The following is a 57,671-nucleotide window of genomic DNA, read 5'->3' as shown; positions in this document are numbered from 1 at the left end:
AATTAGAATTGAAACCATAAATGGTATTACCGATACGTGTTTCAAGATTAGCTCCATAAAGATACTGAACGGATGCGATGTCATACATTTGAGGGCCAGATGGATAATAGCCATTGTATTGAAACTCTTTATAGTAACTCATCACACTGATTTTATTAGTATAAGATTTACTGATATGTGAATGTCTTAGCCCCAAAGCATGGCCGATTTCATGATTTAAAGTAAAATTTCCCAAATTTTTTGAATTTGGATTTAAGTTATCTTCTAGCTCTGCATTAATCCAAATAGGGCTTGTACCATCCCTACTAGGGAGATAAGCAGCTCCTCTTTTAAATCTACTTTTAGGGGTGATTTTAATATAATTAAAAAAAATAAGATGAATTTTTTTATTAATATCTTCTTCTTTGTGTTCATTAAAATGAACATTGGCGACATCAGAATAAAATTGCAAAATTAATTTCACTTTTTGAATTTGATTTTGAGTAAACAATATCGGTTTTCCAAATACTTTTTTATCTGATCCTTTTGAAGGATTTTTTTTAATATCAAATGAAAAATTTAAAAAGACACTTTGCCCATATTTTTTTTCTCCATTCCAATTGTACGTAGCCGTTAATGTATTTTTGATTTCATTTTCTAAAATTTTATTTAAATTTTTAGATTTGATTTGTTTATGAGTCAATTTTCGAGCGCGTGTAATCATGATTTTTATTCCTTTAATAAATTTAAATGTCATATTTTTAAATAAGGATCTCAAGGTTACTTTTCGCTCTATTTTTTAATATAGGAATAATCTTAAATTTCAAGAAATGCTGACATATCAACTATTAACAAAGTCAATGTTAAAATAAGATTTGTTTTTTTGAGGATGATAAAAGATGAAAAACAGGTACTATCCCATGTAAGTGGTCTCGTTTTTTCTGGAAAACCTGGTTTCTTGATGCGTTATTTGATTCAATTTCATGAAGAACAAAGGGTGTGGTTTACTCACTTAAACTTAATCTTTTTCAGTATTTAATAATAGGAAATGTCAATGCTTAAAAAAACGCTGATTTTACTTAGCCTTGCTACAATATTCCCATCAATGGCCGAACGTTCGGGTACTCTTATAACGCAAGTGGATATGACCCAAGACTCAGCAAAGGAATATCAGTCGGCCAAAAAAACGTTAAATGAAACATATCAAAAAGTTTCAAAAGCCGTAAAAGGTGAACAAAAAACATTACTGAAAAAATCCCAGGATGCCTGAAAAAAGTACCGGGATTCGGCGTGTCGTTTTTCCACTTCTGGAAGTCAAGGCGGGTCAGCATATGCCATGATTTATGAAAGTTGTCTGGCAGAAAAAAACCATCAGCGCGAGGTAGAATTAAAAAACTTTCTGATCTGTCCTGAAGGCGATCTGTCTTGCCCGTTCGTTAATTCCAGTTTAATTCATAACGATGACCAAAAAATTGACTCGAACGCTCCATGATGGAGTCTGCAAAGTTTTTGATGTAAACGGTTTCTCGATTGTTCTGGCTGTAAGTTTATTTTCCTCAACCTTCAGGGGAAAAACCGGCAGCCAGTCAATTAATGATCAGGCTCTGCTAATGTAAAATAGAAATATTTAAAATATGGGCTATTTCAGCCAAAAGTTTTAGCTGGTCTTTGGTTTGAACTGTATTGGCAGCACGTTGTTTACGAAGCCCAATGATGACATCCTGAAGACTGATGTGATTTTTTTGTTGCTTCATCATTGACACTGTAGCTGCCAGAACCCCAGTGCGACCCACACCAGCCGTACAATGAATCACCCTTTTGTTATGTTTTTCCACTTCGTTTGCTAACATTATTGTATCCTCAGAGCTAATCACGCCGTGATCGGGCCAATTTGTCACATGTAAAAGCTTAACCGCATGAGTGTTATTTTCATGCCTGATATTTAGGGAATAATGATCACATGTAGTACCATCCTTAAGTTCATTTTTTCCTGTCAATTCTGATGTAACAGAAACTGCTTCTTCGGTACGGCAATCAGGAGAAAAATATTTTTTCAGCCCTCGACATTCGATATCTTTATTAGAACTAAGTACTGTTACATGGTCAATTTTCTCTTTCAGATACATTCTTAACTGGTCTTCTATCTGATTATCTTTTGGGTATTGTGTCAGAATAGCGACCTCATCTTCACCTATCTTGACCCTGTTAGCACTTAGATTAGGTGCAACATTTGTACTTGACATGCTATTCACATTAACAAAACGGTTAACGCTTTTGTTTACAAAAATATCTGGTTGCTCTTCTCCTAGTTGTTCAATTTTGCTCTTAAAATCACTTAAGAGTTCCCATAATTTATCCACCTCAGACAATGTATTAGGTTGGGCCTGCAATGGAGATATAGAAGTATTCGGCATGTTAAGCGCCGCTGTATTAGTCAATTCCAATAAAACACTAGCCGCCCCACAGGATATTTTTTGGGACTTGGTATCAATAATGAGAACTTTATTATCATCTGTCTTTTGAAATACAAGATTTTTTATATCCTCTTTACTCATGTTACTTTTCAAACAGTTATAATCCACCTGATAGCCCTTAACGAAATTCAAAACGCTTTCATTCGCTTTTTTTTCTGTATCAGTAGGGGTGTCCTTTGTAAGAAGAGCCGCCCTGAATTTCCCCTCTCTTTCTCTAAGAATCCGTTTTTTGTCGTTTTCTTTAGAACAAAAATCAAGCAGATTTTGCAATCTAGATATATAGTGCATCGATTTACTATGATTTATATTTTTGACTGATGATAATTCTCTGGGCAGGGAGGAGCCTGTAGATTGTGTTGATGCTGTATTCTCATATGATGGATGTGTCGAGAGATGATTAACTCTATGCATATCGTTTCCCTTTTTATTTGTAGATAAACCCAGACGATAGAAGACGCTTCTTTTTTATACTTACTCAGTGTTTTTATTAAATAAATTTTATAATAAAATACTGCTTAATTTGTTTTTAAGAGATTGATACATATAAAGATAGTATCTCTTCGAAAGAAACGGTTCTTCTCTAAAAGAACCCTGTTTTTGGGTTACTAACTAAAAACAGATAATTTATTTTTTATTCATTCATTCATTCATCGTTATTAATATGATTAAACCCCAAAAGGAAAACAAATTAAATATGTCAACACAACTTTACTATTATGATGATCCAGAGGAAGGATTACATAGGGATACTTCTCACCCCCGTTTTGTGAGCTTGGCTTCAGAAGATTTTTATTACGATGCCTGTGATGACTCAAGCCCTTTCGGTAATGATTTGGGCGCAGATACACTGTCATATTTGGAAGATTGGTATAAAGATAAAACCTTTAAAGACGAGAGTATTAGTGAATATTTGAGCAATATCCTAGAGAGCTGGGATTTGGGGCCTGATGACTTGGTACGAAAAGATCCTCAATTCTGGAAAAAATGGGGAAAAGAAAAAGATGAAAAATATGGCGGTACATCATATTTAGTAAGTCACTGTAATATTATTATTGCTTGCGGTTTGGGGCAATTAAAAATTACGGGTGCAATGGATCCAGAGATCATTGATAGGGCATTGGCGTCGATTAAGTGTTTATGGTTTTTATACAAGGGGGATTCTACTGAAAATGAGGATGAAGACTTAATACGTCTACAGAAGATGAAAAATTTGCTAGATTCTGTCTCTAAAGGAGAGATCAATGATTTTATGAAATGCCATGAAAAAACAGGATAAAAATGGGATGACGACAGCTCAGAATGACAGCTCTTTGGGATGCTTTTAAAACAGTTTATTCAAAGTAACAATTCAAAAAAATGGCCTTATGAATATCAAAACCCTTCCTGCACCTGATTCAGAGCTTGATCATCACTATTGGATGCGCCACGCACTTTCACTTGCAGAACAAGCACAAGCCTCAGGAGAAGTGCCTATCGGTGCGGTGGTAGTAGTGAACAATCAATCGATAGGCGAAGGATGGAATCAATCGGTGATGTGTCATGATCCGACGGCTCATGCCGAAATCATAGCACTGAGGCAAGCAGGACGACATCAAAAAAATTATCGTTTGGTCAATGCCACTTTATATGTCACTTTAGAGCCCTGTATGATGTGTGTCGGGGCTATTATGCATAGCCGGATTCGAGGATTGGTTTATGGTGCCCCCGATCCTAAAAAAGGGGGTGTCGCATTTTTAACACGCATGATGAATATTCAAGTCAAACGGATTGATATTAAAACGGATGTATTGTCTCAAACCTGTTCCAGAATGCTGGTGGATTTTTTTCAACAGAGGCGAAGGGAGCAAAAAGCTCAGGTCTTAAAAAAATGAATGAAAGGTGCCCTGCGTATTCCTTACTATTCAGGCTATCTCTTATTTTTTAGAGTGAAAATTGTCTCATCAAATAGCAATATCATCATTTTTAAAACGGTGATGACATTGCGCTTTCTCCTCTTTTTTTGTATTTTTTAGCGTGAAAAATGGCGCTTTACAATCACATTTCATCAAGGTATCCAGCTGCCCCAAACTAAAAATCTTCAATCAGCCTACTTAATCTACAATAGGGAAAATTATGGTCTCTGTGAGAAATACCGGTTTAAATATCACAGATGAATTCGCTTTTAATCAATGGATGAAAGATTTAGGGCTTACGCTTGCTTCCTCTTTGGTATGTTTAAAAAAAACCTGGTATTACTGCCTTCAAAAAATCCCCCTTCATTCTGATGCTTCAGGCTTAATGGAATATGGAATCGAAATGGTCGAGATCCTGTCGACTTTGAATATGGATGATGACAGTTTGCAGGCGGCGTTTCTTTTTCCGTTTGTAGAAGCTGAAATAATGAATGAAATCGAACTGAGTACGTATTTTGGTGACGCGATTACCGTTTTGATCCGCGGTGTGCGTGAGATGGATGCCATTCGTTATTTAAAAACGCCTCAAGATAATTCGGTCAAGTCAGCTCAAATCGATAACGTTCGTAAAATGTTATTGGCGATGGTGGAGGATTTTCGTTGTGTTGTGATTAAGCTGGCAGAAAGAGTGGCCCATCTTGGAAAAATGAAAGAAGCCCCTGAAGATGAAAGAGTATTGGCTGCGAAAGCCTGCTCGAATATTTACGCGCCTTTAGCCAATCGGCTTGGTATTGGCCAACTAAAATGGGAGCTGGAAGATTTCTGTTTTCGGTATCTACATCCTCAACAATATCAAAAAATAGCTCAGTTACTTCATGAACGCCGCGTTGATCGTAAGCAGTTTATCGACGACTGTGTGAGATTTCTTAAAAAAGCCATGAAGGATGAAGGGATAAAAGCTGAAATTTATGGGCGACCGAAACATATTTACAGCATTTGGCGTAAAATGCAGAGGAAATTTTTGGAGTTCGATGCGCTTTTTGATGTTCGCGCTGTGCGTGTTGTGGTTGAGCGTATTCAGGATTGCTATGCCTCTTTGGGGGTTGTCCATACGCATTTTCGTCACCTACCGGATGAATTTGATGATTATGTGGCCAATCCAAAACCTAATGGATATCAGTCTATTCACACTGTTGTATTAGGCCCCAAGGGTAAAACCCTGGAAATTCAAATTCGCACACAACAGATGCATGAAGATTCAGAGCTGGGCGTAGCAGCGCATTGGAAGTATAAAGAAGGCGCTACCCATTCGGTACGTTCAGGATATGAAAACCGAATCATTTGGCTGAGAAAGTTGATCGCGTGGCAAGAAGAGATCTCTCATTCAGGAGAGATGCTTGATGAAGTACGTAGCCAGGTTTTCGATGACCGTGTGTATGTTTTTACCCCTAAAGGGGATGTCATGGATCTGCCTACAGGCTCGACTCCCCTTGATTTTGCCTATCATATTCACAGCGATGTCGGGCACCGTTGCATTGGGGCTAAAATCGGAGGGCGGATTGTTCCATTTACATATCAGTTGCAAATGGGTGATCAGGTAGAGGTGATCACCCAAAAACAGCCCAATCCCAGTAGAGACTGGTTAAATCCTCATTTGGGATATATTCACAGTAGCCGCAGCCGTTCGAAAATTCATAACTGGTTTCGTCAACAAGCAAAAGATAAAAATAGGTTGGCAGGACGCCAAATGCTTGAAAATGAATTAGGACATTTGAACATCAGCCTAAAAAAAGCAGAAAAACCACTTTTGCTACGTTACAACCTCAATTCTATTGAAGAAATCTTCACTGGGATTGGCGCGGGTGATATTCGCATCAATCAAATGATCCATTTTTTGCAAGGGCATTTTAATCAGCTCACGGCCGAAGAAGCGGATCAAAAAGCGCTGAAAAATCTTACTAAGCAAAATACGCTTTCGACGCGCCATAAAAAGAATGGACGCATCATGGTGGAAGGGGTTGGACATCTGATGCATCACATTGCGCGTTGCTGCCAGCCGATCTTAGGGGATGAGATTATGGGTTTTATCACGCGGGGGCGAGGGATTTCGATTCATAAACTGGATTGTGCCCAGTTAGTTGATTTACGATTGCATTCTTCTGAACGTATTGTGGAGGCGGTGTGGGACGAAAGTTATTCGAGCGGTTATTCCTTAATGCTAAAGGTCCTTGCGCAAGACCGAAGTGCTTTATTACGCGATATCACGGTTATTTTGGCGAATCAAAAAGTGAATGTGCTGGCCATCAAGAGCCGGAGTGACACAAAAAAACAACAGGCGACCATAGAGATGAATATTGAAATTTATAATTTGCAAACGTTGGCTCGTATTTTAGCCAAACTGAATCAGTTACCGGATGTGATTCACGCTGCGCGTTTGTGAGGAAGATGTGTCGCCTCAGGCATCTGGTCTGGTGAAAAGCACACTGTTTGCTTGATGTTTATCTAGAAAAGCCGCTATGCCGCTGCGCATAATATGCCATAAAAAGTTGATTCTAAGTGCATGCCAAAATTCATCAGGATGACAGATCCCCTTAAATACCGCTGTTCTTAATCCCAATGATGTAAATTTTTTTGCCAATTGAGTTCGTAATTGAGAAGGCGGTAATTTTTTTCTCATTAATCCTAAAAAATGGCGAGTTTCACGATGAGCTTGCTTCAATAAGGCTTGATGAAAGGCTTTATCTTGCTTTACGGCCTCCGCTTTATTTAATAATTTTTCAATGATATTCAGATAGCTTATAGCTCTGTGAGCTAATCGTTCGATAGAAGTTGACTGAGTGATAGACTCTGGGTTAATCCGATAACCATAAAGAGGCTCAGCGCAAAAACCCATCCTTTGAGCTACCTCTGCCAATTCGGTTGTCCATAAAATATCTTCATGGAGCATATTAGGAATAAACCGTAATTGATTTTTGATAAGAAATGCTCGTTTAACTAATTGTAAAAAAACATAATGAGGCCACTCATTTTTATGAACACTTTGAATGATCCATTCTCTGCCTGTTAAAATTTTCCCCCAAGGTTGACGATATAAAAGCGTTTCTGTTGGTTTTTGGGGATTGAGCTTAAAACGAAACCCATTTCCAACCAAACAATCTAGATCACCTTTTTCGGCCTGTTGTACCCAAGTTTCGAAGGCTTGAGGCGCTAACCAATCATCCGAATCCGTAAAAGCAATCCAACGGCCTCTAGCCCTGGCGATTCCTTGGTTACGTGCAACCGAAACACCCCGGTGGGGCTGAGATATCAACACCCATCTTTTATCGATCTGTGCGATTTTTTCTAATATGATTTGGCTTTGATCTGTTGAGCCATCATTAATTGCAATGACTTCATAAAAAAGATTTTTTTGATTTTTTAATGATTCAAACAGTTCCATTAAATCATTTTCAGCATTAAAAACGGGAATAATCACGCTCAAATCAATGGAATTCATATCGATTTTTATTTTGGATTAAAATGTGAATTTATCTTTTCTAAAAGAAAAGAGACCACGTCGCTTATTTTAAGCTGCTGTTTTTTGTGATCATCTATTCCACGATATCGATACTCTAATTCGTTATTTTCTAAATCCCGATCACCGATGATCAGCGTATGTGGTATGCCAATCAGCTCCATATCAGCAAACATGACGCCCGGCCGCTCTTGGCGATCATCAAAAATGACGTCCATTCCCAAAGAGGATAATTCAGCGTAGAGTCTCTCCGCTTCTTGCCGAACAGCGTCAGATTTTTTGAGGTGAATAGGTAAAATAGCAACTTGAAAAGGCGCAATCGCCTCAGGCCAGAGGATCCCATGTTGATCATGGTGTTGTTCAATCGCGGCAGCGACCAAACGAGACACCCCAATACCATAGCAACCCATTATCATCATCTGTTGGCGCCCATTTTCGCCCTGTACTTTTGCCCCCATCGCTTGAGAATATTTTGTCCCCAATTGAAAAATGTGGCCGACTTCAATACCCCGCTTTATCAACAAAGTGCCCTTTCCATCAGGGCTGGGATCCCCTTCAACTACATTACGCAGATCCTCTATGATGGGCAGAGGTAAATCACGTTCCCAATTGATGCCAAAATAGTGTTGATCTTCTTTATTTGAGCCGGCGCTAAAATCACTCATCACCGCCACCGCACGATCGGCAATGATCGGCATCTTTAGGTGAAGCGGGCCTAAAGAGCCCGGGCCTGCGCCTATATGAGCACGAATATCTTCTTCAGAAGCAAAGGTGAGGGGTTTCGCCACCTGAGGTGATTTTTCTGCTTTCACCTTATTGATAAGGTGATCACCCCGAACCAACAGTGCCAGCAACTTATGGCCGCTGTCTTTATGAGCGTAAACGATCAGAGTTTTGAGAGTTTTTTCAATCGGGATTGAGAATTGCTCTACCAGTTGATCGATGGTTTTTGCATTAGGGGTATCAATAATACGAAGCGTTTCACAAGGCGATGCGCGTTTTTCGTGAGGGACTAGCGCTTCTGCCAACTCAATGTTCGCCGCAAAATCGGATACTGTTGAAAAAACAATCTCATCCTCCCCACTGTCTGCCAATACCTGAAATTCATGAGAGCGACTTCCCCCTATTGATCCCGTATCTGCCTGCACAGCGCGAAAATTCAGCTGCATCCGCTCGAATATTTTTGTGTAGGCTTGATACATCGTTTGATAGGTTTCTTGCAGTGATTCCAATGTATTATGAAAGGAATAGGCGTCCTTCATTAAAAATTCACGGGCGCGCATAATGCCAAAACGAGGACGAATTTCATCACGAAATTTGGTTTGAATCTGAAAAAAATTGAGCGGTAACTGCTTGTATGAACTAATTTCATTACGAACCAAATCGGTGATCACTTCTTCGTGAGTCGGGCCGAGCACAAAAGGGCGTTCACTGCGATCGGCAAAACGCAACAATTCGGGACCATAATGCTCCCATCGCTCGCTTTCCTGCCATAGATCGGCAGGTTGCACTATAGGCATCACCACTTCAATGGCGCCCGCCTTATTCATTTCTTCACGTACAATATTTTCGATTTTTTTTAAAACACGGGTCCCCGTAGGGAGCCAGGTATAAAGCCCAGACGCCAGTTTACGGATCATACCGGCTCTCAGCATCAGTTGATGGCTGATGATTTCAGCATCCGCTGGCAGTTCTTTTAAAGTACTCAGAAGATATTGAGTGGTACGCATATAATTTTTGCTTTTTCCGTTTTATTCCTGATATAAAAAAATGCTCGTGGGTATTTTGCCAGGAGCACTTTCATTTTTTATTATTGAAACCGATTTAATACATTTTGTGTTTTACAGCATCCATGCAGACTGAAAAAATTACCAGCCTTTCACAGCGCCTCCCTGAAATATTTTTTCTGCTTCTTTTTCTACCAGCGGAGATTGATATGCCTTCACAAAATTTTTCACTTTCTCGTCATCTTTACTATCTTTACGGGTCACAATCAAATTCACATAAGGTGAACTTTTATCTTCAACAAATAATCCATCTTTTGTGGGACTTAAGCCGATTTGGCTTGCATAAGTTGTATTAATGATAGCTACATTTTCTTTATCATCCAATGACGTCGGTAACTGAGGAGCGTCTAATTGAACAAGTGTTAAATCTTTTGGATTTTCAATCACATCTAAGACAGTAGGCATTAACCCAACATCAGGTTTCAATTTGATGAGCCCCTGTTTTTGTAGTAACAACAAGGCACGGCCTAAATTAGCGGGATCATTGGGCATTGTTATTTGGTAGCCCAGCGTCAATTCATTAAGAGAGGTGATTTCTTTTGAATAACCTGCCATCGGATAAATGAAGGTATTTCCAATTGCCACCAGTTCGTAGCCGCGATCCTGTATTTGTTGGTCGAGATAAGGTTGATGCTGAAATACGTTCACATCGATATCTCCTTTATTTAAAGCCTCATTCGGTAATACATAATCATTAAAGGTTATGAGCTCCACATCTAAACCATATTGGTCTTTTGCTACTTTTTGAGCCACCTGTGCAAGCGTCTGCTCTGGCCCACTGATGACCCCCACTTTAATGTGATTTGAATCTTTTTCATCTTTTTTGTCACAGCCCGCCACAATGAAGCAACTTGCCAACACAGCCAATATGGCCGCTATTTTGATCGACTTTAATTTTAAAAGCATATTTTTTATCCTTAACTGATAATCAGTAAAAACTCGAAAAGTCTCATGGTGATTCATGAAAATAGATGATCACTTATGGGTCACCATTTTCATCACGTAATTCCCCAGAATTTGGATAAAACACACCAAAAAAACCAACAAAACTAACACAAAATTCATCACAGTTGCGTTATAGCCAATATAGCCATATTGATAACCAATTTGTCCTAAACCTCCTGCTCCTACTGCGCCTCCCATCGCAGAATATCCGACTAAAGTAATCAATGTGATGGTCACTGAATTCACTAAAGCAGGGAATGCCTCTGGCAGTAAAACTTTATAAATAATTTGCAAGGGAGTTGCTCCCATAGCACGAGCCGCCTCAATTAAACCAAAAGGAATTTCGAGTAAAGCATTTTCAATCATTCGAGCAATAAAGGGAATAGCACAAACGGTTAAGGGCACTATGGCCGCTTCTAAGCCAATAGAGCTTCCTACGATAAAACGGGTAAAGGGGATAATCCAGACTAATAAAATAATAAAAGGAATTGCCCGAAAAATATTCACCAGGGCAGAAAGTGATTGATATAGAACAGGATAAGAAAACATGTGCCCTGGACGATGCAGATACAATAATATTCCTATCGGTAAGCCAAAAATCAGACCAAAAAAACCAGAGACAAAGGTCATCATGACAGTTTCCCAAACGCCGTTGAGGATTAAAACCATCATTGCTTCAGACATAGCCTAGTACCTCCGTTTTAACATGATGATCTTTTAAAAACTGCATGGCGGCAGTGATATCCTGTTTTTCACCCTCTAATTCAGCGAGCATCGTGCCAAATTTAACTCCTCCGGCATAATCCATTTGAGCGCTGAGAATTCCAATATCGATATTAAAGCGGCGAATCGCCTGAGATATTAAAGGAGCATCGGCAGATTGCCCTGTAAATTGGAGTTTTAACAAAGGGGAAACGGCGAGATCTGTCGGATTTTGGCTTAGCCTATGCGCGTAATCTTCAGGAATATCGATATGTAAAGTAGAGTGAATAAATTGCTGTGCCAAAAGCGTTTTGGGATGTGAAAACATTTCGCTCACACTGTCTTTTTCGATCAATTGACCATGGCTTATCACCCCTACCTGATCACAAATATACTTGACGACATCCATTTCATGCGTAATCAATAAAATCGTCAATCCCAATCGTCGATTAATATCTTTAAGGAGTTTTAAAATAGAGCGGGTGGTTCCAGGATCTAATGCGCTGGTGGCCTCATCACACAGCAAAACTTTAGGGCCATTTGCCAGTGCACGCGCTATGGCGACACGCTGTTTTTGTCCACCGGATAAATGTACCGGATACACTTTTTTTTTATCTGTTAAACCCACTAATTCAAGGAGTTCAAGGACTGTTTTTTTTATTTCAGTTTTGGGCAGGCAAGCCAATTCGAGTGGAAGCGCGACGTTATCAAAAACAGTACGAGAAGAAAGCAAATTAAAATGTTGAAAAATCATACCTATCTGACGGCGAGCAAGACTGAGTTTATTTTCTGGTAATTGAGTGAGTTCTTCTCCATCTATAAAAATATGCCCCTCAGTAGGGCGCTCTAATAAATTCGCACAGCGAATTAGGGTACTTTTACCCGCACCTGAAGCCCCTATGACCCCATAAATCTGGCCGGCCGGCACATCTAAATTGATGTCTAAAAGTGCGCTGACCTTTTGTTTTTTTTGTTCAAATATTTTGCTGACGTGAGAAAATCTAATCATATTATTCTTGTTGTAGAGTAAACCAGGAGAGAGATTTAAAAAATCAGGCGTTCAGGAAATTCAATAATCAAAATATTAAGGCGTCTAGACGTCCAAGTCAACCGTCTTTAAAACGCCGGGATCATAGTGTTCGGAGCAAATATCATCCAGCAAATTACATGAAAGCAAAATGAGATATGAATTCTACAAATCTACAGTAAAAATTGACTCACACTGAGGCTTTTTAGTATCAATCATTTGAAGGTGTTCTAGCGACATTTTTTGTTTAAAATTTGGACTTAAAAATTTTTAATCAAATCATCAATCGCTTTCATCTGTGTTAAAAAAGGCAGCAGCTTATGTAGTGGTAAAGCGCAAGGGCCATCGCATTTTGCATTCTGAGGGTCGGGATGTGCTTCTAAAAATAAGCCCGCTAATCCCACGGCCATGCCTGCTCTTGCCAGTTCTGAAACCTGAGCCCTGCGCCCGCCAGAAACAGATCCAAAAGGGTCTCTGCATTGCAGGGCATGGGTGACATCGAGTATGACAGGATGCCCTCCTGTAGATTTTGCCATGAGTGTGATCCCTAACATATCCACCACTAAGTTATCGTAACCAAAAATATTTCCTCGCTCACAAAGAATAATTTTTTCGTTTCCAGCCTGTTTAAATTTTTCGACAATGTGGCCTACTTGCATGGGGCTCATAAATTGAGGTTTTTTGACATTAATCACCGCTTTTGTTTCAGCCATGGCCACCACGAGATCGGTTTGACGCGCTAAAAACGCGGGTAATTGAATAACATCAACTACTTCAGAAACTATTTTGGCTTGGCTCACTTCGTGTACATCTGTGATGATGGCTACGCCAAAAGAGTGTTTTAATTCTTCAAATATTTTCATGCCTTCTTCTAAACCGGGCCCACGATAAGAATGAACAGCAGAACGATTTGCTTTATCAAAAGACGCTTTAAAAACGTAAGGGATATTTAATTGATTGGTGATTCGAACATAATGTTCACAAATTCTCATTGCCAGATCACGTGATTCAAGCACATTCATACCACCAAATAATACAAATGGAAGATGATTGGCAATGTTAATATGTTGAAAATGAATCACTTTATTGTTCATTTTTTATCTCAATGCAGAATAAATGGCTGTTTTTCGATGGCATTTAATTGTATTTTTATTACTTCAGAGATAGGGTCTTCAGGGCACTGTTCAATAAAATAATTTAAATCAGAAATCGCCACTTGAGTACAACCGAGTTCTGCATAAATCAGACCTCTATCACGTATCTCATAAGGATCTTTAGGATCAAAAAACAGCGACATATCGCTTGTACGTAGAGCCAGCTCCATCTGTTTTTCTTCTATCAACGCAGATTTTAATTCATCGAGCATTTGCCGAATCAATGAAGTATTGTCTGATTCACAAAGATCGCTGTCTTCCAGCGTGATATTCTGATTAAAATGCGCTTTAACCCATAATTCGAGGATATGTTTGTTCAAGGTGTCACCATTGATCGGATTAATCAGCCACATTTCTTCGTCTAACCAATCCGCCCGAAAAATGAGTTGAATTGGGAATAACACCGGCATTAAAGGGATATCCAGCTGATGTGCGATATGCAAAAAAATCACTCCTAATGAAGTCGCCGTTCCTTGACGTATTTTTAAAACATTATCCAGCCATATGACATCAGAGGTGCGGTAAATCCCATCTGCAGCCTCAAATTTCCATTTATGATAAAAAAGATCTATGAGAAGTTCTAACTTTTGATCTTGATTGAGGTGTTCTGGAATGGCGACTCGAGCATCGTCCACCAGATTTGTTAATTTTTTGCGAACTCTTGCGATAGAAAAATCTTGACGAATTTTTCTGGTGATTTTAAACACGCCTTCGCTTAAAGTGGCTGTATTAAATTTAAAATTAGAGATGGTTCTCATGAATATTCCATTGTCCGAAAAAACAAGATAAATAGATTTTTATTTTTTAGTATAAGATGAGAATATGAATGTTTTATTTTTCATAAAAATCAAATAATTAAAACATAGTAGCCATAACAAGTCAAAATTCAGTCACCATTTGATTGGTGAATATTAAATAATTTTTGATTTATTTTACCCTATTTTTTCGATATTTTCTGTCATATGAATCAATCTTTTGGCCCAGTTATTTTTCTGCAAAACCTTTATCTCTCACTCCACTGCGGAGCCTCCTGATAAGCTTCGATTTCATTGAATGAAAGGCGAATTATCTTGATGCTGTCGTTATAAATTCAAATTTAACTCGTTGTTTGTTTTTAAAGGGTTTTTTTAAAAAAATCGTCTATTGCCTTGATAAGATAGCTTCTGTATGATGCCGAACAATTTAAAAAATAAAATCACCAGTACTTTGTAACGAGGTGAGACAGTAATGCTATTTTGAAAAAACAAGAGGTGTTTCATGAAAAAAAATATCCATCCAGACTATAAGTTAGTAATAGCATCCTGTTCTTGTGGAAACGTGATTGAAGTGAATTCAACCTTGGGTTGTAATATAAATCTTGATGTTTGTTCTAACTGTCACCCTGCCTATACAAACAAAAAGCGTGAAGCGGCAACAGGTGGGCGTGTTGATCGATTCAAAAAACGTTTTTCTTTCCTGGAATCGTCAAAGGCAGAGTGATTCAATACTAATTTTTGATCCTGCGCAATCAGTTGATCTAATTTTATCGCCTCTTTCAAACTATTTTTTGCTAGAACCCCGCAGCTGCTTCTCAAATTTTTTTTCTTTTTTACATTGTTAAGTGAGCAGATAAATACCTCTGCAAAAAGCTCATCATTACTTGCAGAGCTGCAATATGTACTAGAAGCCGTAGCCACATATCATCAATTTTTCTTAAATGTGTCAGAGTCATAAAAAACAAATAAAAAATTGAAATAAAAATTTTTTCAGCGCCAGAAAATTTTCTATAACTCTGGGCCTGATTTCAGTAACAACGCCCCTACAGCGGTATCGCTGTATTGTTCAAAATTTTTGATAAACCGCCGTGCCAAGTTTTCTGCTTTGTGTTGCCATTCTTTTACCTCAGAATAACTGGCGCGAGGATCTAAAATTTCTGAGTTTACCCCTTCGATTTCAGTAGGAACACTGAGGTTAAAAATCGGCAAATTAAAGGTGGGCACGTGATCAATCTTTTCATGTAGAATTGCCTCAATAATCGCTCGAGTATTTTTAATAGAAATACGATGACCCATACCATTCCAGCCTGTATTGACCAAATACGCTTTTGCCTGCGCTGCTTGCATCCTTTGTAAAAGCACTTCAGCATATTGAGTAGGATGAAGTGAAAGAAACGCCTCTCCAAAGCAAGCTGAAAAAGTGGGAACTGGGCTGGTGATCCCGAGCTCTGTTCCTGCCAGTTTTGATGTGAAACCCGATAAAAAATGATACTGGGTTTGTTCTAGAGTTAAATGAACAACAGGAGGTAAAACGCCAAAAGCATCCGCTGTTAAAAAAATAATTTTTTTTGCATGGCCTGCTTTTGATACCGGTTGCACAATATTTTGGATGTGATAAATAGGATAAGACACCCTGGTATTTTGGGTTTTTGAACTATCGTTAAAATCGACGGTGGCATCTGGCAAAACCACCACGTTTTCCAGTAAAGCATCTCTTTTGATTGCGTGATAAATATCGGGTTCATCTGACTCGGACAATTCAATTGTTTTTGCATAACAACCTCCTTCAAAATTAAAAACACCTTCGTCATCCCAACCATGTTCGTCATCACCGATAAGTTGTCTTTTAGGATCGGCAGATAAAGTGGTTTTTCCGGTGCCGGATAAACCAAAGAAAACAGCAACATCTCCTTTAACTCCGACATTTGCAGAGCAGTGCATGGCAGCAATTCTTTTTAATGGCAAAAAATAATTCATCATTGAAAACAATCCTTTTTTCATTTCACCTCCGTACCAAGTGCCCCCAATCAGTTGAATCCGTTCAGTCAAATTAAAGGCCACAAAATTTTTGGAGTGTAAACCTTGTTCTTTCCAATTTGGGTTAGTACATTTGGCGCCATTCATGACCACAAAATCAGGATGAAAACGAGTGAGTTCTTCTTCTGAAGGGCGAATAAACATATTTTTAACAAAATGCGCCTGCCAAGCGACTTCAGTAATAAATCGTACTTGCAAACGACTGTTTGAATGAGCGCCACAAAAGGCATCTACCACAAATAAAGGTTTGTTTGAAAGTTGCTGAGTGACACAGGTCTTGAGTTCATTCCAAATGGCTTGAGTGATGGGGTGATTATCGCTTTTATTTTTGCCTTGATCTGCCCACCAAAAAGTATCTCGAGTGATATCGTCACGGACGATATATTTATCTTTAGGAGAACGCCCGGTGAAGATGCCCGTATCCACAGCCACGGCGCCTAATTTAGTCACTGTTCCACGTTCGAAACCCACCAAAGTGTCTCGTGTTTCCTCTTGAAATAATATGGAATAGCTGGGGTTATAAAAAATCTTACCGGTATTATGAATGCCATAATCAGTTAATGTATTCAAAAGATGGTTGATATTGTGCATTTTTGATAACTCCTTACTCTATTCGAATATTTTTATAATTTTTTCATTAATTTTTTGCAAATTATTTATTTTAATGAATTAAACGACTTTGTTAACAGTGTCATATGGAAACACTGAAGAGCTGAGAAATAAATTTGATATTGGGCGCGAACAGCGTAACTTCTAAAAATAATCTGATAAAAAAGGAGGTCAATTCGTTTTTTACGATAGCATCAACCCACCTCCTTTTTTAGTATCAAGGGCCAATTATAGCCATTTTAATACCCGAAAAGGATGTTCAACCTTAGCCCGGATTTTCGCGATAATATTTTGATGGTGCTGGTGTTTTTCATCTACCTGCTGCTGTAGCCGGGGGAGGGCCAGTACCCTGCGGCGAGTGATATGCCAGGTGACCCGACGGTGTTGGTGTTCACTGCGGGGCACTACCCCTTTATCACCGGCATCCCCATGGACAGACTCTTCCTCGCCGTGAAGAATAAATACGATGAGTCTGCGTGACATCCGCCACATAAGCCGAGGTCGAGCCCGAGCAGGGAATGTGCACGAGACCACTCTCGGCATCCCCACCCATAGGCGCTTTCATACCTACATAACACTGATTGCCTTTACGAGTGGCTTTTTTATGTCAGGCTCCCGGCTATTTTTCTGATTTTGAGTTGAACTGGGTGCTGAATTATCGTGGCATCGACAATACTCCCCCGCTTGATAAATAGCCCACGCTCCGATAAATGCGTATTCACTTCTTCAAACAGGGCTTCGTTTAAATGATATTTTTCTAACCAATCAGGAGCAGCAGCATCTCTAAAGGTTTGACCGGCTTACCCCATTTAGTGCTGGTCTTGAGCAATGAATCTGACTTTTCACTTAATAAAAAAATTTTATGAACCAAGGCATTCATGCTGAGTAAAACTGTTCTGTAATATGATTAGGTGACATGATGCTGTAAAAATTCACGTAATCTCTCACTAGGAGGATTAGATATAAGAGTATTAGGATTTCCATCTTGAGCGATGCGGCCTTTATCGATAAAAATAAGGCGAGAGGCTACTTTGTGAGCAAAATTAACTTCATGAGTGACTATGACCATGGTCATGCCCTCTTCGGCTAAATCTTTCATAACCGTTAGTACTTCGTGACGCAATTGAGGATCCAATGCAGAGGTAGGCTCATCAAAAAGCATTAATTTAGGTTTCACAGCTAAAGCCCGAGCAATTGCTACACGTTGCTGTTGACCACCTGAAAGCTCTGATGGGTAGTGATGAGAACGTTCTGATAAACCCACTTTTTTTAACAGTTCATGTGCCAGCTCTTTTGCCTCTTTTTTAGTGGCGCCTCGGATATGGGTTGGCCCAAAAGCGACATTTTCAAGAGCGGTGAGATGAGGGAACAAATAAAATTGCTGAAAAACCATGCCTGCTTCCTGACGAATAAGGCGCTCATCTACTTTAGGATCGTTGACATCTAAATCATCTACAATCAATTGACCTGAAGTGATCACTTCTAATTTGTTGATGCAACGTAGTAAAGTGGATTTCCCTGAACCTGATGGGCCAATAATGACGACCACTTCCCCAATTTTGATATTTAAATTGATATTGTGAAGAACCTCGGTTTGGCCAAAGTGTTTACAAACGTTTTTTAAATTTATCATATTATTTTCAGTTTTCTTTCCAGTCTACGTAGGACAAAACCTAGTGTTAAGGTGATAATCAAATACATCACCGCGACTGCACTCCATATTTCCATAGCACGAAAGTTGCCCGCAATAATTTCTTGTCCTTGACGTGTCAACTCAGCAACACCAATCACGATAAATAAAGAAGTATCCTTAATACTGACAATCCATTGATTCCCTAAAGGAGGTAGCATTCTACGCAGCGCTAAAGGAGCAACAACATATCTTAGTGTATCGCGCCTCGATAAACCTAAAGCCAGACCGGCTTCTCGAAAACCTTTATGAATAGACAGCACGGCGCCACGAGTAATCTCTGCAATGTAAGCCCCAGAATTAATCATGATGGTCACAACAGCCGCGGTAAAAGGATCGATGCGTATTGGCACCATCATAGGAAGGGCAAAATATATAAACATCACTTGAACAACAATAGGGGTTCCACGAATCAGCTCTATAAATATTAAAGCGACGTTACTGCTGATCTTTCCTCCATAAGCGCGAGTAAAGCCAGCAATCACTCCGATAATAAGGCCACCAAGTAAGCCGAGAATAGAAATCCAAAGCGTTAACTTGGCACCTTGAAGCAAGATTGGCATAGCGGGCCAAATAACACTCCATTCAAACTGCATCGGAATTCTCCTGATGAAAAAATTGAGAAATTAATCAATTTGGTTCTGTATTAAACCATTTTTTATAAATTGCGAGGTAAGTTCCATTTTTATGGAGCGTGTTTAAAGCCAGATTGACTTCTTCACGAAGTACACTGCCTTTGGGAAAAGCAATTCCGTACTGTAGTGATTCGAGCATTTCGCCCACTGCTTTAAATTTTTTATCACCTGCAGTTTTAATAAAGAATAAAATATTCGGCGCATCATGTAAAACAGCATCCGCTCTCCCCGTGCCTAGTTCCAGATAGGCGTTATCAATATTAGGAAACTGACGCAAATCTTTCGTTTTAATGTTCGCTTTTGCGTAATCGACAGATCCTGTCCCACTTTTAACTGCAACGATTTTATCTTTTAAATCTTCGGCATTCTTGATTTTATCGTTATTGCTTTTCACCATGACCAACAAGCCGCTCTTGTAATAGCCATCAGAAAAATCTATTGCCTTTTTCCTCTGTTCCGTAATAGTGATTCCTGCAAGAGCCAGATCGACATTTTTGGTTTGTAAAGCAGGAACAATACCACTGAAATCCATCGGCTTGAGAGTATAATTTAACTTAAGCTCTTTGGCGATAGCATCCCAAATGTCAATATCAAAACCGACATATTTATCGCCCTGCTTAAATTCAAACGGAACAAAAGCCGTATCTATCGCTACAATCAGTGATTTTTCAGCACTTGAAACGTTTAATGTAAACAGAAAAGCAAATGTAATTAATATGATTTTTATTAATGATTTCATATGTGATAGTTCCTTTTTATGATAAGAATATTCCACCTATTCTACAATCATAGGATAGTAAGATGATTGACAAAAATTTAATCGAATAATAAATCAATAATGATTTGATGAATATCAACTTATCCAGGTTTCAATTGCAAATGACTTATATATTGTTCACAACAATGTGAATTGTCTCTTGTTTTAAATGTAATAAAAATATTTTGCATGTAATGATAATACCAAGAAGGAGTTTACACGCTTTTATGAAAAAAGAAAAAAATCATGACTTTAATATATTAATTTAAAGTTGTTATTGATTAATATTACTCAATTAATTCATTTGTTAATCAATATAAAATTTTAATAAATTTATATTTAAAAATATTTATATTAAATCAATTTAAGTTAAAATAATTTATCGCATACTTAAAATCCCAAGATGGTTTATCATTAATAATGATAGAATTTATGATAATTTTTAAATATTTTTAACAAAAAACATTTTAAAAATTACCTCTCATTCTAAGATTTTTTTTCAGGTCTATACAAATGATCAGCGCCTTTAGCAATCATTCTTAGCTGTAAAATCAACCGTTTTTTTAATTTATGTTTTTGTTCCGTTTCCAAATCCAGCAGCTCAGCCCCTGCACTAAATACAATGGTCACCATGGCTTCTGCCTTTGCTTCTATAAAACGACGAGACATATTACTTTCAAATTCTAAATAATCGGCCAATTCAGCAATAAAATGCTGAATTTCTCGTGCAACGGCGGCCCGAAAGGCGGCGCATGTACCTGAGCGTTCGCGTAACAACAAACGAAATGCATTGGGATTATTACCGATAAATTCCATAAAAGTTGAAACTGAAGTACGGATCACACTGCCTCCTTTATCGATACGCTGACGTGCTTGGCGCATTAATTGTCTTAGCATCAATCCACTTTCATCGACCATCGTTAAACCCAGTTCGTTCACATCTCGAAAATGATAATAAAAAGAGGTTGGAGCAATACCGGCTTCCCTGGATATTTCCCTTAGGCTGAGGTTCGAAAAACTGTGTTCAGAACTGAGTTGGTTGAAAGCCGTTTCAATAAGAGAACGACGTGTCCTTGCTTTTTGCTCTGCTCTGACGCCCATTATATTCACCAAATATTCAATAAATTTTTTGAAAAACCTTGTTTTTTAAAACCAGTATTTCGTCATCTTCATGCACTTTAGTACACTAAAATAATCATAAAGTCCGTCTTTAATTTGGGTATCGAAAAAATGATCCTAATATTTAAATAATTTGTCCTGGCAAGAACCATAGGTTTTTTAAATGATGAAAACACATTTTAATTTTGATACCGTTGTCATTGGCTCAGGGCCTGGTGGTGAGGGCGCGGCCATGGGCCTTGCAAAAAAAGGGCAGTCTGTCGCTGTCGTTGAACGCTATAAAAATGTCGGAGGAGGCTGCACTCATTCGGGCACAATCCCTTCGAAAGCCTTGCGTCATGTCATCAGTCGTATTATTGAATTTAATCAAAACCCGCTTTACAGTGAGCACCTTCAAAGCATTCATCCCTCTTTTTATCATATTTTACAACATGCTAATCATGTCATTCGTAAGCAGGTCTCCATGCGCTTTGATTTTTATCAGCGCAATCATTGTCATCTGTTTTTTGGTCATGCCCGTTTTATTGATCCATATAAACTTGAGGTCATTCGCCCAGATGGCACTTTGAATACCCTAAGTGCTGATCATATTGTGATTGCGACAGGATCTCGTCCTTATCATCCAGAAAGTATTGATTTTACACATCCCCGAATTTATGACAGCGACAGCATTTTGGAATTGAAAGAAGAACAGCAGCCAAAGCATATTATTATTTACGGAGCAGGGGTGATAGGTTGTGAATATGCTTCTATTTTTCGAGGTTTAGGCGTCAAGGTCGATTTGATCAATACTCGAAACCATTTGCTGGCTTTTCTTGATCAAGAAATTTCAGATGCGCTCTCTTATCATTTTTGGAACAACGGGGTGGTGATCAGGCATAATGAAGAGTTTGATTTAATTGAAGGCTTGGATCAAGGCGTCGTTGTTCATTTAAAATCAGGGAAGAAAGTAAAGGCAGATTGTTTATTTTATGCTAATGGGCGTACGGGCAACACCAAGGAATTATTACTTGAAAATATTGGTTTAAGAACAGATGAACGAAGATTTTTGCAAGTCAGTAATCTATATCAGACCGCCCTTTCTCATATTTATGCTGTTGGAGATGTAATTGGATATCCTAGTTTGGCTTCAGCCGCTTACGATCAAGGGCGCATTGCATCACAGGCGATTACTCAAGGCATTAATAGTGTGCGTTTGATCGAAAATATCCCAACTGGGATTTACACCATTCCTGAAATCAGTTCTGTAGGGAAAACAGAGCAGGAGCTGACTGATTTAAAAGTGCCCTATGAAGTGGGGCGCGCTCAATTTAAACATCTCGCTCGAGCTCAAATAGCAGGCATGGAAGCGGGAAGCTTAAAAATTTTATTTCATCGTGAAAGTAAAGAAATTTTAGGAATTCATTGTTTTGGAGAAAGGGCAGCAGAAATTATTCACATTGGTCAAGCCATTATGGAACAAAAAAACGGCGGTAATACGATCGACTATTTTGTCAATACAACTTTTAATTATCCTACGATGGCAGAAGCCTATCGCGTCGCTGCATTAAATGGTTTAAATCGTTTGTTTTGATAGGGCTCCTCATGATGATTTTTCGCATAAGGGGCATGAAGGTAATTTGAAAGGCATTGCCTGGCCAGTAGGGTCCAGTTGTTATTTTTTACAAAAAAAGGAACAAGTCATTATGAGTTTAGATCTTGTCGATGCGGGCGAAAATTTGCCTAAAGATATTTATGTTGTGATTGAAATCCCCGCTCATGCTGATCCGATTAAATATGAAGTGGATAAAAAAACGGGGGCATTGTTTGTGGATCGTTTTATGTCCACTGCCATGTTTTACCCCTGTAATTATGGTTACATTAACCAGACCTTATCTTTGGATGGTGATCCGGTGGATGTATTAGTGCCTACTCCTCATCCATTGCAGCCAGGATCAGTGATACGTTGCCGGCCAGTGGGCATGCTCAGGATGACAGATGATGCCGGTCAAGATGCTAAGGTCATTGCCGTTCCGCATAGTAAACTGACTAAAGAATATGAAGCGGTTCAAGATATACATGACGTATCTGAATTGCTAAAAGCACAGATTAAACATTTTTTCGAGCATTATAAAGATTTAGAAAAAGGGAAATGGGTCAAAATTAAAGGTTGGGAAAATGCCGAGGCGGCTGAAAAAGAAATTATGGATTCTTTTAGAAGAGCTAAGTCGTCTTCATTTACAGACAAACAACCTAATTTAAAATAGATAGTTGAAAATAAACAACCTGCCCACATATTCGTAAGTAACTTTATAAATGATGCTTTTGACTGGAGAGATGTTAGATGACTAAAATTATCGGAATTGATTTAGGTACCACCAATTCTTGTGTTGCTATTATGGACGGTAGCAAGCCTCGTGTACTCGAAAACAGTGAAGGTGATCGTACAACGCCTTCTATCATTGCTTATACAGACGATGGTGAAACACTTGTCGGTCAGCCCGCCAAGCGTCAGGCGGTGACCAATGCAAAAAATACTTTTTTTGCGATCAAACGTTTGGTGGGTCGAAAATTTTCAGACCAAGAAACACAGCGTGATAAGGATATTATGCCCTTTGACATTCTTGAATCAGATAATGGCGACGCATGGCTCAGCGTGAAAGGGCAAAAAACAGCGCCTCCTCAAATTTCGGCTGAAGTATTGAAAAAAATGAAAAAAACAGCAGAAGATTATTTGGGCGAAACTGTCACTGAAGCTGTGGTCACTGTGCCTGCTTATTTTAATGATGCGCAACGTCAAGCCACGAAAGATGCAGGCCGGATCTCTGGTTTAGAAATCAAGCGGATTATTAATGAACCCACTGCCGCGGCCATTGCCTACGGTTTAGATAAGGGAAAAGGGAATAGCACCATTGCGGTTTATGATCTCGGAGGAGGGACTTTTGATATTTCTATCATTGAAATAGATGATGTAGACGGCGAAAAAACTTTTGAAGTGTTGGCAACCAATGGTGATACCCATTTGGGTGGTGAAGATTTTGATAATCGTTTAATCAATTATTTGGTGGATGAATTCAAAAAAGAACAAGGGTTTGATTTACGAAAAGATCCTTTGGCGATGCAGCGTTTAAAAGAAGCGGCTGAAAAAGCGAAAGTTGAATTGTCTTCTGCTCAGCAAACAGATGTGAATCTTCCTTACATTACAGCAGATGCGACTGGTCCTAAGCATATGAATATGAAAGTGACCCGTGCCAAACTTGAGTCACTGGTAGAAGATTTGGTGTCACGCTCTATTGAACCGTTGAAGGTCGCTTTACAAGACGCCGGTTTATCTGTCTCTGATATTGATGATGTCATACTGGTCGGGGGCCAAACACGTATGCCCATGGTTCAGAAAAAAGTGGCAGATTTTTTTGGTAAAGAACCTCGTAAAGATGTGAATCCTGATGAAGCTGTCGCTATTGGAGCCGCTGTTCAAGGGGGTGTTTTATCCGGTGAAGTGAAAGATTTATTGTTATTAGACGTCACTCCTCTTTCGCTCGGTATTGAGACCATGGGCGGTGTGATGACCTCTTTAATCTCTAAAAATACCACAATTCCAACGAAACACAGCCAAGTGTTTTCAACAGCTGAAGATAATCAATCTGCCGTGACCATCCATGTGCTTCAAGGGGAACGTAAGCGAGCAATCGATAATAAATCCTTGGGTCAATTTAATTTAGATGGCATTCAGCCTGCGCCTCGTGGTACGTCACAAATTGAAGTGACCTTTGATATTGACGCAGATGGCATTTTGCATGTGTCAGCGAAAGATAAAAACACAGGCCGAGAACAAAAGATCACCATCAAGGCGTCTTCTGGTTTAAGTGAAGCTGAGATTGAAAAAATGGTACGGGATGCGGAATCCAATTCAGAAACAGACCGAAAATTTGAGGAATTAATTCAAGTCCGTAATCAGGCAGATCATTTAATACATGCTACAAATAAAAAATTGAAGGAAGCAGGAGATAAAGTGTCTCCTGAAGAGAAAACGTCTATTGAACAAGCATTGAAAGCGTTAGAAACCGCCATAAAAGGTGAAGATAAAACAGACATAGAGAGTAAAGCCAATGCACTGACGATGGTTTCTGCTAAGTTAGAGGAAGCATCGCAGCAAAATTCGTCTTCTAATAATGCAGAAAAAAACGACAGTAGCGATGTAAAAGCAGATGCTGTTGATGCTGAGTTTGAAGAAGTTAAAGATAAAAAATAACTGCCCTTAAGGCCAAGCTCCCTGAGTGTTCGGGCCTACGAATCGTCAAATAATGCTACGTTAAAAGCCATCACGGGCGTTGAGGAAACTCTGCGCCCGTGTATGCTATCTCAAGGCGGAAAAAATGAGTAAGAAAGATTATTATGAAATTTTAGGTATTGCTAAAAATGCAAACGAGCAAGACATTAAAGATGCCTATAAACGCTTAGCGAAAAAATATCATCCCGATCGTAATAAAGATAAAGACGCAGAAACAAAATTTAAAGAAATGAAAGAAGCGTATGAAGTTCTTTCTGATCAACAAAAAAGAGCGGCTTATGACCAACATGGTCATACGGCTTTTGAACAGAGCGGAATGGGAGGTGGATTTCACAATTCTTCAAATTTTTCCAACGTTTTTAATGATGTCTTTAGTGATTTTTTTGGAGGACATCAACAAAGAACACAACGTGGCAGAGATCTGAGGTATACCCTCAATTTAACCTTAGAAGAAGCAGTACGTGGGGCGAGCAAAGAAATTCATATCACTACTTTAGTACACTGTGAGCACTGTAAAGGAAGTGGTGCTAAACAGGGCACTCGCCCAGTGACCTGTACGACCTGCCGAGGTGTAGGAGAAGTGCATATGCAACAAGGGTTTTTTACAATACAACAAACCTGTCCTCGTTGTCATGGCCAGGGTCAAATGATCAAAGATCCTTGTCGTCAATGTCGTGGACAAGGCAAAGTCGAAGAACCAAAAACATTTTCTGTTAAAGTCCCGGCGGGAATAGACTCGAATGATTGCCTCCGTTTAAACGGTAAAGGCGAAGTCGGAGAAATGGGTGCCCCCAGTGGTGACCTTTATGTTCAAATTCATGTAGATCGTCATCATATTTTTGAACGTTCAAAGAATAATCTATACTGTAAAGTGCCTATCAATTTCACGACTGCTGCTCTAGGAGGAGAAATCGAAGTCCCCACTCTGGATGGCGCCATAAAATTAAAAATACCTCCAGAAACTCAAACAGGTCAGTGTTTTCGTATCCCTAATAAAGGCATTAAACCTGAAAAAAAGACGCCAGGTGATTTATTCTGTACGGTCTTTATTGAAACACCTGTTCATCTCAATGAAAAACAAAAGAAGCTACTAAGGGATCTAGATCAAAGCTTTTGTGAAACTTCCTCTAAAAAAAATACCCCTGAAACTAAAAAGTTTTTGGAAAGTATGAAAAAATTTTTCGATAATTTAACTCATTAATCAATCATGATTTTTTTCTGTTTGCGTCAAAAAAGTCAATATGGCCACTTTTTATTTTTTTGATTAATAGGAGTTTTTATGAAAAATGTGATTCGTCAATTTTTACGCCTAGAAGCCTCTGGTGGGATTATTTTAATCATCGCTGCCGTCATTGCAATGGGGATGGCAAACGGTCCCTTGCGAGATCTGTATCAATCATTTCTTGATATCCCCATCACATTCAGAATTTCCACATTAGATATCAGCAAATCTTTACTGCTCTGGGTTAATGATGGCTTGATGGCCATTTTTTTTCTTTTAGTGGGCTTAGAAGTAAAGCGTGAATTAATAGAAGGTTCTCTTGCAGGTCGTGATAAAGCCCTCTTCCCTGCAATTGCCGCTTTGGGGGGAATGTTAGCACCCGCCATCATTTATTTGCTGTTTAACGGTTCAGATGAGCTTACTCGTCAGGGATGGGCTATTCCTGCAGCGACAGATATTGCTTTTGCTTTAGGCGTGATGGCACTTTTAGGAGATCGTGTCCCTAACAGTTTAAAAGTATTTTTATTGGCATTAGCGATTATTGATGATCTTGGAGTCATCATTATCATTGCTCTTTTTTATGCGGCGAATCTTTCTTGGCTGGCGTTTGGTATTGCTGTTGTTGCGACGGTTTTTCTGGCTTGTATGAACTGGCGAGGGGTCGATAAAACTTCATTATATTTATTGATTGGTTTTATATTGTGGGTCAGTATTTTAAAGTCGGGTATTCATGCCACCTTGGCAGGAGTGCTGATTGGTTTTATGATCCCTTTGCGCACCAAAAAAAAACATTCACCTTTAGAGAAATTAGAACACGGTTTACATCCTTGGGTGGCTTATCTGATTTTGCCTTTGTTCGCTTTTGCTAACGCCGGCGTTTCTTTGTCTGGCGTTTCTTTTTCAGGATTGACTTCATTGCTGCCGTTGGGCATTGCCACTGCACTAATAATCGGCAAACCTTTAGGTATTTTCATTTTTAGCTGGATTTCGGTTAAGACGGGGATTGCAAAATTACCTAATTCAATTCATTTCAAACATATTTTTTCGGTTTCTGTGCTCTGTGGTATTGGATTCACCATGTCGATATTTATCGCGTCATTGGCTTTTGACAGCTCCCATTTAGAATTAAATACCTATTCGAAACTGGGTATTTTACTGGGCTCGACGGTATCTGCTGTTTTAGGTTATAGCCTTTTAAAGGTATTTTTACCGAAAAAACACTAAAAAGCCAAGAAGGGAAGACATTAAGCATTTGACTTGAAAAATAAAAAATTACCTCCGTGCCTGTTTGAAACCTTTTGTTTGTTGCTTATCCTTCATCGAAAGCGCACTCAAAGTGCGCATTTACTCTACGTTAACTGCGCTTTTCACTCGTTTGGGCCTAGCGTGCAATTATTTCAAACAGGCTTTTCAGGTGCCTTGAATTCACAGCCCTCGCTTCTTCTCTTTTTCAACAGGCTATCCTCAGACATTGCATTAATTTGCGCTGTTAGGTTTGATTTATGACGCGCGGCCTTATTTTTGTGTATTAATCCTTTGCAAGCATGACGATCAATGATGGGCTGCATTTGAGCAAACGCTGTCTCTGCTGCTTTTTTATCGCCAGAAGAAATGGCGGCATATACTTTTTTGATAAAAGTACGCACCATGGAACGACGACTGGCATTATGTTTGCGACGTTTTTCAGATTGAATAGCACGTTTTTTCGCTGATTTGATATTGGCCAAAGCTAACTCCCAAATAAATTGATTGAATATAAGTTAAAAGCCGTAAAATTTGCCTTTTTACTGTTTGCTTGTCAATAAATTTTATCCTCAATAAAGAAAACTTAATGCTATTTTTTTCAAAACCGATTCTTTATTCTTAAGATGAAAATGCGTACTATGTCGTCCCTTTAAAAAATTTTATATCAATCCAAAAGAGCTGAGCTATGTTCGAATATCGTGAAAATTACGACGTATTCATTTCTAACAGCACCAATATGGAAAATCATTCCATGAAAACACTTCTTCGTGATTCAGTAAGACAGGCATTGAAAAATTATTTTTTTCAATTAAACGCTCAAAATGTGACCAAACTTTACTCTTTGGTATTAGCTGAAGTGGAACAACCTCTCCTTGAGATGGTAATGGAATATACTGAGGGTAACCAGACTCTTGCTGCCAACATGATGGGTATTAACCGTGGCACTCTACGTAAAAAATTAAAAAAATATGCCATGGATCAGTGAATCCATTTGAATCACTTTATTAAAAGCAGGCAGAAATCTCTTCTGCTTGGCTCAAATAAAGAAATAAAGGCATCAATCTTAATGAAAATAAAAACCCGATTTGCTCCCAGCCCTACAGGATATCTTCATATAGGTGGAGTACGCACAGCGCTTTATTCCTGGTTATTTGCGCATCATATGGGTGGTGAATTTGTACTTCGTATTGAAGATACTGATCTCGAACGTTCTACTCAAGAAGCCATTGATGCGATTATGGATGGCATGAATTGGTTAAATATAGGCTGGGATGAAGGACCCTACTTCCAAACGAAACGAATGGATCGCTACAATAGCGTCATCGAATCCATGCTGAATAATGGAACGGCGTACAAATGTTATTGCAGTAAAGAACGTTTAGAAAAATTACGTACAAAACAGATGATGGAGGGTTTAAAACCCCGTTACGATGGGAGATGTAGACATCATCAAAATCCGCCCTCTGATAAAACACTTTCGGTTATTCGTTTTGGTAATCCAGAAGAAGGTTTTGTTATTTTTAAAGATAAGATCCGTGGAGAAATTAAATTTAGCAACAAAGAATTGGACGATCTCATTATTCGTCGCAGCGATGGTTTACCCACATATAACTTTTGTGTCGTGATTGATGACTGGGAAATGGGTATTACTCATGTGATTCGAGGTGAAGATCATATTAATAACACGCCTAGGCAAATCAATATTTTAAAAGCGTTGAATGCACCTATTCCAGAATATGCTCATGTTTCCATGATTCTCGGAGAAAACGGTCAAAAATTATCAAAACGTTTTAATGCTGTTGGTATCATGGAATATCGTGATCAAGGTTATCTCCCTCAAGCACTACTCAATTATCTGGTTCGTTTAGGCTGGTCGTATGGTGACCAGGAAATTTTTTCTGTCGATGAGATGAAAACGCTTTTTACCCTGGAGGCGGTCAGTAAATCTGCGGCCAGTTTTAATACAGAAAAATTACTTTGGTTAAACCATCATTATATTAATCATTTGCCAACAGAAGAGGTGGCGGTACATCTTGCCTGGCATATTGAAAAAGCAGGATTCAATACTGATCAAGGCCCTGAATTGGTTGAAATAGTCAAATTACTAGGCGAGCGCTGTAAAACTTTGAAAGAAATGGCTGAATCCTGCCGTTATTTTTATGAGGAGTTCGAACAATTTGATGAAAATGCAGCAAAAAAACACCTGCGAGCGCAGGCATATGAGCCTTTGTCACAGGTTCGCATCAAATTGGCTGCTCTTTCTGAATGGGCAAAAGAAGAGATCCAAAATGCAATTGAAAGTACTGCAAAGGAACTTGGAATAGGGATGGGAAAAATAGGGATGCCATTACGGGTTGCGGCTACAGGCCAAGCTCAATCTCCTGCTTTACATCTGACTATCCATGCCATCGGTCAAGCCCGAACATTAGCTCGTATTGAAAAAGCACTGACGCTGATTGCTTCTGGATAAATTTACTCCCTGACAATCTCTGACTTCCCTACATAAATTCTTGATGTAATCGAGAGATTTTTTTGAGCTATTGTCTGTTTGTATCTCATCGGTATCATATCTAGCAAAGAGCATTGGCCGTTCAGGGCCACAAATTTGAAAATAATCAACCCACATTAATTATTTGTTTTCCACCCAAGCTGCCCAGGCAATCGATTTCTCTTTATCTAAACAAGATACAGCTTGCTTGACTTCATTTCGCAAACAGACAATAAGTGCTTTTCGGCCAGTGAAATCAAGGGATCCAATGGGGTGACTTTGTGATGTATGTTTTTGTAAGTACTTGCGTAAATGAATAAGAGAACAAGCGCTTTTTATGCATCGTTGTTTTAATAAACGTTGTAATGACGCCAAACTTGCAGATAAGGGGCGGTGGGCAAAAGCAAAACCTGCGAGCTCACGCCAATCTTCTTCATTCAGTTCTTGTGACTCCTCTTTCTTTTCCAAAACAAATGGGAAGTTCGCTTTTAACCACGGGGCATCTCGAATCATTTGTTTTTTTGCGGCTTCATAAAGATGCTCTCCTGCCGGGCTGAGTGGGAATATGGCCATCAACGTGCAACAACCACTACAGGTGTCATTGTGGGATCCTATACGTACCACTTTAAATCCACAGGCCATCCAAAAATCATTTAATTCACGTTCATAACCAAAACTGACAGAAATAAAATCCAAACCTGCCTGTTTTGCACGTGTGATTTCAAATAAGATCATTTGCTTGGCAATGCCTTGCCGGCGATATTTTTCCATGACAGCAATTCGACTGATGCGTCTTGAGCGTAATGTAGGTGACCACCACTGCCCACTGTGTGCCGACAATGATTGGGCAACCAAACTCCCGGGAGGGCGACGATGTCCAGCCCAAATCTCTCTCGCTAATCGCTCATCTAAGCCTCCTTCATCGACTAACCATAAAACCGCTAAAATACAATCTCCGGATAAAGTCGCCGAAAAGTGCATCCCGGGCGCATCCATAAGACGACGTAAATCTCTTGTTGAAGTCCGATAATGGGCATCAGAGAGCAATCTTATAAAATGCTTGCAAAAAACGAGGTTGAGATAACTCGTCTGATTGCGTAAAAGCGATGATTTTTTTGGGTAGATGCTCTTCGAGCTCAGTCGGGATTGTATTCAACATCATTATTTCATTTAACATCTGCTCTAGTGGATCACTTTTTGCCCATCGTATAGGTTGGTTTAAAGTCAACCATTGCGCCTTTGGAAACTGAGAAAATAATTTCAATACAAAGGCATGTCCTGTGCCTTCATAGCCATCTATGGTCGTGGTCAGCAAAATCCGCTGAAAATAGCCTAATAATTTCGATAAGAGCGCAATAGGGAAAGAAGCCGCTTCATCAATCACCAACCAATTGACGTGGTCCACCTGATGTTTCAGACAGTCATTCAACAGTGCATCAGGCGCTACAAAAGTGATCTCTTTACCAGAGTGATTTTTTAAAATTTGAATCGCAGATTGTCTCGGCGCTGTTACCCAACAAACACCGGAACATTGTGAAAGAAACATCCCCGCTAAAGTCGATTTTCCACGTCCTCGAGCCGCAGTCAGTAGCCAAGTGCCCGTTTTTGCGCTCAGCAATGTATTTAAAATGGTTTGTTGTTCTGAAGTTGGCTGCCCTATAGGCGCTCTCCATTTTGGCCGTTTTATGTCTATGGGGAGCTGAGGTGACGATCCTTGCCGCCAATAGGCAACTTCTTGGTGAGATAAAAGTATCCTTTGAAAATGAGAGATAAAATAAGGGGTAGGAATAGGATGTTTTTGCTCGCTCCAACGAAGGCTATCTCGATCTGGCATCCTGTGCCAGGAATCCCAGTGTGGCAACAACATTAACAACCAACTCCCTGCTTTCAGAACGCCTGCTAACACGGCCAAGGCATCGATATCTAACCCTTTTGTGGCATCAAAAACGCCATGCAATCGTTCTTGGCCCAGTAACTTTTTCACTGACTTAGTGCCAATCAGGGGATCTGTGCTTAAACGAGCGTCACCCACCCATATCCAATCGCCCTGTAACCACTGGCAAAAAGCTTCGGCGGTTTCTAAGCACCAGCGCGTATCGCCGCTGATGATTAATAAACGACGGATACCTTGTGCTCGCATTTTTATTTGATGCGTGACCCATTGCGTTTTCACTAAATTAAAACTTGCCAAGTGCGAGTGAAAGCAGCCCCGCTGCAATCAAAGGTCCCACAGGCACGCCTTTAAAAAACGCCACACCTAAAATGGTGCCCACCAGCAAACCTGTCACCACTGAAGGTTGATGACTCATCAATGAAACCCCTCGCCCTCCTAACCAAGAAACGAAGACACCAATGAGAATGCCCAGGATGGATTGCCAGTGAGTGAAAGAATTAAAAATGTCCCGCGCATTGATTTTTCCACTGGCAATCGGCGCTAACACAGCGATAGTTAAAATGAGGATCCCGGCTTTTAATGCATATTTTTCAACCCAGGGAAAAATCAGGTTTGGATAAATAAAAGACAGAAAAAACAAGCACACTACAGAGATGCTCAACGTCATGTTTTTGCTGATTAGACCCAGTATTGCAAATAGTAATAAAACAAAGAAAGTGGAACTAAAAAACATCATTTAAGATCCTTGATGGCTATAATTTGAAATGACAATGTAAGGTAATCAAAAAAGTGAACAAACAATATTGACGATGAAATAATCAACAGAATAATGAATCGTTGTTATTTTTTAAGCCAAAGCCGTGGATTGACCGCTTGACCTTGTCGACGTATTTCAAAATAAAGCGCAGGTTTCCCTTCCAAAGGGCTGCTGCCCGCTAACGTGATGGTTTGCCCTGCTTTCACCTGTGTATTTAATTTAACCAATATTTTTTTATTATAACCATATAAACTCATGTCCCCTTTACCATGCTCTATGACTACCACCAGACCGTATCCCTGTAGCCAATCAGCCAATAAAACATAGCCATCAGCGATGGCTTTTACGGGTTCACCTTCATTTGTGGCAATGACCATCCCTTTCCAACGCAGTTCACCCTGTAGTGATTCACCAAAATGATGAAGCAGAGTGCCTTTTACGGGCCAGCTTATTTTCCCTTTGGGTGCTCCTATTCCTGAGGTGAGAGATACGAGAAAACGCTCACGATTATTAGGCTGATATTTCTTGCCTTTTTTTTCTTCATATTCATGACGAATGTGAGCTTCTCGTTGTGCCTTGAGGATGGCATTTATCAATTGTGTTTCATATGATTTCAAATGATCAAGAGAGATCTTCTCCTTTTCAATAGAGGATTCTAATAATGATAAATTTTTTTCATGTGCCCGCGAAATTTTTTTAAATTTTATCTGTTGCGTTTTTTGCTGATCTAATAATGTGTTCTGTTGATTTTTTTTCTTTATTAATATGCTTTTTTTTTCGCTTAAATTGATTTGAGTATTTTTTAACTCATTAACAGAGTTGACTCGGGCCTGATTCAAATAATCTATATAGGCAAGCACACGCCGAGAAAGGTGGCTTTCTTCACCTTTTAATAAAAATTGTACACCGTGCGTTTTCCCTTGCTTAAAAGCAAAATCGAGTTGTTGAGCAAGCATCAACTGTTGTGCTTTCAGGCTGTTTTTTAAGGCATCAATAGACTCTGAAAATTCAGTGATTTCTTCATTGATTTTATTTATGGCGTTTTTTGAAAGAGCTAATGTTCGCTTCAGTTTTTCAATCTCTTTTTCTTGTTTTTTTAATTGACTCAATAATTGATGCCGTTTTTTCTGTTTCTCCTGAACCGTTTTTTCTTTTTTTTCGATTTCCTGTTGAAGTGTTTCAAGTTGTACTTTTTTGTCACTGTTTTTTTTATAGAGCAATAGATCAGAGGCTCCCAAAAAAGAGGAGGCTAACAGGGAAATGCCCAATAAAAAAAAGGGGCATAAAACCTTAATCATCGGCTTCGATTTAAAATATGCCCTATAAAACATGCATCTCCTTAGAGACTTTTTGAAATTGAGCTCAATATATTGCAGGGTGTTTTTATATTTTTGAAACCATGATCGATTTTTTTCATTCATTTGCTTTTTTTAATGGCGAAAAACATGTTATTTCGAATCATCTTAAAAAATTTTTTTATTATTAATCATATTTTATTTATTAAAAATAATAATTATTTTACGATATATTTTTTGGGATAAAAAATGCATCAATATAATGAGCAAATCGTTTTTGCTTCCACGTTTTATGTCATTGCCACCCCCATCGGGAATTTAGGGGATATCACACATCGAGCTTTAAGTGTACTAAATCATGTTGATCTGATTGCAGCAGAAGACACCCGTCATACAGGTCTTTTACTAAAGCATTTTAATATTAAGGCCACTCGGCTATTTGCATTGCATGACAATAACGAACATCAAAAAACAGGTGTCTTGCTTGAAAAATTAAAAAATGGTCAGAGTATTGCGCTGGTTTCGGATGCGGGCACACCATTAATCAGTGATCCGGGTTATCACCTGGTTCGCAGTTGCAGAGAGGAAGGCATTCGTGTTGTGCCATTACCTGGGGCTTGCGCTGCGATTGCGGCGTTATCTGCTTCAGGAATTGCTTCAGATCGTTTTTGTTATGAAGGATTTTTACCGTCAAAAGCTCCATCGCGTCAAAACGCGCTCAAGGCATTAATTGAAGAAAAGAGGACCCTGATTTTTTATGAATCACCCCATCGTATACTCGACAGTTTACAAGATATGGCCTCAATATTTGGGGAAGAACGTTATGTGGTGCTTGCTCGGGAGCTCACTAAAACTTGGGAATCGATTTATGGGGCGCCTGTTCAACAATTACTCAATTGGATAAAAGAGGATAAAAATCGTCATCGTGGGGAAATGGTGCTTATCATGGAAGGCCATCGAATCAAATCCGACAATTCTTTGCCTCATGCGGCATTAGAAACTTTTCGTTTATTACATTCTGAGCTTTCCATCAAAAAATCAGCGGCTTTGACCTCTAAAATTCATCATGTCAAAAAAAATGCGCTTTATCGTTATGCCTTGGATAATAACTGGCAAGATTAAGATGAAAATAAAACCGATCTGTCATCATTAAACTATTGAGCCTCAATTTATATTTAAATTTCTTGCCATAATTTAGCGTTGACAGTACAAAAGCGACTGGATATCATGCGCCTCGTTCAATCTATTCCTCTGTAGTTCAGTTGGTAGAACGGCGGACTGTTAATCCGTATGTCACTGGTTCGAATCCAGTCAGAGGAGCCAAATTTTTTACTCCCCCTTTTTCAGGCTTTCTTTAGTTATTTTTTCAAATACCAAATCCCAAACACCATGACCTAGTTTTTTACCTCTGGTTTCAAATTTGGTTAAAGGTCTTGATTCAGGTCGTTCTACATAGTCCTCACTAACAGAAAGGTTTTTGTAACCGTCGATCGTTGAAATAACTTTGAGCATATGTTCGGCATAAGGCTGCCAATCGGTCGCCATGTGACACCATCCTCCCACTTTTAATTTGCGTTTCACCAACTCTAGAAAAGGGCGTTGTACAATACGCCTTTTATGATGTCGTGCTTTATGCCATGGATCAGGGAAGAATAATTGCACTTTTTCTAGAGAATGATCTGCAATCATATGTTTGAGTACCTCAACGGCGTCATGACAAATAATTCGCACATTCGTCACATGGGCGGCATGAGCTGATCTCAAACAGGCGCCTATGCCAGGTATATGAACTTCCACCCCTAAAAAATCCTGTTCTGGGTTCAGTGTCGCTGTAGTGACCAGAGAATCCCCCATACCAAAACCGATTTCTAATACAAGTGGCGCTTTGCGCCTAAATAATTGAGTCGTGTCAATCAAGCTGTTTTGGTAGTCCACACCCATTTGGGGCCAGTATTGATCTAAAGCCCATTTTTGCGCTTTTGTTAAACGCCCCTGACGACGTACAAAACTACGGATGGGTCGTAACGCCTCTGTTTCTTTTAAAATTGATAACATATTGTGTTTTATCTTTGAGAAATAAAAAAAGCGCCAGTTTACAGTTTCAAGACTCTATGCTGCAATATCAGAAAAAAACGGTATGATTTGAACTCATTGAGTTTATTGGTTGGATACCAATTGGGATGCAGGCAAAAAAATTTTCAGAAATGTTAGTTAACTGGTATCACCAACATGGCCGGAAAACTTTGCCATGGCAATTAAATAAAACCCCTTATCGTGTATGGCTTTCGGAAGTCATGTTGCAACAAACACAGGTTGTAACCGTGATCCCTTATTTTCAGCGTTTTGTGACGCGCTTCCCAAATATCAAAGCCCTCGCTCAAGCCTCTTTAGATGAAGTATTACATCTATGGACAGGTCTGGGGTATTATGCTCGTGCGCGAAATTTGCATAAGGCCGCCCAAACGATCTTTGCTCAACATCAAGGGCAATTTCCTTTGGCTTTTTCAGATATCATTGCATTACCAGGTATTGGCCGATCGACCGCCGGTGCTATTTTGTCGTTGGCGATGGGGCAATCTTTTCCTATTCTGGATGGAAATGTGAAAAGAGTATTGGCCCGCTGTTATGCAATAGAGGGTTGGCCAAACAAAAAAGAAGTGGAGCAAACATTATGGAACCTCAGTGAAGAAAGGATGTTGCTTTCTGATGCTGCGGCATTTAATCAAGCGATGATGGATCTTGGCGCGATGATATGTACTCGCTCTACGCCTAAATGCACGATTTGCCCGCTACAGATCGGTTGCTTGGCCTTTGCGAATCACAGCTGGGCTGATTATCCTGCTAAAAAACCTAAAAAAATACGCCCTGAAAAAACCGCGTATTTTCTTTTGATACAAAATGGAGAACAGATTTGGCTTGAACAACGCCCACCTATCGGCTTATGGGGTGGTTTATTTTGTTTTCCAGAGTTTAACAAAGCTTCAGAGCTCGCTCTTTGGTTGAACATTCGTGGGCTGAAAGAAGAAGATTTATCTCCTCTGGCGCGCTTTCGTCACACTTTCACACATTTTCATTTAGATATTCTGCCTTTTTTACTCAAAACAAAAGGCTTAAACAACAGATGTATGGAGAAGGAAAGAGGTCTTTGGTATCACTTATCTGAGCCTCCATCAATAGGATTGGCGGCTCCGGTGAAACGTTTGCTACTACAGCTGAATATGAACAATAAAAAATGCTCGCATAAAAATAAAAAAAGGGAAAACAGATATGAGTAGAACTATTTTTTGTACTTTTTTAAAAAAAGAGGCAATTGGACAGGATTTTCAAATTTATCCAGGGGATATAGGGCGACGTATTTATGATGACATATCTCAAGAAGCCTGGTCACTTTGGTTAAACAAACAGACTATGCTGATCAATGAAAAAAAGCTGAGCATGATTCATCACGAAGATAGGGCATTACTAGAGCGTGAAATGATTCAGTTTTTGTTTGAAGGTAAGGATGTACATGTCTCGGGATACATTCCACCTAAAGACTAGACCTCTTTTTTTGTTTAAATCTGGTTCATAAAATGAAGAAAATAGCGATTTTATTTCTGATGATCCTCCTATTGATTTCTTGTTCAAAGAAAAAAAATCAAGAAAATCATTTAGATTACATCAAAGACACAAATAGCTTTGATATTTTAATGGGGCAATTTGCACACAATATTGAAAACATTTGGGGATTTAATGAAATATTAATGGCAGGTCCTCAAGATTACGTCAAATATACAGATCAATATCAAACTCGCAGTCATATTAATTTTAAAGCAGGCAGTATTACAGTTGAGACCATAGCCACCATAGATCCTAAAAGCCATTTAGGTAACGCTATGATTGCAACCTTACTGATGGGAGATGATCCCACTTCTGTTGATCTGTATTCAGACCTCAACGACATCACCATCAGTCAACATCCATTTTTATATGGCCAAGTATTGGATAACCATCACCAACCCATTCGTTCCCAATGGGCTGCACGGCATTTTGCCGATTATCTGTTAAAGACAAAAATACAGAAAAGGCGCTCTGGGATACACTTGATCTGGTCAATCACGTTAAAGCTGGTACCCAATCATATCGATCAACGAGCCAGAAAATATTGGCCTTTCATCAAGCATGCATCAGTGAAATATGGGATTGAAACCTCCTTGATTTTGGCGATTATTCAGACTGAATCCAGTTTTAACCCTTACGCTGTCAGCTCTTCTGACGCATTAGGTTTAATGCAGGTGATGAGACACACCGCAGGGAAAGATGTTTTTCAGATGAAAGGCAAAAATGGGCAACCGAGTCGAAGCTATCTGTTCAATCCTAAAAATAACATTGATGTTGGTACCGCTTATTTGTTTATTTTAAAAAACAGCTATTTGAAAGCCATCAGAAACCCCATTTCTCGCCGTTACGCGATTATTACGGGTTATAATGGGGGAGCGGGCAGTGTATTGCGCGTATTTGCCAAAGATAAAAACAAAGCCATTCAGGTCATTAACCGAATGAAACCAGATGATGTGTTTCATATACTCAGCACTCGGCATTCAGCCAGCGAGTCACGTCGTTATTTGCTGAAAGTGAACCGTCTTCAAAAAAAATATCTATATAAGGGATAAAAGATGAAATTTGTTGATGAAGCCAGTATTCAGGTTGAATCAGGGGATGGAGGCAATGGTTGTGTCAGCTTTAGAAGAGAAAAGTATATCCCTTATGGTGGCCCTAATGGAGGTGATGGAGGTGATGGTGGGCATGTTTATCTTATCACGGATGAGAATATTAATACTCTGATTGATTATCGTTTTGTCCGAATATTTCGTGCTGAAAGCGGTCATAACGGGCAAAGTTGTGATTGCACAGGCAAAAGAGGCCAAGACATTACCCTTAAAGTGCCCGTGGGGACGAGGGTACTGGATTGCGCCACTGGTGAAATTCTGGCTGATATGGTCCGTCGAGAACAAAAGGTCATGGTTGCAAAGGGAGGTTTTCACGGATTGGGAAATACCCGCTTTAAGTCTTCTATCAATAGAGCGCCGCGTCAAAGAACATTAGGCAGCCTCGGTGAAAAAAGAGATCTCACTTTAGAATTACTTTTGCTGGCAGATGTCGGTTTGTTAGGTTTGCCAAATGCAGGGAAATCCACTTTCGTTCGATCCATCTCGTCTGCAAAACCTAAGGTCGCAGATTATCCTTTTACCACCTTAATTCCGAGTTTGGGGGTTGTTCGGGTGGATCAAGCAGAAAGCTTTGTGGTTGCTGATATCCCAGGGCTCATCAAAGGTGCCGCACAAGGAGCCGGTTTAGGGATCCATTTTCTAAAACACCTGGAACGCTGCCAAGTATTATTACACTTAGTGGATATCGTGCCTATTGATGGCTCAGATCCTGCTGAGAATGTAAAAATGATCGTCAACGAATTAGAGCAATATAATACCAATCTTGCTGAGAAACCCCGTTGGCTTGTGTTTAACAAAGCCGACGTTTTGTGTTCAAAAGCAACAGAAGAAACGGCCAAAAATATCGTCAAATCCTTAGGATGGAACGAAAAATACTACATCATTTCTGCCACAAAGAGTACGGGTCTTGATCCTTTATGCCGTGATATCATGAATTTCTTAAAATCTCATCCTCGAATATTATCTGACTCAAAAAATGCACCCGATAAATCTGAATTTATCTGGGATAATCAGCATGAGACTCATGAAAAGTGATGGAAAGATTCAGGGTGTCAAAAATGCGGGACTAAACGCTAAAAGAAGAGCCGCAACCACAGGTGGTTTTAGCATTGAGATTTTTTACAATAAAACGTGAATATTCTATGCTTTCAACATAATCTACGATACCCCCTATTAAGTACCCCAAACTCAAGGGATCCACGACAAGAGAAACACCCTGCTTATTAATCGCCAGATCTCCTTCGTTAACTTTATCGTCTAAAGTAAACATATATTTAAAACCATTACAGCCACCCCCCTCAACGTAAACCCGAAGCTTTTTATTGGAATTATGTTCATTGGCAATCAACTCTTTAAATTTACGAGCCGCAGCTTCTGTAAAATCTAAAGGCAATCGGGTTGGATGATTCATTTTGTGTACTCAAATTTGATCAGTTGTTTTACAGTTAATTTATCCATACGGCGGGTTTTACTTTTTGATAGACCAATTTATTTGCTCACCCGCTAAAAAAGGAATGAGAGACTCTTTTCCAATCAAAATTTCTTTCGGCTGAATAAAAGGAACCTTGATTAATTCAATGAAATCTTGATTTTCTGGTAATCCATAAAAATGAGCACCATTAAGAGAACAAAAAGCTTCTAAATGTTCTAATGCGTTCATCTCTTCAAAAATAGAGGCATAAATAGGCACAGCGGAAACCGCATTAAAAACACCAGCGCAACCACAGGCGGACTCTTTATTTTTTTGAGTGTGCGGTGCCGAATCCGTGCCAAGAAAAAAACGAGGGTGTCCGCTAGAAACTGCGTCACGTAATGCTTTTTGGTGCTCACTCCTTTTCAGGATGGGCAAACAAAATAAATGCGGGCGGATCCCGCCTGCCAGCATATCATTACGATGAAATAATAAATGCTGAGGCGTGATGGTCGCTCCCAAAAAGCGCCCTCCTTCCTTAACATAATTCACCGCTTCTTTTGTTGTTACATGCTCAAAAACGATTTTAAGCGCTGGAAAATGTTTTCGAAGGGGCTCTAATACCTGTTCGATAAAAATAGCTTCTCGATCAAAAATGTCTACCTGTTGAGAAGCCACTTCGCCATGTACCAACAATGGCATCCCCAGCTTTTGCATCTGTTCAAATAAGGGATAGAGGGCCGGAATATCAGAAACCCCTTTTGAGGAATTTGTCGTAGCGTGAGCAGGATACAATTTAGCGGCAGTGAATATTCCTTGTTCAAAACCAGATGTCAATTCTTTAACAGGAAAGTCATCTGTCAGATAACAAGTCATCAAAGGGAGAAAAGAGTGCCCAGAAGGCAACGCATTTAGAATGCGGTTTTTATACTCAACCGCTTCTCGCACCGTTTTGATGGGGGATATTAAATTTGGCATGATGATTGCACGACGAAAGACCGCACTGGTATAAGGCAGTACTGCTTGAAGCATGTCACCATCCCTCAAGTGAACATGCCAATCATCTGGGCGACGAATTTTAAGTATTTGCGACACTATAGTTATCTCAGTTTTCAAATGTGAAGCAGGTCTAGTATCGTTGCTACTTGACTTCTTCTGGCCTACCGGCAGGAACACTGGCATGATGGATGGCATTCTGTGTTCCTGCCGGTGTACTGTCTTCAGAAATAAATGAAGAAGGCTGCCACCTCCAATTCGTCGGAAAAGACACCGCTTGATCGATCACAAAGACTTTTGTTACAGGGGCGAAAACCTGTTTTTTTTCAGATTCTGTGGCGGCAATTTGCTCATTTTTCGAATTTTCTACATATTCAACAGATGCTGATTTTTCCTGTTTGTCTTCCTGTCTCTCTTGTTTCTTTTCCTTTAGATGAACATCATCATTGAACAGAATATCGGGGTTTATCATCTGCTCAGAAAAGGCACTCAGACAAATTTTACCAAAAGCGAATTCTGGTGAGTCCACCGCACTTTTTAAAGGCATTGTACATTGAACAGTATCAGGATCATCACGATAACGCCGGCGCTTTTGAGCACTGACACGAAGATGACGAGGTGAACGACGTGAGCGGCGGGGGAATGTACTATTTTCATTGACCGAGGTAGGGGCCATGTGTTTTTCCACTTCTTCTGCCATGGTCTCATTTGCCTTCTCTGTCAAACCAGTGGCTTCTTCTGGTATCGGCGGTGCATTTTGCTGTTCTTCAATCATCACAGGTGTTTCATGGGGCGTTTGATCTCGAATGGTGATATCGACCGCGTTTGTCAGATGAGATGTCTGATTTAAACGTATTTTTTGAGTCAATGCGCGTTGCGAACGACGTGGCGGGATTTTTTTCGGTGTTTCTTTATGTGGCACTTCTTCCTCTTGAGTTAAAAGAGGCTCAATCAGACTTTTCGCTTCTTGCTCTATTATTTGAGGATGAGGTGTATTCGTACGTCTATCCTGTTGACGACGACGTGGGCGTTCAGCAGCTTGGGGTTTATTCGCCTGCACATTCTCGTCTTCTTCTAATTGAATTCTATTATTTTTGTTTTTAGTTTTGTCTCTAGTCGCGGTTTGCGAACGAGAAAGCTTATTGCGCCCCAGATCTTCACGAGGTTCTCTTGGAGATCGTTCCTTACGTGTATCAGTTTTCCGATTTACATAGGCGTTCTCTTGAGGTTGAGCTGCTGTATTTTTAGATTCAAGGCCGTGGGTTTCTTTTTTCTTGATCCATCCCAGCAAACGTTGAATCACAGTTATCAACGTTTGAAAGAAACTTCTTTCTGGCCGTGCATTGTTGAGCCCGTGAGCGCCATTTTTATTGGATATATCAGTACTTTTGATTGGGAATGATAAGCTGGAAAGAGCGGGCTCTTCGCAGTGCTTACGTCCATTTGATGGGTCATCTTGCGTTTGAGGCATTTCTGTTTCATAACGTTGAGGCAGCATATAACTTAAGGTCAGGGATTCCTCACCTTTACGAACTCGTAACACTGTGTAATGAGGAGTTTGCATTTGAGCATTAGGCACAATCACAGCACGGACACCCTCTTGGCGTTTTTCAATTGCATTCACAGCATCTCGTTTTTCGTTCAGCAGATATGAAGCCACTTCTACTGGAACAATCGCATGTACTTCATGCGTATTTTCTTTGAGCGCTTCCTCTTCAATGAGCCTTAAAATTGACAGTGCTAAAGATTCATTATCTCGGACAGTACCTGTACCACTGCAACGTGGGCAGACATGATGACTCGATTCGCCTAAAGAGGGACTCAGCCGCTGTCGAGACATTTCAAGTAAACCAAATCGAGATATACGGCCAATCTGAATACGGGCTCTATCTTGACGCAAGGCTTCACGTAAGCGATTTTCTACCTCACGTTGATGCCGAATAGGGCCCATATCGATAAAGTCGATGACAATCAGCCCACCTAAATCCCTTAAACGAAGTTGGCGCGCTATTTCATCAGCGGCCTCTAAATTTGTGTTCAACGCGGTTTCTTCGATGTCCCCACCGCTGGTCGCCCGGGCCGAATTGATATCAATTGCAATCAGAGCTTCACTGGTATCGATCACGATAGAGCCGCCAGACAGCAAACGTACTTCGCGTTTAAAAGCAGATTCAATTTGTGATTCAATTTGATAATGGCTGAATAACGAGACTTCACCTGTATAAAGTTTGATTTTATTGCTGAAATCAGGCCGTCCAAGCGCTGTGATGTGATCTTTTGCGAGCTCAAGCACTTTGGGATTATCAATCAAAATTTCACTGATATCAGGGCGTAAATAATCACGGAAAGCACGAACGACCACGTTACTTTCCTGATGAATTAAAAAAGGTGCCTTGCGATTTTCTGCTATTTTTTTTATTGCATCCCAATGTTTAAGTCGTAATGACAAATCCCATTGCAATGCTTCAGAGGATTTACCTAAACCCGCAGTACGGACAATTAAACCCATACCTTCTGGTAGCTCTAAAGAGGCCATCGCCTTTTTTAACTCCGCTCGATCATCGCCTTCAATACGTCGGGAAATCCCTCCGGCTCCAGGATTATTCGGCATCAAGACCAGATAACTTCCCGCCAAGCTAATAAAAGTCGTTAATGCCGCCCCTTTTGTGCCGCGCTCTTCTTTATCTATTTGAACAATCAGTTCTTGGGATTCAGATAACACATCCTTGATATTAGGGCGAGCGCCATGATTGGAATAATTCGGTGAAAAATATTCAGGTGAAATTTCTTTTAATGGAAGGAAACCTTGTCTTGCAGAACCATAATCAACAAAAGCGGCTTCTAAGCTAGGCTCAATTCGAGTAATTTTGCCTTTGTAAATATTGGCCTTTTTTTGTTCATAACCCAGGCTTTCAATATCTAAATCATACAATTTTTGTCCATCTACGAGTGCAACTCTCAATTCTTCATGCTGAGTGGCATTAATTAACATTCTTTTCATTTGACATTTACTCATTATTTTTTGATTAGTAGTGTAGGTCTGTTTTTTATAGCAACAAACGTCTTATGCCATTGCAGCGTTTGTTACTCCATTTATGGTAGATATTACAAAACAGTTTCCAGGATACTGTTTTTCAAATCGTTATCTAAAAACACCTTATCTGTTTATTTTGATCTCTTCAAAGATTTTGACAACGCTCAAGATGGGTCATTTCAACATTAAGACGTATTGTATCCTTTCTCCTCTTTTTTGAATACGTGCGACGTGAAAGTTGCACCACAGAAGTCCCTTGAAAAAGGGTAAGGTTGATCCGAAACCTTATTGCCACTTACTCGGTGCAAGAGGAGTAATTCTCTTGTGCTAAGCGAGAATGAAAGCCTAACTAAAGTATTAAGCTGAATAAGAAATAGGGGCAAGGCAAAACTGAAATGGGTTGAATAAAGTGAATCTCCGTTATTAAAATGTCGTAAGCAAGTAAAACACGAAATCAGATGTGACGTGTTATGGGGAAGTTTAACGACAGTTAGAAACGGGTAAAGAAGAGTGTTCGTTCTTTACGACGGATCCCGTTCCCCGGCATAGAGGAGGCAGCCCACTCAATGTATCTTCATGGTGTGAAACACGGTAACCCCATTAATCTTTTAGTGTTGATGTAAATACTAAGAGACAGTGGGCATAAGACGTTCCAAAAAGCGAAGGCAATCAGCCGAAAGGCAACTGGAAATCATAACAGGATTGATAGAGGTAATTACTTTACTCTGAAAAGAGGCTGACGTGGAACGGGTGACTTACCCATATAATCCTTTACCAAGGTTATGAATTGATTTAGAAGAGTTAGATGCCTATGGCAAACGTAATAAATCAAAACTATGAACAACAACTGGAATGGCATGCTATTAACTGGCGTGTTGTGACAGCCATGATTAATAATCTAAGGCAAAGAATATATAGGGCTTCAGCAACAGGTGACTTAAAGAAAGTCAGAAATCTGCAAAAACTCATGATGAAATCAAGAGCTAACCATCTTCTGGCTATCAGGAAAGTCACTCAGGTCAATCGGGGAAAACACACGGCTGGAGTAGATAATCAGGTAATTAATGACCATAAAGGACGAGAACATCTTTATAAGTTATTAAGCCAAACAACTTCAGAAAAGGTTTATCCAGTAAAACGAGTTTACATAGCAAAAAAGAATGGAAAAAAACGCCCTCTTGGGATCCCAACCATTCTCGACCGCTGTAGACAAGCGATAGTTAAATCGGCGCTGGAACCTTATTGGGAAGCAAAATTTGAACCAGTCAGCTACGGATTTAGACCGGGGCGAAGTGCCCATGACGCAATACAAAAAATTTTCTGTATTGCCAGAGCACGAGGGACACGGCACTGGGTACTAGATGCAGATATTAAAGGCGCATTTGACAACATTGACCATAATTTTCTCATAAAAAAAATCGGGGGATTCCCCGAAAGAAACATGATTAAACAATGGTTACAAGCCGGTGTGCTGGAACATGGCAACTATATACCCAATGTTGCAGGTACTCCGCAAGGCGGGATTATCAGTCCACTACTGGCCAATATTGCACTCCACGGAATGGAGACCTTACTGGGTATTCAATACTGGAAAAACGGCACGCCAAAACAAGGGCAACCTTATGCAGTAGTTCGTTATGCGGATGATTTTGTCGTATTCGGTAAATCCCGTGAAGAGTGCGAAACTGCCAAAATAAAGTTGCAAATTTGGTTAGCTCAGAGAGGGTTAGCTCTTTCTGAAGAAAAAACCAGTATCAAACACTTGAAGGAAGGATTCGACTTCCTGGGATTTAATATACGACATTATGACAATCGCCACAGAAAACGGGGATATATATTGTTAACGAAGCCCTCAAAGGAGTCGATGAAAAGGTACAAACAGCAAATGAGAATGACCTGGAAAGGTATTATCGGTATGCCGACACAAGAAGGAATAAGACAACTGAATGCCAAGATAATAGGATGGTGTAATTACTATCGTATTGGTGCTTCAAAAAGAACATTCAGTGCATTAGACCAATGGATGTGGATCCGCCAACGTAGATATTTGTATCGACGTCATCCCAATAAACACTGGTGGTGGCGAAGAAAACACTACTTAGGCAAGATACCAGGTAGAGAAGACTATTCAGTATTTATGGATAAATCAACCGGTGGATTTCTTTGGAAGCATGCATGGACAAAAATACAGCGTCATTGGCTAGTTCCAAAAAATGCTTCCCCCGACAATCCGGAATTGCGTGACTATTGGCGTAATAGGCAGGCACGTAAACAGCCTTTTATTTACGGTGTCAAAGTTAACCTCTATAAGCGACAGAAAGGTTATTGTCCTCTCTGTGATCAAGAGTTGGACAATGGTGAACAATTGCATGTTCATCATATTCAGCCTAAAGCTGAAGGGGGTGACAACAAGCTGGCTAATCTAAGATTGTTACATGCTAATTGCCACAGACAATTACATAGCAAAAAAGGAAAAATGTTGAAGTGAGTAAGTTGCGTGAGCCGTATGCGGGGTAACTCGCACGTACGGTTCTTGAGGGAGTGGGCACTTGCGGCCTGCTTACCTAATTAAGCATTTTATCGGGCAGTCAAATCCCTTTAGTCGAAGGGATGAGCATTGTGGCTAAAGTGTCTTCAAATAAATATGTAGAGCAGCAGGTATTAGCAGCAGCGGAGCAGATACGACAAGGGCGTTCTTTGCTGTTTTCTCTTTCAAAAAGCCGTTTATTTTCACCCATGATGCTACATATGATTGCATCTGGTGAACGCAGTGGCGAGCTCAATATCATGCTGGAAAGAGCTTCGGATAATTAGGATCGCGAATTTTCATTTTTGATGACATTAGTCATCAGTATTTTTGAGCCTGTTCTGATCATCATCATGTCTGGCATCGTGCTCTTTATCGTTATTGCAATTTTGCAACCTATATTGGCGCTCAATAATATGGTTAATCTATGAATCATTTTAAAAAAACAATGTCATTAAATCACACAACAGCTCGTGGATTTACCCTGTTAGAAATCATGGTGGTCATTGTCATTCTTGGTGTTTTAGCCAGTCTGGTGATTCCTAATTTAATGGGCAATAAAGAAAAAGCGGATCAACAAAAGGTGATCAGCGATATTGTGGCGTTAGAAACCAGCCTGGATATGTATAAGCTCGATAACGATCTGTATCCCACCACCGAGCAGGGATTGCAATCCCTAATCAGTAAGCCGATGCGCTCTCCAGAACCGCTTCACTACCGAAAACAGGGTTACATTAAACGTTTACCCAAGGATCCCTGGGGTCATCCGTATCAATACATCCACCCTGGGGAAAAAGGCGTTATGGATATTTATTCACTCGGCATGGACGGAGAAGAAGGCGGTGAAGGCAATGCGGCGGACATCGGGAACTGGAATTTACACGAGTATCAAAAATAAATGGGCTCAAACGGTTTTACATTGATAGAAAGTATGCTGGTGATTTTTTTGATTGGGCTGATGGGCGCCATGATTTTGATGACAGCCCCCAGAAAAGAAAAAACAGGCTTAAAAGAGGAAGCAAAACGCTTTTATAGACTGTTACAGCTTACACAGGAAGAGGCTTTCATCAAAGGGCAAATGCATGGCATTCGATTTTATCGTGATGGATATGAAATCATGCGTCGAAAAAAGGGTCAGTGGCAAAGAATAAAAAAAATCACACTGCCTCCAGATATCTTTTTAAGACTCACATTCAATCACACATTCGAAGAACCAGCAGAAGATGCCCCTGAGATTTTTTCGTATGAATCAGATTGGCACGATGAAACGATATCTGAAAAAACCTTACCCCAAATCTGGCTATTAGGGCAGAGCGTGATCCCTGCGTTTGAGCTTGAATTTCATCATGCTCAGAAAGGGCCGATTTGGGCGGCAGAACTGAAAGAAAACAGGGAAATGAACTTAAATCACATAGGCGTGATTCAATGAAATGCCATAACGAAAAAAAAAAGGATTCAGCTTATTAGAAATAATGATTGCTCTCTCCATCCTTTCTTTAACTGCGGTCATGATACTGGAATTCAAAGAAAATCAGATCCGAAATCTGTCCATATTAGAAGAAAAAATGCAAGCAGGTTGGGTTGCCGACAATCAACTCGCTTTGTTGAAACTGGCTCATTCTGAGCAAAAGCCTGGGCCACACAATGGAAAAGTGATGATGGGAAAGCGTATTTGGTATTGGCGTGTGCAGCTTTTGCCTGAAGAGAGATTACTACAGGCAATTGATCTGGATGTGAGTTTGCACCCTGATTTTTCAGTTTTATCCGCCTCAATTCGTACTTATTTGAGTGTTTCAGATAAACCCAATAGGGGGAATCTCTATTGAGAAGAAAACCAATATCCAATGGCTTTACATTATTGGAATTATTGACAGCGATTTCTATTTTTTCTCTGATGAGTTTGCTGGCTTATGCGCTGATGGATGGTGTAACCCGCTTTCAAAAAGCAGGCATGGAGATCACTCAAAATATAGAGGCATATCAAAAAACCATGCAATGGTTGCATAGGGATATCACACATATGGTCTTTCATATTTCTGAATCCAATTTTCATGCAGGTGTTGGTGTTTTAGACTCAGATAGTGGAGGCATGATTATGGTATCTGGAGGTTTGCCAAATCCCAGCATGGCACTGAAAAGAAGCCACCTCTTCAAAGTCGGTTATCGAGTCAAAAAAAACAGTCTAGAGCGCTTAACCTGGTCTTTAGACGCGCTGAACAGGCAAAGTGCCGAAACTCAGAAGCCACAGATTGATGTTTTATTAACGGATGTCGAACAATTACATCTGCGCTTTTATCAGGATCGCCAGTGGATCCATGAATGGAATTCGAAAAATGTTTCAGCCGTGCATTTACAGATAAAACACAAACAAAAAGGCACTGTTGAGCGCATTTTTTTACTGACTGGGTATGGACTCTTAAAATCGTAGCAAGTGCTGTGGGTTTCATCCGCCCCAAATGCGAACATTGGGTATGGTCGCTTGTCGTCGATTTTAGACAGAGCCTCATCAAAAAATGAAAAAATCTCTTCAACAGCCTGGCATGGCGCTACTGATGGTATTGATCTTATTGTCCGTGTTTAGTGTATTGGCCCTCGAGATGACTGAACGTTTACAACAGAATATGAGGCGAGTTGAAACTCAAAAATTATCACAACAAGCTTATTGGTACGCCATCGCGGCTGAGTCGCTTGCGATCAGTCAATTGACGCGTAGTTTAGCGCATAAAAAGGAAGTCACTTTGGCACAGGGCTGGGCAAAATCATCCGGAGTTTATCCTCTTAAAGAGGCTTCCATCCGCTTGGAACTCAGTGACTTTCAGACCTGTTTTAATATGAATGCGCTCATAGATCCCTTTTCTCAAAGCAAAAAAAAGAAATCGCCCAGGATACAATTGATAGCTCTGCTTAACATGCTCCATATTCCGCCTTATGAAGCATCGAATATGGCGAATCACATAGTGGAATTCATGAACAGGCCTAAACCTGAAATTGAGCCTGGTGATCCCAAAGTGAACAACAGTTTTATGCTTTCAAAGCCTGCTGTCTCAACGTCAGGGCGTTTTTTAATGGATGAAAGTGAATTACGCGTTGTCAAAAGCATCACAGCCCAAAAATATCGTCTTTTAAAAACATACATCTGCGTATTACCGACCTCATCTCAACAGCTCAACCTTAACACCCTTAAACCCGATAAGGCGCAGGTCTTAGCGGCTTTGTTGACGCCCCATCTTTCATTGCGCCAAGCCAAACAGATTCTTCTGGCTCGCCCTGAAAAGGGTTGGCGTGACTTGAACGAGGTATTTCGTCTCCCGGAATTAGATGGATTAAACGTCAAAATACAACAAAAGCTTCGTGCTTATCTGACGCTGAGCAGCGATTACTTTATGTTACGCGCTCAAATTAACATGAGTCGGGGAGAGGACTTCGTTTTAAACTCTCTTTTAGCACGCGAAGGTTCAGGCCCATTTTATGTACTCAGACACCAATCAGGAGAATTGGAATGACGGATATCCTGGTGATTCGCTTACCGGAAAAAGCAGATCAATCGGTTCACTGGATTCATTATTCCGTCAATGAAGATCTCATTAAAGACTATGGAAAGCTGAATCAAGTCAGTGAACTCACTGAGCTTTCAGCGCTTTCTTTAAGATCTGATATTCAGGTTTTATTACCGGGGCAACAGGTATCGATACAATCGTGCCTTTTACCTAAAAGAGCCGAAAAAAAGATCGATCAAGCCTTACCCGCACTTTTGGAAGACAGCGTAGCAGACAATATTGAACGATTGCATTTTGTGGCATTAGAGGTGGTCAAAGAACGTGTGACTGTTGCTGTGATAGCGCATTCTTACATACAAACCTGCCTGGATTGGTTAGCGCATGCAGGTCTGCAAGCAACGCGAATGATACCTGATTGGCTTGCTCTGCCTTACCAAGAAGGAGAAATCACGGCGGTCAAATTAGGAAACGACTGGTTATTCAGAGAAGGAACCTATCAAGGTTTTACACTTGAACAGGAATGCTTACCCATCTTGTATCTCGTAAAAGCAGGGCAAGATCAGACCCGTGATAGCACACTCAACCAAAATATCCGTAGTTTTAGTTCTCCTCCTGAAGATTCTTCTTTTTTTTGGCAAGCAGGGGCTGTAATCCCTGCTCTTACAGTATTGGCAAGAGGATGTCTTTCTCCCAACATCACATTACTCTCAGGGCCTTACAGACAAAACAGGACAATCCGTATGCCTTTATTAAAAGGGGCCGCCGCGGTCTGCATGGCGATCCTTTGTTTTGTCATTTTATCTGTCATAGAGAAGGGATTGATATTCCATCGCTTAACACAGGAAATCAAAAAAACGCAAATCAAAGCAGAACAGGCTTATCAAGCCTTATTCCTCAAGCCACAAAAAGTGGTCAATCTGAAAGCACAATTTAACGCTTTAACAAATCAGATGAAATCACAGCCCAAAGTGCCTCATCTGATGGATTTTTTGGCTCAAATTGCGATCGGAATCGCAAATATGCGTATTCAACCAAGAGATATGCATTGGTTTGCGTTAAGATACGCCCGGGAGCATCACTCATTATATTTGCAGATCGGAGTCAATCATTTTTCTGAATTTGAACAGTTACGCAATGGTCTTTCAGAAAAATTTACAGTGGAACAAGGCGTTTTGGTACAAGAAAAAAAACGAGTTAATAGCACCTTCACCTTAAAAAACAAAACCGTGGAAGCGAATCATTTAAAAGTAACAAAATGAAGATCATAAGATGAAACAAAGATGGCATCATTTATCATTAAGAGAACGTTATTTTTTGATAGGAGGAGTATTTTGTCTTCTCACATTTTTGTCTTACTCGCTTGTTTGGCAACCCTTACAAAAAAAAATCTTACTGGCACAAAAAAAGCTTGAGCAACATCGTCAGTTATTACATCAAATTCATTTGGCTAAACCGGCACTGAAAGAATGGCTAAACCGAAGACATCAAAATGCCATTTTACCTGATGAAAGTCTGTCGAACATAGTGCATCAGAGTGCGGCTCAGGCGGGTATGGAAATCATTAAAATGCAAGAGGAAGAAAAAGCATTACGGGTTTGGATCGCTGAGGTGTCTTTTAAAAAATTAGTTTCTTGGTTATTCGATCTGCAATATCGGCACGGTATACAAACCGCTTATCTTGACCTGGTTGAGACTGGCATTCCAGGGATAGTAGAGGTGCAGCGTTTAGAATTCATCAGAGATATCAAATAAGGTTTCAGTGCCCCTAAAATTTACCGCCCTATTTTATGGATTTTCAACAGGTTGAATGGGTTTTTAAGCTAATGGAGTGCTGATGTTTTATCAATTGATATTTTTTTTATTGATTTTTATTTTAAATGGATGTGTTAAACCTGTCGCCATCGATCCTGCGAGCACACTTGCCAAAAAACAGGTCGATAAAATCAGACCATATCTTCCTGTCAAAAGTGAGCACTATGTGCTGATGATGGCCCACCATCAGGCTAACAAAATCAACATGATATTTATGCAGGAACAGGGCGCTGAATTTACAAAGTCACCGGATCAATTTTTAGAAGAATATAAAAAACAGTTATGTGCTTCAAACGAGATTTTAAATGTACTCCAGCAAAATGTTCAGTATGACATGAGTATCAGTGGAAGTTGGAATAAGCCGCTTGCAAGGATGAGTTTATCTTATAAAGACTGCCTCTATAAGACAGAAAAGCCATGATGATTCAGTTAAAAATGTTGGAAAATATGCCTTTTATCTTTGTGGTCATTTTTATTTTTGGTCTTGTGATCGGCAGTTTTTTAAATGTCGTTATTTACCGATACCCTAAAATGCTCGAACACGCCTGGCGCCTTGAAGCCGAAAATGAGTTGGGGATCCCCTCTAAAAAAACAGAACGTTTTGATTTCATTTTACCTCCTTCGCACTGTATTGAATGTCAAACCCCTTTGCGTTTTTACGATAAGATCCCTTTGCTCTCCTGGTTATATTTAAAAGGCCAATGTCGATTTTGTCGAAAAAAGATTGGTCTTCGTTATCCGGCAGTAGAGTTATTTACTGGGATTGCATTTACCCTTCCAGTGATATTTTGGGGGCTTTCTTTTTGGAGTATGGCGATAATGGGATGCAGCGTCTTATTGATTATTCTCAGTTTGATTGACGTCGATCATCTTTGGCTTCCGAATTCTTTAAATTACGCTTTACTTTGGCTTGGCCTCTTGGTGGCTTTACTGGGTTACAGCCCCCTGAATTTATCCCAGGCTGTCAGCGGTGTCATGATAGGGTATTTCGCATTATGGAGCCTATATTGGGGGTTTAAATTTCTTTCTGGCCGAGAAGGGCTAGGATCGGGGGATTTTTTACTATTTGGTGCTTTAGGTGCGTGGGTTGGAGTGCAAAATCTGATTTATGTCGCTTTAATCTCGTCATTCTCGGGCATACTATTTACTTTATTGTCTGGGCGCACAAAAGATAAGATCCCATTTGGGATTTGGCTGGCTCTGGGTGGTTGGTCGGTATTACTGTTTCCAGGTTTTATGGGGCTGCTTTCAAAATCGACTTAGGATCTCAACAGAGATTTTTTTATTTTTAACAACCTATTTGATGTTTATCACATGATTTTTAAAAAATTAAATTATCAACCCGATGCTCTTTTACAGTATTTTTCTTCTTTTTCAGGGCAGCCTTGGGCTGTTTTACTCCATTCTGGATTTGCTCAACACGCTCATAATCGCTTTGATATCATGGCCGCAGATCCGCTGGTGACTTTAACGACTTCAGAAAAAAATACAGAAATTGTTCGTCACCTTCATATGGCATCTGATGTGATTGAAAAAAGCGAGCTCGATCCTTTTATGCTTTTAAAGCAAGAGTTAAATAAGTTGAATTTGACAGCAGAACCACAGTCTGATTTGCCTTTTCTTGGAGGTGCACTGGGGCTTTTTGGATATGATCTTGGGCGCAGAATTGAACGATTACCAGAAAAAAATCAGAAGGATATCGATTTGCCTGATATGGCGATAGGTATATATGACTGGGCGTTGATTGCTGATCATCACAAAAAAAAGTTGACTTTAGTTTGCCATAACCATATTGAGCTACGCTTACAATGGTTGGAAGAACAAAAAAATAAAGCCTCTCACTTTACTCAACCTTTTAAACTCAATTCAGGCTGGCAAAGCAGTATGTCTCGCGAAGCATATGGTCAAAAATTTCGCCAGATAAAAAAATATTTACATCAGGGTGATTGTTACCAAATTAATCTTGCTCAGCGTTTCAGTGCAGATTATCAAGGTGATGAATGGCAAGCGTTTTTGCATTTAAGCCAAAACAATCGAGCTCCTTTTTCTGCTTTTATGCGTTTACCTAACAATACGGTCCTCAGCTTATCGCCAGAACGTTTCTTATATTTAAAAAATAATCACATTCAAACAAGGCCTGTCAAAGGTACTTTGCCTCGCTTGCCAGACAAAGCGCAGGACGAGCAACAAGCTTCTCGATTAGCCTCATCTAAAAAAGATCGGGCTGAGAATTTAATGATTGTTGATTTGCTGCGTAATGATATCGGGCGAGTGGCGCAACCAGGTACGGTAAAAGTGCCTGAGCTCTTTGTGGTTGAGACCTTTCCAGCGGTACATCATTTGGTGAGCACCATAGCAGACAGGCTGCGTCAGGAATATACCTGTACTGATTTATTGCGGGCGTGTTTTCCTGGAGGTTCAGTGACTGGGGTTCCTAAAGTGCGGGCCATGGAAATTATCGAAGAACTTGAGCCTCATCGTCGTAATCTGTATTGCGGTAATATGGGGTATATCAGTCTCTGTGGCACCATGGACACCAATATCACCATCCGTACTTTATTAACAGAACGAGGAAAAATTCATTGTTGGGCCGGAGGAGCCATTGTTGCTGATAGTGAAGAGCAGGCAGAATATCAAGAAACATTAGATAAAATTGCACGAATACTGCCACAGTTGAAAACTGGGTTGAATAAATAAAAAAGAGGATACTCAAATATCCTCTTACAGTAAGAGGTTTGAATTTCATCTAAACATTAAATAAAAAATTCATGATATCCCCGTCTTGCACGATATAATTTTTGCCTTCTGAACGTATTTTGCCGAATTCTTTTGCCCCCTGTTCGCCCTGAAAAGCGATAAAATCACTAAAAGAAATGGTTTGAGCCCGGATAAATCCCTTTTCGAAATCGGTATGGATTTTACCCGCGGCCTGGGGTGCGGTTGCCCCGATAGGAATTGTCCAGGCGCGCACTTCTTTAACACCGGCAGTAAAATAAGTCTGTAAATTCAACAATTGATATCCTGCTCGAATCACTCGATTTAAACCGGGCTCTGTAAGCCCCATGTAAGCCATAAATGCTACGCGTTCTTTTTCTTCCAGTTCAATCAGATCGGCTTCTATTGCAGCACAGACAGACACCACAACGGCTTTTTCTTTTTCTGCAATCTGATAAACCTTATCTAAATGAGGATTATTTTCAAACCCGTTTTCATCGACGTTAGCAATATACATAGTTGGTTTTAAGGTTAAAAAATTAAGATAAGCCACCGTATTTTTTTCTTCTTTTGTTAAATCGAGAGTGCGTAGCATCTTTCCTGGTTTCAAAAAACTTAAACATTTTTCTAACGTTGTCGATTCTATCTTAGCGGATTGATCTCCCCCTTTTGCTTTCTTTTGAATCCGATCAAGTGCACGTTCACAGGTTTCCAAATCAGACAAAGCCAATTCTGTATTGATAATATCGATGTCTTCGCCAGGATTGACTCTGCCTGCAACATGAATAATATTATCGTCATCAAAGCATCGAACTACCTGTGCAATAGCCTCAGTTTCACGAATGTGGCTTAAAAACTGGTTTCCTAAACCATCGCCCTTGGAGGCGCCTTTCACTAGCCCCGCGATATCCACAAACTCCATATGGGTATGCACAACACTTTTAGGCTGAATAATCGCTTCGAGCTGCTCAAGTCGAAGATCTGGGACGGGCACAATCCCCTTATTGGGTTCTATGGTACAAAAAGGAAAGTTGGCAGCTTCAATACCCGCCTGTGTTAATGCATTAAAAAGAGTGGATTTTCCTACATTAGGCAAACCCACAATCGCACATTTAAATCCCATGCTTTAAATACCTTTTAGATGAATAAAGAAAAATAATTTTTTATTTAAAAATACATTGATTATATATGTTTACATCATCCTTGGTAAGAGAACAGGTTGGAGTGACAGGGTACAATAATACGAATCATAGGCTCTATGTTGAGATATGATTGTTAAATTTAAAAGAATGAAAGTGGATCTCACTTCGTGAGATTAAATAAATGGGTATTGCTTGTGTTCAACACTTTCGTTAGTATGCACCGCCCGTTAAATCAGATCTTTGGCCTCGGTTACATAGATCCGATAAAAAATGTTTTTAGGCGATCTAAAAAACAAGTACAAGGATAAAACATAAAAAATATGTATCATGCACTCTTGATATTTTTTCTTTTAATTTCAATACTTTTAGTCGGCTGCATTATGTTACAACAGGGTAAAGGGGCCGATGTTGGCGCATCTTTTGGTGCAGGCGTCTCAACCAGTTTATTTGGTTCCAACGGTTCCGGAAATTTTATGACCCGTATGACCTCAGTATTGGCCACTTTATTTTTTATAATCAGCCTTATTTTAGGCAATATTGCGACCAATAAAAAAAGTGAGTGGGAAAATTTGAATCAGCCCGAGAAATCAGGGCAGGCGAAAAAAACAGAAAATCCTGTTAATAAGCCTCAGACAGATATCCCACAATAATTTATTAGAAAAAATACGACAATGAATGGATGCCTTTTTCGAATTTTTCAATTTGAAGTTGTTATAAAGACCCTGCCGTGGTGGTGGAATTGGTAGACACGCTACCTTGAGGTGGTAGTGCTCAATTGAGCTTACGGGTTCAAGTCCCGTCCTCGGTACCATCTAAAATAAGCATTTCAAATGACTTGCTTTTTAGTTGTTAGCCACGTAGTATCTTCACGCTCTTGAACGCGGGATGGAGCAGTCTGGTAGCTCGTCGGGCTCATAACCCGAAGGTCGTTGGTTCAAATCCAGCTCCCGCAACCAATTTATTTTTTTAGCCTGTTAAGGGGCAAAAAAATCCAGTTATAAAGCCCCGAGTTTCGGGGTTTTTTGTTATTTAAAAGCAAGTTTATCGAGATTTTTAGCTGTTTCTCGGTGTTTCATAAACACCTCGGGCTTTCAGGGCAGCGATATCAGGCACAGGTTTTGACCTAACCGGCTGGTTTTCTATTGAGCAGCCCCCGTTTTGCCTGTGTAGAAATCGTGCAGCCAAGCCCTTCTTTGGAACAGAAACCTACTGAGGAGCGTTGGCTTGTCTATATTAGTAAAAAAATTAAAAAAAATTATTACAGCCCCGGTTGAAGGATTAGGCTATGAATTAGTTGGGATTGAGTTTATTCAAAGTCGCCAGTCGGTATTGCGTATTTATATAGATCATGAAGAAGGGGTCACTGTTGATTCCTGTGCTGATGTGAGCAAAGAAGTCAGTTTGGTATTGGATGTTGAAGACCCCATAACTGTTCCATATAACCTGGAAATTTCTTCTCCAGGTCTTGATCGTCCGCTTTTTACTGCCAGGCATTACGCTCAATTTATCGGTGAAAAAGTGAATCTGATGTTACGAATGGCCATTCAAAATCAGCGTAAATGGCAAGGCATTATTAAATCC

Annotated in this window: 51 protein-coding genes, 3 tRNA genes and 5 pseudogenes (2 of these 59 running past the window's edge); 35 read left to right on the top strand and 24 right to left on the bottom strand. The window is 39.8% G+C overall.

The genetic code is table 11. The features are described from left to right. Positions 1 to 736, bottom strand: the 5' end (the start) of a protein-coding gene (locus HDEF_RS02005) for a M10 family metallopeptidase C-terminal domain-containing protein (protein ID WP_425475045.1). The gene continues 920 nt to the left of window position 1, outside the view; the window shows 736 of its 1,656 coding nt (coding positions 1-736); its start codon is at positions 734 to 736; the stop codon falls past the left edge of the window. 291 nt (positions 737 to 1,027) lie between these two features. On the opposite strand from HDEF_RS02005, the pseudogene HDEF_RS13700 reads away from it, so the two are divergent. Beyond that, positions 1,028 to 1,471 (top strand): annotated as a pseudogene (locus HDEF_RS13700) (lysozyme inhibitor LprI family protein). A gap of 115 nt (positions 1,472 to 1,586) precedes the next feature. Here HDEF_RS13700 and HDEF_RS12930 read toward each other — a convergent pair. Then, positions 1,587 to 2,864 carry a protein-tyrosine phosphatase family protein gene (locus HDEF_RS12930; protein WP_012738114.1) on the bottom strand — a complete coding sequence of 426 codons (1,278 nt, stop codon included), beginning with the start codon at positions 2,862 to 2,864 and terminating at the stop codon, positions 1,587 to 1,589. 283 nt (positions 2,865 to 3,147) lie between these two features. On the opposite strand from HDEF_RS12930, the gene HDEF_RS01990 reads away from it, so the two are divergent. The 3 genes from HDEF_RS01990 to relA all read left to right on the top strand — a co-directional run bounded on the left by HDEF_RS01990 (position 3,148) and on the right by relA (position 6,785). After that, positions 3,148 to 3,729 (top strand): hypothetical protein, encoded by a 582-nt coding sequence (locus tag HDEF_RS01990; RefSeq protein ID WP_012738113.1) that lies wholly within the window; start codon positions 3,148 to 3,150, stop codon positions 3,727 to 3,729. Between the two features lie 88 nt (positions 3,730 to 3,817). Continuing rightward, entirely contained in the window at positions 3,818 to 4,324 is a 507-nt protein-coding gene (gene tadA, locus HDEF_RS01985; protein ID WP_012738112.1) for a tRNA adenosine(34) deaminase TadA, read from the top strand. A 241-nt stretch (positions 4,325 to 4,565) separates the two neighbouring features. Further along, entirely contained in the window at positions 4,566 to 6,785 is a 2,220-nt protein-coding gene (gene relA, locus HDEF_RS01980) for a GTP diphosphokinase (protein WP_012738109.1), read from the top strand. A gap of 15 nt (positions 6,786 to 6,800) precedes the next feature. Here relA and HDEF_RS01975 read toward each other — a convergent pair whose 3' ends face one another. The 7 genes from HDEF_RS01975 to sirB1 form a co-directional block, all read right to left on the bottom strand. After that, a complete protein-coding gene (locus tag HDEF_RS01975; RefSeq protein WP_012738108.1) occupies positions 6,801 to 7,841 on the bottom strand; it encodes a glycosyltransferase in 1,041 nt (346 codons plus the stop codon). 8 nt (positions 7,842 to 7,849) lie between these two features. Continuing rightward, a complete protein-coding gene (locus HDEF_RS01970; protein WP_012738107.1) occupies positions 7,850 to 9,589 on the bottom strand; it encodes a proline--tRNA ligase in 1,740 nt (579 codons plus the stop codon). Between the two features lie 138 nt (positions 9,590 to 9,727). Next, positions 9,728 to 10,552 (bottom strand): MetQ/NlpA family lipoprotein, encoded by an 825-nt coding sequence (locus tag HDEF_RS01965; RefSeq protein ID WP_012738105.1) that lies wholly within the window; start codon positions 10,550 to 10,552, stop codon positions 9,728 to 9,730. A 69-nt stretch (positions 10,553 to 10,621) separates the two neighbouring features. Next, positions 10,622 to 11,275, bottom strand: coding sequence for a methionine ABC transporter permease MetI (locus tag HDEF_RS01960; RefSeq protein WP_012738104.1), 654 nt, complete (start codon positions 11,273 to 11,275; stop codon positions 10,622 to 10,624). Beyond that, positions 11,268 to 12,302: a methionine ABC transporter ATP-binding protein MetN gene (gene metN, locus HDEF_RS01955; RefSeq protein WP_012738103.1), complete on the bottom strand. Its 1,035-nt coding sequence runs from the start codon at positions 12,300 to 12,302 to the stop codon at positions 11,268 to 11,270. The genes HDEF_RS01960 and metN overlap by 8 nt, the downstream gene beginning before the upstream one ends. A gap of 278 nt (positions 12,303 to 12,580) precedes the next feature. Beyond that, a complete protein-coding gene (gene kdsA / locus HDEF_RS01950; RefSeq protein ID WP_012738102.1) occupies positions 12,581 to 13,414 on the bottom strand; it encodes a 3-deoxy-8-phosphooctulonate synthase in 834 nt (277 codons plus the stop codon). 8 nt (positions 13,415 to 13,422) lie between these two features. After that, entirely contained in the window at positions 13,423 to 14,232 is an 810-nt protein-coding gene (gene sirB1, locus HDEF_RS01945) for an invasion regulator SirB1 (protein ID WP_012738101.1), read from the bottom strand. Positions 14,233 to 14,731: 499 nt separating this feature from the next. Here sirB1 and rpmE point away from each other — a divergent pair, with 499 nt between their 5' ends. Continuing rightward, complete coding sequence (rpmE, locus tag HDEF_RS11265; protein WP_012738100.1) at positions 14,732 to 14,953, top strand: 50S ribosomal protein L31; 222 nt, start codon at positions 14,732 to 14,734, stop codon at positions 14,951 to 14,953. A 284-nt stretch (positions 14,954 to 15,237) separates the two neighbouring features. Here the strand turns inward: rpmE and pckA are convergent, their stop codons facing one another. The 6 genes from pckA to fabR all read right to left on the bottom strand — a co-directional run bounded on the left by pckA (position 15,238) and on the right by fabR (position 21,058). Beyond that, positions 15,238 to 16,857 (bottom strand): phosphoenolpyruvate carboxykinase (ATP), encoded by a 1,620-nt coding sequence (pckA, locus tag HDEF_RS01935; RefSeq protein ID WP_012738098.1) that lies wholly within the window; start codon positions 16,855 to 16,857, stop codon positions 15,238 to 15,240. A gap of 246 nt (positions 16,858 to 17,103) precedes the next feature. Then, entirely contained in the window at positions 17,104 to 17,358 is a 255-nt protein-coding gene (locus HDEF_RS10845) for a hypothetical protein (RefSeq protein WP_100102935.1), read from the bottom strand. A 424-nt stretch (positions 17,359 to 17,782) separates the two neighbouring features. Further along, a complete protein-coding gene (gene glnQ / locus HDEF_RS01925) occupies positions 17,783 to 18,508 on the bottom strand; it encodes a glutamine ABC transporter ATP-binding protein GlnQ (RefSeq protein ID WP_012738095.1) in 726 nt (241 codons plus the stop codon). Beyond that, positions 18,505 to 19,161: a glutamine ABC transporter permease GlnP gene (gene glnP, locus HDEF_RS01920; RefSeq protein WP_012738094.1), complete on the bottom strand. Its 657-nt coding sequence runs from the start codon at positions 19,159 to 19,161 to the stop codon at positions 18,505 to 18,507. The genes glnQ and glnP overlap by 4 nt, the downstream gene beginning before the upstream one ends. 34 nt (positions 19,162 to 19,195) lie before the next feature. Then, positions 19,196 to 19,939: a glutamine ABC transporter substrate-binding protein GlnH gene (glnH, locus tag HDEF_RS01915; protein WP_012738093.1), complete on the bottom strand. Its 744-nt coding sequence runs from the start codon at positions 19,937 to 19,939 to the stop codon at positions 19,196 to 19,198. Between the two features lie 504 nt (positions 19,940 to 20,443). After that, positions 20,444 to 21,058 carry an HTH-type transcriptional repressor FabR gene (gene fabR, locus HDEF_RS01910; RefSeq protein ID WP_012738092.1) on the bottom strand — a complete coding sequence of 205 codons (615 nt, stop codon included), beginning with the start codon at positions 21,056 to 21,058 and terminating at the stop codon, positions 20,444 to 20,446. A 184-nt stretch (positions 21,059 to 21,242) separates the two neighbouring features. Here fabR and sthA point away from each other — a divergent pair, with 184 nt between their 5' ends. The 5 genes from sthA (at position 21,243) to nhaA (ending at position 27,792) form a co-directional block, all read left to right on the top strand. Further along, a complete protein-coding gene (sthA, locus tag HDEF_RS01905; RefSeq protein ID WP_012738091.1) occupies positions 21,243 to 22,649 on the top strand; it encodes a Si-specific NAD(P)(+) transhydrogenase in 1,407 nt (468 codons plus the stop codon). A 112-nt stretch (positions 22,650 to 22,761) separates the two neighbouring features. Next, complete coding sequence (ppa, locus tag HDEF_RS01900; protein ID WP_012738090.1) at positions 22,762 to 23,322, top strand: inorganic diphosphatase; 561 nt, start codon at positions 22,762 to 22,764, stop codon at positions 23,320 to 23,322. Between the two features lie 77 nt (positions 23,323 to 23,399). Beyond that, positions 23,400 to 25,307 (top strand): molecular chaperone DnaK, encoded by a 1,908-nt coding sequence (gene dnaK, locus HDEF_RS01895; protein WP_012738089.1) that lies wholly within the window; start codon positions 23,400 to 23,402, stop codon positions 25,305 to 25,307. Positions 25,308 to 25,431: 124 nt separating this feature from the next. Further along, positions 25,432 to 26,547 carry a molecular chaperone DnaJ gene (dnaJ, locus tag HDEF_RS01890; protein WP_012738088.1) on the top strand — a complete coding sequence of 372 codons (1,116 nt, stop codon included), beginning with the start codon at positions 25,432 to 25,434 and terminating at the stop codon, positions 26,545 to 26,547. A gap of 78 nt (positions 26,548 to 26,625) precedes the next feature. Next, complete coding sequence (gene nhaA, locus HDEF_RS01885; protein ID WP_012738087.1) at positions 26,626 to 27,792, top strand: Na+/H+ antiporter NhaA; 1,167 nt, start codon at positions 26,626 to 26,628, stop codon at positions 27,790 to 27,792. Positions 27,793 to 28,034: 242 nt separating this feature from the next. On the opposite strand, the pseudogene rpsT reads toward nhaA, so the two are convergent. Beyond that, a pseudogene (rpsT, locus tag HDEF_RS01880) lies at positions 28,035 to 28,295 on the bottom strand (30S ribosomal protein S20); the annotation flags it as partial. Between the two features lie 203 nt (positions 28,296 to 28,498). Here rpsT and fis point away from each other — a divergent pair. Both fis and gltX read left to right on the top strand, forming a co-directional pair. Continuing rightward, entirely contained in the window at positions 28,499 to 28,798 is a 300-nt protein-coding gene (gene fis / locus HDEF_RS01875) for a DNA-binding transcriptional regulator Fis (protein ID WP_012738084.1), read from the top strand. A gap of 81 nt (positions 28,799 to 28,879) precedes the next feature. Further along, a complete protein-coding gene (gltX, locus tag HDEF_RS01870) occupies positions 28,880 to 30,283 on the top strand; it encodes a glutamate--tRNA ligase (RefSeq protein WP_012738083.1) in 1,404 nt (467 codons plus the stop codon). A 159-nt stretch (positions 30,284 to 30,442) separates the two neighbouring features. On the opposite strand, the pseudogene HDEF_RS13695 reads toward gltX, so the two are convergent. From HDEF_RS13695 to envC, 3 genes and pseudogenes are all read right to left on the bottom strand, one after another. Next, positions 30,443 to 32,441 (bottom strand): annotated as a pseudogene (locus HDEF_RS13695) (tRNA(Met) cytidine acetyltransferase TmcA). Between the two features lie 37 nt (positions 32,442 to 32,478). Next, complete coding sequence (locus tag HDEF_RS01860; RefSeq protein WP_012738082.1) at positions 32,479 to 32,931, bottom strand: DUF441 domain-containing protein; 453 nt, start codon at positions 32,929 to 32,931, stop codon at positions 32,479 to 32,481. Positions 32,932 to 33,035: 104 nt separating this feature from the next. Next, positions 33,036 to 34,283, bottom strand: a complete 1,248-nt coding sequence (gene envC, locus HDEF_RS01855) for a murein hydrolase activator EnvC (RefSeq protein ID WP_044612244.1) — start codon at positions 34,281 to 34,283, stop codon at positions 33,036 to 33,038. A gap of 213 nt (positions 34,284 to 34,496) precedes the next feature. On the opposite strand from envC, the gene rsmI reads away from it, so the two are divergent. Continuing rightward, entirely contained in the window at positions 34,497 to 35,369 is an 873-nt protein-coding gene (gene rsmI / locus HDEF_RS01850; protein ID WP_012738079.1) for a 16S rRNA (cytidine(1402)-2'-O)-methyltransferase, read from the top strand. Positions 35,370 to 35,494: 125 nt separating this feature from the next. Beyond that, a tRNA-Asn gene (locus HDEF_RS01845) sits at positions 35,495 to 35,570 on the top strand. A gap of 6 nt (positions 35,571 to 35,576) precedes the next feature. On the opposite strand, the gene trmB is transcribed toward HDEF_RS01845, so the two are convergent. Continuing rightward, entirely contained in the window at positions 35,577 to 36,302 is a 726-nt protein-coding gene (gene trmB, locus HDEF_RS01840) for a tRNA (guanosine(46)-N7)-methyltransferase TrmB (protein ID WP_012738078.1), read from the bottom strand. Positions 36,303 to 36,427: 125 nt separating this feature from the next. Between trmB and mutY the strand changes: the two genes are divergently transcribed. From mutY to cgtA, 4 genes are read left to right on the top strand one after another with little or no spacing between them, the layout of a single operon-like run. After that, a complete protein-coding gene (gene mutY, locus HDEF_RS01835; RefSeq protein ID WP_012738077.1) occupies positions 36,428 to 37,522 on the top strand; it encodes an A/G-specific adenine glycosylase in 1,095 nt (364 codons plus the stop codon). After that, on the top strand, positions 37,515 to 37,787 hold the full coding sequence (locus HDEF_RS01830) for an oxidative damage protection protein (protein ID WP_012738076.1): 273 nt from the start codon (positions 37,515 to 37,517) through the stop codon (positions 37,785 to 37,787). The genes mutY and HDEF_RS01830 overlap by 8 nt, the downstream gene beginning before the upstream one ends. Positions 37,788 to 37,819: 32 nt before the next feature. After that, positions 37,820 to 38,899: a membrane-bound lytic murein transglycosylase MltC gene (mltC, locus tag HDEF_RS01825; RefSeq protein ID WP_012738075.1), complete on the top strand. Its 1,080-nt coding sequence runs from the start codon at positions 37,820 to 37,822 to the stop codon at positions 38,897 to 38,899. A gap of 3 nt (positions 38,900 to 38,902) precedes the next feature. After that, complete coding sequence (gene cgtA / locus HDEF_RS01820) at positions 38,903 to 39,991, top strand: Obg family GTPase CgtA (RefSeq protein ID WP_012738074.1); 1,089 nt, start codon at positions 38,903 to 38,905, stop codon at positions 39,989 to 39,991. Between the two features lie 31 nt (positions 39,992 to 40,022). Here the strand turns inward: cgtA and erpA are convergent, their stop codons facing one another. The 3 genes and pseudogenes from erpA to rne form a co-directional block, all read right to left on the bottom strand. Continuing rightward, complete coding sequence (erpA, locus tag HDEF_RS01815; RefSeq protein WP_012738073.1) at positions 40,023 to 40,367, bottom strand: iron-sulfur cluster insertion protein ErpA; 345 nt, start codon at positions 40,365 to 40,367, stop codon at positions 40,023 to 40,025. A gap of 57 nt (positions 40,368 to 40,424) precedes the next feature. Beyond that, positions 40,425 to 41,471: a dihydroorotase gene (gene pyrC / locus HDEF_RS01810; protein ID WP_044612442.1), complete on the bottom strand. Its 1,047-nt coding sequence runs from the start codon at positions 41,469 to 41,471 to the stop codon at positions 40,425 to 40,427. A 390-nt stretch (positions 41,472 to 41,861) separates the two neighbouring features. After that, a pseudogene (gene rne / locus HDEF_RS01805) lies at positions 41,862 to 44,364 on the bottom strand (ribonuclease E); the annotation flags it as partial. A gap of 838 nt (positions 44,365 to 45,202) precedes the next feature. Between rne and ltrA the strand changes: the two are divergent. The 13 genes and pseudogenes from ltrA to pabB all read left to right on the top strand — a co-directional run bounded on the left by ltrA (position 45,203) and on the right by pabB (position 54,930). Next, positions 45,203 to 46,885 (top strand): group II intron reverse transcriptase/maturase, encoded by a 1,683-nt coding sequence (gene ltrA / locus HDEF_RS01800; RefSeq protein WP_012738021.1) that lies wholly within the window; start codon positions 45,203 to 45,205, stop codon positions 46,883 to 46,885. Between the two features lie 122 nt (positions 46,886 to 47,007). Beyond that, positions 47,008 to 47,211, top strand: a complete 204-nt coding sequence (locus HDEF_RS12805) for a type II secretion system F family protein (protein ID WP_052543446.1) — start codon at positions 47,008 to 47,010, stop codon at positions 47,209 to 47,211. 18 nt (positions 47,212 to 47,229) lie between these two features. Next, positions 47,230 to 47,355 carry a hypothetical protein gene (locus HDEF_RS13465; protein ID WP_268802463.1) on the top strand — a complete coding sequence of 42 codons (126 nt, stop codon included), beginning with the start codon at positions 47,230 to 47,232 and terminating at the stop codon, positions 47,353 to 47,355. Beyond that, a complete protein-coding gene (gene gspG, locus HDEF_RS01790; protein WP_100096778.1) occupies positions 47,352 to 47,822 on the top strand; it encodes a type II secretion system major pseudopilin GspG in 471 nt (156 codons plus the stop codon). Before HDEF_RS13465 ends, gspG begins: the two co-directional genes overlap by 4 nt. Further along, on the top strand, positions 47,823 to 48,353 hold the full coding sequence (gene gspH / locus HDEF_RS01785; protein WP_012738069.1) for a type II secretion system minor pseudopilin GspH: 531 nt from the start codon (positions 47,823 to 47,825) through the stop codon (positions 48,351 to 48,353). It abuts the gene before it with no gap. 22 nt (positions 48,354 to 48,375) lie between these two features. Further along, positions 48,376 to 48,750 (top strand): annotated as a pseudogene (gene gspI, locus HDEF_RS01780) (type II secretion system minor pseudopilin GspI); the annotation flags it as partial. Beyond that, the gene (gene gspJ / locus HDEF_RS01775; protein WP_012738067.1) at positions 48,747 to 49,352 is read left to right on the top strand and encodes a type II secretion system minor pseudopilin GspJ; all 606 of its coding nucleotides are present in this window, start codon (positions 48,747 to 48,749) and stop codon (positions 49,350 to 49,352) included. The pseudogene gspI and the gene gspJ, both read left to right, overlap by 4 nt. Before the next feature lie 85 nt (positions 49,353 to 49,437). After that, on the top strand, positions 49,438 to 50,427 hold the full coding sequence (gene gspK / locus HDEF_RS01770) for a type II secretion system minor pseudopilin GspK (RefSeq protein ID WP_044612243.1): 990 nt from the start codon (positions 49,438 to 49,440) through the stop codon (positions 50,425 to 50,427). Then, positions 50,424 to 51,680 carry a type II secretion system protein GspL gene (gene gspL / locus HDEF_RS01765; protein ID WP_012738064.1) on the top strand — a complete coding sequence of 419 codons (1,257 nt, stop codon included), beginning with the start codon at positions 50,424 to 50,426 and terminating at the stop codon, positions 51,678 to 51,680. Before gspK ends, gspL begins: the two co-directional genes overlap by 4 nt. A 10-nt stretch (positions 51,681 to 51,690) precedes the next feature. Continuing rightward, positions 51,691 to 52,173 (top strand): type II secretion system protein M, encoded by a 483-nt coding sequence (locus HDEF_RS01760; protein ID WP_012738063.1) that lies wholly within the window; start codon positions 51,691 to 51,693, stop codon positions 52,171 to 52,173. 82 nt (positions 52,174 to 52,255) lie between these two features. Further along, a complete protein-coding gene (gspS2, locus tag HDEF_RS01755; protein ID WP_044612242.1) occupies positions 52,256 to 52,654 on the top strand; it encodes a type II secretion system pilot lipoprotein GspS-beta in 399 nt (132 codons plus the stop codon). Continuing rightward, positions 52,651 to 53,496: a prepilin peptidase gene (locus HDEF_RS01750; RefSeq protein ID WP_048901544.1), complete on the top strand. Its 846-nt coding sequence runs from the start codon at positions 52,651 to 52,653 to the stop codon at positions 53,494 to 53,496. Before gspS2 ends, HDEF_RS01750 begins: the two co-directional genes overlap by 4 nt. A gap of 51 nt (positions 53,497 to 53,547) precedes the next feature. Next, positions 53,548 to 54,930 carry an aminodeoxychorismate synthase component 1 gene (gene pabB / locus HDEF_RS01745; RefSeq protein WP_012738060.1) on the top strand — a complete coding sequence of 461 codons (1,383 nt, stop codon included), beginning with the start codon at positions 53,548 to 53,550 and terminating at the stop codon, positions 54,928 to 54,930. 49 nt (positions 54,931 to 54,979) lie between these two features. Here pabB and ychF read toward each other — a convergent pair whose 3' ends face one another. Further along, positions 54,980 to 56,071, bottom strand: coding sequence for a redox-regulated ATPase YchF (ychF, locus tag HDEF_RS01740; protein ID WP_012738059.1), 1,092 nt, complete (start codon positions 56,069 to 56,071; stop codon positions 54,980 to 54,982). 339 nt (positions 56,072 to 56,410) lie between these two features. On the opposite strand from ychF, the gene secG reads away from it, so the two are divergent. The 4 genes from secG to rimP form a co-directional block, all read left to right on the top strand. Beyond that, the gene (secG, locus tag HDEF_RS01735) at positions 56,411 to 56,740 is read left to right on the top strand and encodes a preprotein translocase subunit SecG (RefSeq protein WP_012738058.1); all 330 of its coding nucleotides are present in this window, start codon (positions 56,411 to 56,413) and stop codon (positions 56,738 to 56,740) included. A gap of 74 nt (positions 56,741 to 56,814) precedes the next feature. Continuing rightward, a tRNA-Leu gene (locus HDEF_RS01730) sits at positions 56,815 to 56,901 on the top strand. Between the two features lie 68 nt (positions 56,902 to 56,969). After that, positions 56,970 to 57,046: transfer RNA gene (locus HDEF_RS01725), tRNA-Met, on the top strand. 268 nt (positions 57,047 to 57,314) lie between these two features. After that, positions 57,315 to 57,671 carry the 5' portion of a ribosome maturation factor RimP gene (gene rimP / locus HDEF_RS01720; RefSeq protein ID WP_016856908.1) on the top strand. 96 nt of this gene lie beyond the right edge of the window, so the window shows 357 of its 453 coding nt (coding positions 1-357); it begins with the start codon at positions 57,315 to 57,317; its stop codon lies off the right edge, out of view.

It is taken from the genome of Candidatus Hamiltonella defensa 5AT (Acyrthosiphon pisum), from assembly GCF_000021705.1.
Taxonomy (GTDB): Bacteria; Pseudomonadota; Gammaproteobacteria; order Enterobacterales; family Enterobacteriaceae; genus Hamiltonella; species Hamiltonella defendens.
This window is presented reverse-complemented; position numbering and strand designations above follow the sequence as displayed.

Excerpts from the sequence above, each read along its gene's own strand:
- gspH (WP_012738069.1), top strand. The coding sequence starts at position 47,823 with ATGGGCTCAAACGGTTTTACATTGATAGAAAGTATGCTGGTGATTTTT.
- HDEF_RS01760 (WP_012738063.1), top strand. The coding sequence starts at position 51,691 with ATGAAACAAAGATGGCATCATTTATCATTAAGAGAACGTTATTTTTTG.
- rsmI (WP_012738079.1), top strand. The coding sequence starts at position 34,497 with ATGCATCAATATAATGAGCAAATCGTTTTTGCTTCCACGTTTTATGTC.
- sthA (WP_012738091.1), top strand. The coding sequence starts at position 21,243 with ATGAAAACACATTTTAATTTTGATACCGTTGTCATTGGCTCAGGGCCT.
- HDEF_RS12930 (WP_012738114.1), bottom strand. The coding sequence starts at position 2,864 with ATGCATAGAGTTAATCATCTCTCGACACATCCATCATATGAGAATACA.
- relA (WP_012738109.1), top strand. The coding sequence starts at position 4,566 with ATGGTCTCTGTGAGAAATACCGGTTTAAATATCACAGATGAATTCGCT.
- trmB (WP_012738078.1), bottom strand. The coding sequence starts at position 36,302 with ATGTTATCAATTTTAAAAGAAACAGAGGCGTTACGACCCATCCGTAGT.
- rpmE (WP_012738100.1), top strand. The coding sequence starts at position 14,732 with ATGAAAAAAAATATCCATCCAGACTATAAGTTAGTAATAGCATCCTGT.
- gspS2 (WP_044612242.1), top strand. The coding sequence starts at position 52,256 with ATGTTTTATCAATTGATATTTTTTTTATTGATTTTTATTTTAAATGGA.
- erpA (WP_012738073.1), bottom strand. The coding sequence starts at position 40,367 with ATGAATCATCCAACCCGATTGCCTTTAGATTTTACAGAAGCTGCGGCT.
- sirB1 (WP_012738101.1), bottom strand. The coding sequence starts at position 14,232 with ATGAGAACCATCTCTAATTTTAAATTTAATACAGCCACTTTAAGCGAA.
- metN (WP_012738103.1), bottom strand. The coding sequence starts at position 12,302 with ATGATTAGATTTTCTCACGTCAGCAAAATATTTGAACAAAAAAAACAA.
- mutY (WP_012738077.1), top strand. The coding sequence starts at position 36,428 with ATGCAGGCAAAAAAATTTTCAGAAATGTTAGTTAACTGGTATCACCAA.
- gltX (WP_012738083.1), top strand. The coding sequence starts at position 28,880 with ATGAAAATAAAAACCCGATTTGCTCCCAGCCCTACAGGATATCTTCAT.
- HDEF_RS10845 (WP_100102935.1), bottom strand. The coding sequence starts at position 17,358 with ATGTCACGCAGACTCATCGTATTTATTCTTCACGGCGAGGAAGAGTCT.
- fabR (WP_012738092.1), bottom strand. The coding sequence starts at position 21,058 with ATGGGCGTCAGAGCAGAGCAAAAAGCAAGGACACGTCGTTCTCTTATT.
- HDEF_RS01970 (WP_012738107.1), bottom strand. The coding sequence starts at position 9,589 with ATGCGTACCACTCAATATCTTCTGAGTACTTTAAAAGAACTGCCAGCG.
- dnaK (WP_012738089.1), top strand. The coding sequence starts at position 23,400 with ATGACTAAAATTATCGGAATTGATTTAGGTACCACCAATTCTTGTGTT.
- nhaA (WP_012738087.1), top strand. The coding sequence starts at position 26,626 with ATGAAAAATGTGATTCGTCAATTTTTACGCCTAGAAGCCTCTGGTGGG.
- kdsA (WP_012738102.1), bottom strand. The coding sequence starts at position 13,414 with ATGAACAATAAAGTGATTCATTTTCAACATATTAACATTGCCAATCAT.
- gspG (WP_100096778.1), top strand. The coding sequence starts at position 47,352 with ATGAATCATTTTAAAAAAACAATGTCATTAAATCACACAACAGCTCGT.
- tadA (WP_012738112.1), top strand. The coding sequence starts at position 3,818 with ATGAATATCAAAACCCTTCCTGCACCTGATTCAGAGCTTGATCATCAC.
- HDEF_RS01990 (WP_012738113.1), top strand. The coding sequence starts at position 3,148 with ATGTCAACACAACTTTACTATTATGATGATCCAGAGGAAGGATTACAT.
- ychF (WP_012738059.1), bottom strand. The coding sequence starts at position 56,071 with ATGGGATTTAAATGTGCGATTGTGGGTTTGCCTAATGTAGGAAAATCC.
- dnaJ (WP_012738088.1), top strand. The coding sequence starts at position 25,432 with ATGAGTAAGAAAGATTATTATGAAATTTTAGGTATTGCTAAAAATGCA.
- HDEF_RS01830 (WP_012738076.1), top strand. The coding sequence starts at position 37,515 with ATGAGTAGAACTATTTTTTGTACTTTTTTAAAAAAAGAGGCAATTGGA.
- gspK (WP_044612243.1), top strand. The coding sequence starts at position 49,438 with ATGAAAAAATCTCTTCAACAGCCTGGCATGGCGCTACTGATGGTATTG.
- envC (WP_044612244.1), bottom strand. The coding sequence starts at position 34,283 with ATGTTTTATAGGGCATATTTTAAATCGAAGCCGATGATTAAGGTTTTA.
- glnH (WP_012738093.1), bottom strand. The coding sequence starts at position 19,939 with ATGAAATCATTAATAAAAATCATATTAATTACATTTGCTTTTCTGTTT.
- pabB (WP_012738060.1), top strand. The coding sequence starts at position 53,548 with ATGATTTTTAAAAAATTAAATTATCAACCCGATGCTCTTTTACAGTAT.
- HDEF_RS12805 (WP_052543446.1), top strand. The coding sequence starts at position 47,008 with ATGAGCATTGTGGCTAAAGTGTCTTCAAATAAATATGTAGAGCAGCAG.
- fis (WP_012738084.1), top strand. The coding sequence starts at position 28,499 with ATGTTCGAATATCGTGAAAATTACGACGTATTCATTTCTAACAGCACC.
- ppa (WP_012738090.1), top strand. The coding sequence starts at position 22,762 with ATGAGTTTAGATCTTGTCGATGCGGGCGAAAATTTGCCTAAAGATATT.
- HDEF_RS01975 (WP_012738108.1), bottom strand. The coding sequence starts at position 7,841 with ATGAATTCCATTGATTTGAGCGTGATTATTCCCGTTTTTAATGCTGAA.
- cgtA (WP_012738074.1), top strand. The coding sequence starts at position 38,903 with ATGAAATTTGTTGATGAAGCCAGTATTCAGGTTGAATCAGGGGATGGA.
- HDEF_RS01960 (WP_012738104.1), bottom strand. The coding sequence starts at position 11,275 with ATGTCTGAAGCAATGATGGTTTTAATCCTCAACGGCGTTTGGGAAACT.
- gspL (WP_012738064.1), top strand. The coding sequence starts at position 50,424 with ATGACGGATATCCTGGTGATTCGCTTACCGGAAAAAGCAGATCAATCG.
- HDEF_RS01965 (WP_012738105.1), bottom strand. The coding sequence starts at position 10,552 with ATGCTTTTAAAATTAAAGTCGATCAAAATAGCGGCCATATTGGCTGTG.
- mltC (WP_012738075.1), top strand. The coding sequence starts at position 37,820 with ATGAAGAAAATAGCGATTTTATTTCTGATGATCCTCCTATTGATTTCT.
- secG (WP_012738058.1), top strand. The coding sequence starts at position 56,411 with ATGTATCATGCACTCTTGATATTTTTTCTTTTAATTTCAATACTTTTA.
- pckA (WP_012738098.1), bottom strand. The coding sequence starts at position 16,857 with ATGCACAATATCAACCATCTTTTGAATACATTAACTGATTATGGCATT.
- HDEF_RS01750 (WP_048901544.1), top strand. The coding sequence starts at position 52,651 with ATGATGATTCAGTTAAAAATGTTGGAAAATATGCCTTTTATCTTTGTG.
- HDEF_RS01860 (WP_012738082.1), bottom strand. The coding sequence starts at position 32,931 with ATGATGTTTTTTAGTTCCACTTTCTTTGTTTTATTACTATTTGCAATA.
- glnQ (WP_012738095.1), bottom strand. The coding sequence starts at position 18,508 with ATGATAAATTTAAAAAACGTTTGTAAACACTTTGGCCAAACCGAGGTT.
- glnP (WP_012738094.1), bottom strand. The coding sequence starts at position 19,161 with ATGCAGTTTGAATGGAGTGTTATTTGGCCCGCTATGCCAATCTTGCTT.
- ltrA (WP_012738021.1), top strand. The coding sequence starts at position 45,203 with ATGCCTATGGCAAACGTAATAAATCAAAACTATGAACAACAACTGGAA.